General features: G+C 61.7%; 57 protein-coding genes and 2 pseudogenes (2 of these 59 cut by a window edge). 24 read left to right on the top strand and 35 right to left on the bottom strand.

Annotated features, from left to right (window positions below; translation table 11 throughout):
* From SX1_RS09295 to SX1_RS09270, 6 genes are all read left to right on the top strand, one after another.
* A protein-coding gene (locus SX1_RS09295; protein ID WP_255209726.1) for an extracellular catalytic domain type 1 short-chain-length polyhydroxyalkanoate depolymerase crosses the window boundary here: on the top strand, positions 1-614 show its 3' portion. It extends 421 nt beyond the left edge of the window; the window shows 614 of its 1,035 coding nt (coding positions 422-1,035); its start codon lies off the left edge, out of view; it ends in the stop codon at positions 612-614.
* Between the two features lie 168 nt (positions 615-782).
* Complete coding sequence (locus SX1_RS09290) at positions 783-2,258, top strand: PAS domain S-box protein (RefSeq protein ID WP_019052784.1); 1,476 nt, start codon at positions 783-785, stop codon at positions 2,256-2,258.
* Positions 2,259-2,376: 118 nt separating this feature from the next.
* Complete coding sequence (locus SX1_RS09285) at positions 2,377-2,562, top strand: CsbD family protein (RefSeq protein WP_026149624.1); 186 nt, start codon at positions 2,377-2,379, stop codon at positions 2,560-2,562.
* A gap of 49 nt (positions 2,563-2,611) precedes the next feature.
* Positions 2,612-3,472, top strand: a complete 861-nt coding sequence (locus SX1_RS09280) for a hypothetical protein (RefSeq protein ID WP_052310904.1) — start codon at positions 2,612-2,614, stop codon at positions 3,470-3,472.
* Between the two features lie 38 nt (positions 3,473-3,510).
* Positions 3,511-3,765, top strand: a complete 255-nt coding sequence (locus tag SX1_RS09275) for a CsbD family protein (protein ID WP_019052781.1) — start codon at positions 3,511-3,513, stop codon at positions 3,763-3,765.
* A gap of 29 nt (positions 3,766-3,794) precedes the next feature.
* Complete coding sequence (locus tag SX1_RS09270; protein WP_026149623.1) at positions 3,795-3,938, top strand: entericidin A/B family lipoprotein; 144 nt, start codon at positions 3,795-3,797, stop codon at positions 3,936-3,938.
* Positions 3,939-4,051: 113 nt separating this feature from the next.
* Here the strand turns inward: SX1_RS09270 and SX1_RS24215 are convergent, their stop codons facing one another.
* The 8 genes from SX1_RS24215 to kdpF all read right to left on the bottom strand — a co-directional run bounded on the left by SX1_RS24215 (position 4,052) and on the right by kdpF (position 12,423).
* Positions 4,052-4,225, bottom strand: coding sequence for a hypothetical protein (locus SX1_RS24215; protein WP_019052779.1), 174 nt, complete (start codon positions 4,223-4,225; stop codon positions 4,052-4,054).
* Positions 4,226-4,310: 85 nt separating this feature from the next.
* Entirely contained in the window at positions 4,311-4,538 is a 228-nt protein-coding gene (locus SX1_RS09260; RefSeq protein ID WP_217996406.1) for a transposase, read from the bottom strand.
* 29 nt (positions 4,539-4,567) lie between these two features.
* A complete protein-coding gene (locus tag SX1_RS09255; protein ID WP_019052777.1) occupies positions 4,568-5,296 on the bottom strand; it encodes a response regulator in 729 nt (242 codons plus the stop codon).
* Complete coding sequence (locus tag SX1_RS09250; RefSeq protein WP_019052776.1) at positions 5,293-7,962, bottom strand: DUF4118 domain-containing protein; 2,670 nt, start codon at positions 7,960-7,962, stop codon at positions 5,293-5,295. The genes SX1_RS09255 and SX1_RS09250 overlap by 4 nt, the downstream gene beginning before the upstream one ends.
* Positions 7,962-8,549: a potassium-transporting ATPase subunit KdpC gene (kdpC, locus tag SX1_RS09245; protein WP_019052775.1), complete on the bottom strand. Its 588-nt coding sequence runs from the start codon at positions 8,547-8,549 to the stop codon at positions 7,962-7,964. Before kdpC ends, SX1_RS09250 begins: the two co-directional genes overlap by 1 nt.
* An 11-nt stretch (positions 8,550-8,560) precedes the next feature.
* Entirely contained in the window at positions 8,561-10,597 is a 2,037-nt protein-coding gene (kdpB, locus tag SX1_RS09240) for a potassium-transporting ATPase subunit KdpB (RefSeq protein WP_019052774.1), read from the bottom strand.
* Positions 10,598-10,613: 16 nt separating this feature from the next.
* Complete coding sequence (gene kdpA, locus SX1_RS09235; protein WP_026149622.1) at positions 10,614-12,317, bottom strand: potassium-transporting ATPase subunit KdpA; 1,704 nt, start codon at positions 12,315-12,317, stop codon at positions 10,614-10,616.
* A 16-nt stretch (positions 12,318-12,333) separates the two neighbouring features.
* The gene (gene kdpF, locus SX1_RS22565) at positions 12,334-12,423 is read right to left on the bottom strand and encodes a K(+)-transporting ATPase subunit F (RefSeq protein WP_019052772.1); all 90 of its coding nucleotides are present in this window, start codon (positions 12,421-12,423) and stop codon (positions 12,334-12,336) included.
* Between the two features lie 471 nt (positions 12,424-12,894).
* Here kdpF and SX1_RS22560 point away from each other — a divergent pair, with 471 nt between their 5' ends.
* Positions 12,895-14,028, top strand: coding sequence for a TonB-dependent siderophore receptor (locus tag SX1_RS22560; protein ID WP_052310900.1), 1,134 nt, complete (start codon positions 12,895-12,897; stop codon positions 14,026-14,028).
* Between the two features lie 204 nt (positions 14,029-14,232).
* Here the strand turns inward: SX1_RS22560 and SX1_RS24655 are convergent, their stop codons facing one another.
* Both SX1_RS24655 and SX1_RS22555 read right to left on the bottom strand, forming a co-directional pair.
* Positions 14,233-14,445, bottom strand: coding sequence for a transposase (locus tag SX1_RS24655; RefSeq protein WP_052310899.1), 213 nt, complete (start codon positions 14,443-14,445; stop codon positions 14,233-14,235).
* Positions 14,442-15,110: a transposase gene (locus SX1_RS22555; RefSeq protein WP_052310898.1), complete on the bottom strand. Its 669-nt coding sequence runs from the start codon at positions 15,108-15,110 to the stop codon at positions 14,442-14,444. Before SX1_RS22555 ends, SX1_RS24655 begins: the two co-directional genes overlap by 4 nt.
* Before the next feature lie 81 nt (positions 15,111-15,191).
* Between SX1_RS22555 and SX1_RS23775 the strand changes: the two are divergent.
* Both SX1_RS23775 and SX1_RS22550 read left to right on the top strand, forming a co-directional pair.
* A pseudogene (locus tag SX1_RS23775) lies at positions 15,192-15,404 on the top strand (hypothetical protein); the annotation flags it as partial.
* Between the two features lie 47 nt (positions 15,405-15,451).
* Positions 15,452-15,718 (top strand): annotated as a pseudogene (locus tag SX1_RS22550) (transposase); the annotation flags it as partial.
* A 229-nt stretch (positions 15,719-15,947) separates the two neighbouring features.
* On the opposite strand, the gene SX1_RS09205 reads toward SX1_RS22550, so the two are convergent.
* Positions 15,948-16,841 (bottom strand): LysR substrate-binding domain-containing protein, encoded by an 894-nt coding sequence (locus tag SX1_RS09205; protein ID WP_019052770.1) that lies wholly within the window; start codon positions 16,839-16,841, stop codon positions 15,948-15,950.
* Positions 16,842-17,205: 364 nt separating this feature from the next.
* Here SX1_RS09205 and SX1_RS09200 point away from each other — a divergent pair, with 364 nt between their 5' ends.
* Both SX1_RS09200 and SX1_RS09195 read left to right on the top strand, forming a co-directional pair.
* Positions 17,206-19,362 (top strand): TonB-dependent receptor, encoded by a 2,157-nt coding sequence (locus SX1_RS09200; RefSeq protein WP_081609945.1) that lies wholly within the window; start codon positions 17,206-17,208, stop codon positions 19,360-19,362.
* Positions 19,363-19,379: 17 nt separating this feature from the next.
* On the top strand, positions 19,380-20,060 hold the full coding sequence (locus SX1_RS09195; RefSeq protein WP_019052768.1) for an NIPSNAP family protein: 681 nt from the start codon (positions 19,380-19,382) through the stop codon (positions 20,058-20,060).
* Between the two features lie 112 nt (positions 20,061-20,172).
* Here SX1_RS09195 and SX1_RS09190 read toward each other — a convergent pair whose 3' ends face one another.
* Together SX1_RS09190 and SX1_RS09185 are read right to left on the bottom strand one after the other, a co-directional pair.
* Positions 20,173-20,766: an NADPH-dependent FMN reductase gene (locus tag SX1_RS09190; RefSeq protein ID WP_019052767.1), complete on the bottom strand. Its 594-nt coding sequence runs from the start codon at positions 20,764-20,766 to the stop codon at positions 20,173-20,175.
* An 8-nt stretch (positions 20,767-20,774) separates the two neighbouring features.
* Positions 20,775-21,356, bottom strand: coding sequence for an MFS transporter (locus tag SX1_RS09185; RefSeq protein WP_026149619.1), 582 nt, complete (start codon positions 21,354-21,356; stop codon positions 20,775-20,777).
* A 120-nt stretch (positions 21,357-21,476) separates the two neighbouring features.
* Here SX1_RS09185 and SX1_RS09180 point away from each other — a divergent pair, with 120 nt between their 5' ends.
* A complete protein-coding gene (locus SX1_RS09180; RefSeq protein ID WP_019052766.1) occupies positions 21,477-22,574 on the top strand; it encodes an IS630 family transposase in 1,098 nt (365 codons plus the stop codon).
* Here SX1_RS09180 and SX1_RS24210 read toward each other — a convergent pair.
* Positions 22,563-23,021 carry an MFS transporter gene (locus tag SX1_RS24210; protein ID WP_026149618.1) on the bottom strand — a complete coding sequence of 153 codons (459 nt, stop codon included), beginning with the start codon at positions 23,019-23,021 and terminating at the stop codon, positions 22,563-22,565. The genes SX1_RS09180 and SX1_RS24210 overlap by 12 nt on opposite strands.
* 49 nt (positions 23,022-23,070) lie before the next feature.
* On the bottom strand, positions 23,071-24,114 hold the full coding sequence (locus SX1_RS23765; RefSeq protein ID WP_086012670.1) for an ATP-binding protein: 1,044 nt from the start codon (positions 24,112-24,114) through the stop codon (positions 23,071-23,073).
* Here SX1_RS23765 and istA point away from each other — a divergent pair.
* From istA to paoC, 6 genes are all read left to right on the top strand, one after another.
* Positions 24,002-25,252 (top strand): IS21 family transposase, encoded by a 1,251-nt coding sequence (gene istA / locus SX1_RS09165; RefSeq protein WP_019052765.1) that lies wholly within the window; start codon positions 24,002-24,004, stop codon positions 25,250-25,252. The two genes, SX1_RS23765 and istA, sit on opposite strands and share 113 nt — an antisense overlap.
* A complete protein-coding gene (locus SX1_RS09160; RefSeq protein WP_019052764.1) occupies positions 25,249-25,449 on the top strand; it encodes a hypothetical protein in 201 nt (66 codons plus the stop codon). Before istA ends, SX1_RS09160 begins: the two co-directional genes overlap by 4 nt.
* A gap of 104 nt (positions 25,450-25,553) precedes the next feature.
* Entirely contained in the window at positions 25,554-25,745 is a 192-nt protein-coding gene (locus SX1_RS09155) for a hypothetical protein (protein ID WP_019052763.1), read from the top strand.
* A 425-nt stretch (positions 25,746-26,170) separates the two neighbouring features.
* Positions 26,171-26,803 (top strand): aldehyde dehydrogenase iron-sulfur subunit PaoA, encoded by a 633-nt coding sequence (gene paoA / locus SX1_RS09150; protein ID WP_019052762.1) that lies wholly within the window; start codon positions 26,171-26,173, stop codon positions 26,801-26,803.
* Positions 26,800-27,753 carry an FAD binding domain-containing protein gene (locus SX1_RS09145; RefSeq protein WP_019052761.1) on the top strand — a complete coding sequence of 318 codons (954 nt, stop codon included), beginning with the start codon at positions 26,800-26,802 and terminating at the stop codon, positions 27,751-27,753. The genes paoA and SX1_RS09145 overlap by 4 nt, the downstream gene beginning before the upstream one ends.
* On the top strand, positions 27,750-29,960 hold the full coding sequence (paoC, locus tag SX1_RS09140; protein WP_019052760.1) for an aldehyde oxidoreductase molybdenum-binding subunit PaoC: 2,211 nt from the start codon (positions 27,750-27,752) through the stop codon (positions 29,958-29,960). Before SX1_RS09145 ends, paoC begins: the two co-directional genes overlap by 4 nt.
* A gap of 1,563 nt (positions 29,961-31,523) precedes the next feature.
* Here paoC and mobF read toward each other — a convergent pair.
* The 4 genes from mobF to SX1_RS22535 all read right to left on the bottom strand — a co-directional run bounded on the left by mobF (position 31,524) and on the right by SX1_RS22535 (position 37,346).
* Entirely contained in the window at positions 31,524-34,478 is a 2,955-nt protein-coding gene (gene mobF, locus SX1_RS09130; protein ID WP_019052758.1) for a MobF family relaxase, read from the bottom strand.
* Positions 34,475-36,565, bottom strand: coding sequence for a type IV secretion system DNA-binding domain-containing protein (locus SX1_RS09125; protein WP_019052757.1), 2,091 nt, complete (start codon positions 36,563-36,565; stop codon positions 34,475-34,477). The genes mobF and SX1_RS09125 overlap by 4 nt, the downstream gene beginning before the upstream one ends.
* A complete protein-coding gene (locus SX1_RS09120; protein ID WP_019052756.1) occupies positions 36,562-36,861 on the bottom strand; it encodes a CopG family transcriptional regulator in 300 nt (99 codons plus the stop codon). Before SX1_RS09120 ends, SX1_RS09125 begins: the two co-directional genes overlap by 4 nt.
* A gap of 158 nt (positions 36,862-37,019) precedes the next feature.
* Positions 37,020-37,346 (bottom strand): hypothetical protein, encoded by a 327-nt coding sequence (locus SX1_RS22535; RefSeq protein ID WP_026149617.1) that lies wholly within the window; start codon positions 37,344-37,346, stop codon positions 37,020-37,022.
* A gap of 657 nt (positions 37,347-38,003) precedes the next feature.
* Here SX1_RS22535 and SX1_RS09110 point away from each other — a divergent pair.
* Positions 38,004-38,231: a hypothetical protein gene (locus SX1_RS09110; RefSeq protein ID WP_157410148.1), complete on the top strand. Its 228-nt coding sequence runs from the start codon at positions 38,004-38,006 to the stop codon at positions 38,229-38,231.
* Positions 38,232-38,688: 457 nt separating this feature from the next.
* Here the strand turns inward: SX1_RS09110 and SX1_RS09105 are convergent, their stop codons facing one another.
* The 9 genes from SX1_RS09105 to SX1_RS09060 all read right to left on the bottom strand — a co-directional run bounded on the left by SX1_RS09105 (position 38,689) and on the right by SX1_RS09060 (position 48,101).
* A complete protein-coding gene (locus tag SX1_RS09105; protein WP_019052752.1) occupies positions 38,689-39,669 on the bottom strand; it encodes a DUF2493 domain-containing protein in 981 nt (326 codons plus the stop codon).
* A 415-nt stretch (positions 39,670-40,084) separates the two neighbouring features.
* Positions 40,085-41,095: a DUF2493 domain-containing protein gene (locus SX1_RS09100; RefSeq protein WP_019052751.1), complete on the bottom strand. Its 1,011-nt coding sequence runs from the start codon at positions 41,093-41,095 to the stop codon at positions 40,085-40,087.
* A 73-nt stretch (positions 41,096-41,168) separates the two neighbouring features.
* Positions 41,169-41,450, bottom strand: coding sequence for a hypothetical protein (locus tag SX1_RS09095; RefSeq protein WP_019052750.1), 282 nt, complete (start codon positions 41,448-41,450; stop codon positions 41,169-41,171).
* A gap of 86 nt (positions 41,451-41,536) precedes the next feature.
* Positions 41,537-42,007: a DUF736 domain-containing protein gene (locus tag SX1_RS09090; RefSeq protein ID WP_019052749.1), complete on the bottom strand. Its 471-nt coding sequence runs from the start codon at positions 42,005-42,007 to the stop codon at positions 41,537-41,539.
* A 404-nt stretch (positions 42,008-42,411) separates the two neighbouring features.
* The gene (locus tag SX1_RS09085) at positions 42,412-43,383 is read right to left on the bottom strand and encodes a hypothetical protein (RefSeq protein ID WP_019052748.1); all 972 of its coding nucleotides are present in this window, start codon (positions 43,381-43,383) and stop codon (positions 42,412-42,414) included.
* A gap of 227 nt (positions 43,384-43,610) precedes the next feature.
* Complete coding sequence (locus SX1_RS09075; RefSeq protein ID WP_019052746.1) at positions 43,611-44,909, bottom strand: hypothetical protein; 1,299 nt, start codon at positions 44,907-44,909, stop codon at positions 43,611-43,613.
* 12 nt (positions 44,910-44,921) lie between these two features.
* A complete protein-coding gene (locus SX1_RS09070) occupies positions 44,922-46,124 on the bottom strand; it encodes an ATP-binding protein (RefSeq protein ID WP_019052745.1) in 1,203 nt (400 codons plus the stop codon).
* A 94-nt stretch (positions 46,125-46,218) separates the two neighbouring features.
* A complete protein-coding gene (locus SX1_RS09065) occupies positions 46,219-46,833 on the bottom strand; it encodes a DUF5983 family protein (protein ID WP_019052744.1) in 615 nt (204 codons plus the stop codon).
* A 14-nt stretch (positions 46,834-46,847) separates the two neighbouring features.
* The gene (locus SX1_RS09060; protein ID WP_255209725.1) at positions 46,848-48,101 is read right to left on the bottom strand and encodes an ATP-binding protein; all 1,254 of its coding nucleotides are present in this window, start codon (positions 48,099-48,101) and stop codon (positions 46,848-46,850) included.
* 78 nt (positions 48,102-48,179) lie between these two features.
* Here SX1_RS09060 and SX1_RS24800 point away from each other — a divergent pair, with 78 nt between their 5' ends.
* From SX1_RS24800 to SX1_RS09050, 3 genes are all read left to right on the top strand, one after another.
* On the top strand, positions 48,180-48,446 hold the full coding sequence (locus SX1_RS24800; RefSeq protein WP_255209724.1) for a hypothetical protein: 267 nt from the start codon (positions 48,180-48,182) through the stop codon (positions 48,444-48,446).
* 211 nt (positions 48,447-48,657) lie between these two features.
* Positions 48,658-48,834, top strand: a complete 177-nt coding sequence (locus SX1_RS24485; RefSeq protein WP_019052742.1) for a hypothetical protein — start codon at positions 48,658-48,660, stop codon at positions 48,832-48,834.
* Entirely contained in the window at positions 48,834-50,231 is a 1,398-nt protein-coding gene (locus tag SX1_RS09050) for a DUF6880 family protein (RefSeq protein WP_043145476.1), read from the top strand. Before SX1_RS24485 ends, SX1_RS09050 begins: the two co-directional genes overlap by 1 nt.
* A gap of 38 nt (positions 50,232-50,269) precedes the next feature.
* On the opposite strand, the gene SX1_RS09045 is transcribed toward SX1_RS09050, so the two are convergent.
* The 3 genes from SX1_RS09045 to SX1_RS09035 form a co-directional block, all read right to left on the bottom strand.
* The gene (locus SX1_RS09045) at positions 50,270-51,226 is read right to left on the bottom strand and encodes a DUF5983 family protein (protein WP_019052740.1); all 957 of its coding nucleotides are present in this window, start codon (positions 51,224-51,226) and stop codon (positions 50,270-50,272) included.
* Positions 51,227-51,346: 120 nt separating this feature from the next.
* A complete protein-coding gene (locus tag SX1_RS09040; RefSeq protein WP_019052739.1) occupies positions 51,347-51,559 on the bottom strand; it encodes a hypothetical protein in 213 nt (70 codons plus the stop codon).
* Between the two features lie 92 nt (positions 51,560-51,651).
* Complete coding sequence (locus SX1_RS09035) at positions 51,652-52,848, bottom strand: hypothetical protein (RefSeq protein ID WP_026149613.1); 1,197 nt, start codon at positions 52,846-52,848, stop codon at positions 51,652-51,654.
* Positions 52,849-53,031: 183 nt separating this feature from the next.
* Here SX1_RS09035 and SX1_RS09030 point away from each other — a divergent pair, with 183 nt between their 5' ends.
* Together SX1_RS09030 and SX1_RS09025 are read left to right on the top strand one after the other, a co-directional pair.
* Positions 53,032-53,304, top strand: coding sequence for a hypothetical protein (locus SX1_RS09030; protein ID WP_019052737.1), 273 nt, complete (start codon positions 53,032-53,034; stop codon positions 53,302-53,304).
* On the top strand, positions 53,294-53,845 hold the full coding sequence (locus tag SX1_RS09025; RefSeq protein WP_026149612.1) for a type II toxin-antitoxin system VapC family toxin: 552 nt from the start codon (positions 53,294-53,296) through the stop codon (positions 53,843-53,845). Before SX1_RS09030 ends, SX1_RS09025 begins: the two co-directional genes overlap by 11 nt.
* Before the next feature lie 51 nt (positions 53,846-53,896).
* Here SX1_RS09025 and SX1_RS24205 read toward each other — a convergent pair whose 3' ends face one another.
* The 4 genes from SX1_RS24205 to SX1_RS22520 form a co-directional block, all read right to left on the bottom strand.
* Positions 53,897-54,238: a hypothetical protein gene (locus SX1_RS24205; protein WP_157410146.1), complete on the bottom strand. Its 342-nt coding sequence runs from the start codon at positions 54,236-54,238 to the stop codon at positions 53,897-53,899.
* A gap of 32 nt (positions 54,239-54,270) precedes the next feature.
* Positions 54,271-55,089: an N-6 DNA methylase gene (locus tag SX1_RS23755; protein WP_255209723.1), complete on the bottom strand. Its 819-nt coding sequence runs from the start codon at positions 55,087-55,089 to the stop codon at positions 54,271-54,273.
* 117 nt (positions 55,090-55,206) lie between these two features.
* Complete coding sequence (locus SX1_RS09010; protein WP_019052733.1) at positions 55,207-55,905, bottom strand: hypothetical protein; 699 nt, start codon at positions 55,903-55,905, stop codon at positions 55,207-55,209.
* A 44-nt stretch (positions 55,906-55,949) separates the two neighbouring features.
* Positions 55,950-56,093: the 3' end of a hypothetical protein gene (locus SX1_RS22520; protein ID WP_019052732.1), read on the bottom strand. 516 nt of this gene lie beyond the right edge of the window; 144 of the gene's 660 nt are visible here — the last part of the coding sequence; its start codon lies off the right edge, out of view; it ends in the stop codon at positions 55,950-55,952.

Here is a 56,093-nt window from a genome sequence, read left to right as displayed (position 1 = left end):
ACTGGCACAATCCCGCTCATCAAAAACGCGGTCGCGGAGAACCGGCGGTCATCGCCGCCCTCACCCGCCACGCAATGGCCCTTGGCCGTGCCAATCCGGCCCGCATCTATGTTGCCGGGCTATCGGCAGGCGGGGCAGAGGCGGCCATCCTCGCAGCAGCCTATCCTGACATCTTTGTTGCAGTGGGCATCCATTCAGGCGTAGCGCATGAGGATGTCCAGTCCCTGCAAGGAGCGATTGCCGCCATGCGCGGCGATACGCGGCCTCGTCCGACAGGAAAGGTCCGGCGGCCGTTGCCGACGATCGTGTTCCATGGCGACCATGATCGCGTGGTGCACCCTTCCAATGCCGGCGCGTTTCTGCGCGATCTTGAACGATCCAACCCTGGCCAACTTGTCACTAAATCCGTGTCTGGCCGTTCACAAGGCGGCCGGGAATTTACGCGCAGGATTTATAGATCAATGGCCGGGACCGTGCTGCTCGAGGACTGGACGGTCCATGGTGGGGGCCATGGCTGGTCGGGAGGACGCGGCGGCTCCTTCACCGATCCGGCAGGGCCTGATGCATCCAGGGCCATGCTAGACTTCTTCCTTGCCATTCGACGCAGGCCTTAAAATGACGTTTTTCTGCCGATTATCGCCCAAATTTCTGTCACCAAATGCAGTCCTTCCGCTTAGCTGGACCGGAGCGTGCTTGCCGACGATCTCTACATTCCATTCGGGGAAGTGCGGCTCGTTCGCTGGAGGCTTTGCGGGCTTGTTCAGTTCGATTGGAATCCATGTATGACCAATGTTCAACCCTCCATCGATCTCGATCGCCTCCGGCATATTATCGGCAGCCTGAGCGAAGGGGTAATCCTGGTAGATGCCAACCAGGCCATCATATGGGCGAACGAGGCAGCGCTTCGGATGCACGGCGTCGATGACCTGAGCGGCCTTGGAAAGGATGTCGACGATTACAGGGAGCGCTTCCAGTTGCGGTATCGCAACAAGCATAGACTGGGAGAAGGCGATTATCCGATCGACCGCGTCATTGCTGGAGAAGCCTTTGATGAGGTCATCGTGGAAGTCATCCCGCGAGATGAGGAGGAGCCGCGATGGATCCACCAGATCCGCAGCCTTATCCTCACCGATGGGGACGGCAATCCTGACCTTCTCGTGCTTGTTATCCAGGATGTGTCGCTGCGTTTCGAGGCGGAGCAGCGCTTTGAACAGACATTCAATGTCAATCCTGCGCCTGCCGTCATCATGCGGCTGGCCGACCAGCGCTATGTGAAGGTCAATCAGGGCTTTTTGGACCTCACAGGTTATCAGAAGGATGAGGTCCTTGGTCGCAGCCTCTACGAAATCGATATCCTCAAGGACGCGGAAAATCTCGACGCGGCCAAGGACAGGCTACGCGAAGGGCGGACCGTCCCGCAAATGCAGGCGGATATCGAGCTGCCCGACGGCGGACGCAAGCTGGTGATCGTTGCCGGACAACCCGTCGAACTGGATGACGAGCCATGCATGCTCTTTTCCTTCGCAGATCTTGAGCCGCGCAGGCAGGCGGAGAACGAATTGCGGCACAGCGAGGAGCGGTTCGTCACGACGTTCCGTCTGGCGCCGATAGCGATGGCGATCACGACCTGCGACGAGGGCACATTATGTGACACCAACGACGCTTTCCACCAGCTTACCGGCTGGTCATCGGACGAGGCCATGGGCAAGACCATGCAGGCGCTCAATCTGTGGAAGGATGCGACCTTCCTGGACACAGCTGCGGAAGAGCTGAACGAACGGACGGCCTTTCGCGGCAAGGATGCAACGGTGCGCACACAGGAAGGCGGCTTGACGGAATGTCTCGTCTCGGCCGCCTCCATCTCGCTGCGGCGGGACACCTGCATCTTGTGGGTTATCCAGGACATTCACCAACGGCGCCATAGCGAACTGGAACTGATCGGGGCGATTGAAGCGGTGATGAAGGACACCAATTGGTTCAGTCGAACCGTCGTCGAAAAGCTTGCCAATTTGCGAGCCCCCCATGGCGCCCCTCGCCCGGTCGAGACCAGTGAACTTACCCGGCGGGAGAAGGAAGTGCTCAGCCGCTTGTGCGAAGGCGGTGATGACACGGTCATTGCCAGGGAGATGGGTGTTTCGCGCAACACGCTCCGCAATCATGTGGCACGCGTCTATGCCAAGATTGGGGTCAACCGACGTGCCCAGGCCGTGTTGTGGGCGCGGGAGCGCGGCTATCCGCTGAAGCTGCCGATAAACTGACTTATTGGTGCAGAACTACTATACGATTTGGTATTTCCGTATCTGCCACGCTTAAGCTGCCCACCCTATTTCTCCATCATCGGCGCCGCTTTGGCGCGCCATGACGATGGAGGATCATATGAACGAGAACCGGATCAAGGGCGATGTGCGCCAGGTGAAGGGATCGATCAAGGAAGCGATCGGGAAGATCACAGGCGACCGTAAAACGCAGGCGGAAGGTGCTGCGGAAAAGATGGGCGGCAAGGCGCAGGCGAGCGCGGCCGAAACGATCGAGGCCGCCATCAAAACGCTGAAGAACAAGTAAGCGCCGCTTCTATCCCCCTCCCCCAATGATCAAAAAACAGGAGGCTTCCATGGCAACGACCATGAACGATCCGCATTTCGACGTCCGCGTCACCCCGCGCATGAGCTGGTCGGCGCTGCTCGTCGGCACCGTTGTCGCACTCTCGATCGAATTGATGCTGGGCTTGCTGGGTGCAGGCATCGGCTTTTCGAGCCTGGATCCAGCCGGCAATGATGGCCCCAGCGCCGGCAGCCTGGGTATCGGCGCCATCATCTGGTGGACGCTGAGCACGGTGATAGCGCTGGGCGCAGGCGCCTTCGTCGCCGCGACAATCTCTCATACACGGCGTCCGATTGACGGCGTCCTGCACGGCATCGCCATTTGGGGTCTGACCCTGCTGCTGACCTTCTACCTGCTCAGCTCCGCGATCGGCGGCCTGGTGGGTGGCGCATTCCGTACTGTGGGTAGCCTCGCCACCGCAGCAACGACCGGCGCGAGCGTCATTACGCCCACCGTGGCCAAGGCCGCAGGCATCGACAAGGCGGATATCGACGCGCAGGTCAGCGCATTGCTGGACGACGCCCCCGATAACCCCGCGCAGATGACGCCGGAGCAGAGCCGCAAGGCGATCGTCGCCGAACTCCCCGGCATGGCGCGCGGCGGCGCGGAGGGCCAGGAAGCGGAAAATCGTATCGCGGCGATTATCGCGGTCCAGCAAAAGATCAGTGAAAGTGATGCCCGCGCCAAGGTGGAAAAAGCCCGGCAGGACTTTCTCTCCGCCAAGAGGAGTGCCGTAGACACCGCGATCGACGCAGGAACGAAGGGTGCAGACTATGCTGCAGGTACCGCTTTCGCAGTGTTTCTCATCATGCTGCTCGGTGCGGGCACGGCCGCAGCGGGGGGTGTCGTCGCGACCCGGCGTAACCTCTGACCGATCCAACCATCCTTAAATCTGACTGGAGCATAATCATGAACAAGCACGACATAATGGGCACCATCAAGGACAAGGCCGGCGCACTGGAAGAGGGCTTCGGCACTCTGACCGGGGACAAGGCAACCCAGCGACGCGGGCAGGCCCGCCAGCTTGAAGGGCAGGCGGAAGCGTTGCTGGGGACAGTGATCGACGAGGCTCGTGCCTTTTATCGGGCACACCCCGTCGTCAGCCTGCTCGCAATCGGGTCAGCAATGCTCGCCCTCATCCCCGCCCTCAAGGGCAAAGGCTGAAACATCTGATGGGAAGAAAGGACAAGACCATGAAGAAGACCACCCTTGCAATGGCGGCACTTGCCGCTCTTGGCCTCACCGCCTGCAACACGGTGGAAGGCGCAGGCAAGGATCTGCAATCCGCCGGTAGCGCCGTGACCCAGGCTTCAGGACAATCGGGGAAGTCCAGATAAGTCCTGATCCGCAAAATGGAGAAAACGGCGCGGGCCACTCGCGCCGTTTTTCTCGCTTGCGCGGCCTTAGCCTTTGCCTTTCCAGGCAAGGCGATTGGTTTGGTCCGGCCCCCCTATCGCCTTTCCCTGGGCTTCGTCATCCCAACGGGCGGCAGCTGATCCAACTTCATCATCAGATCGGCAAATATGTCGTCACGCGAGATCGGGAAATGGCGTTGAAAGCCGTCGCCCAGCCTCTTTAGGTCCCGCTCGGTCAGGAACCCTATCGACACGATCCTGTCGGACATGATGCACTCTCCTCAGCCCGCCAACAGCTGACGTTCCTGTAAGTGCCAAAGATTCCACTTGCGTCATAATCTGACCGGCGAAAGTCTAGACGGCGTGGACAAATTTGAGCCAGTATCTGGCGGTGGCAAGATGGACCATGCCGAGGAAGCTGTTGGCAAGCTGGTCGTAGCGGGTAGCTATGGCCCGGTTGATCTTGAGGTGCCCGAACATGCGCTCGATGCGGTTGCGCTGCTTGTAGAGCGCCCGGTCATACTGGATTTGCAAGCGGCGGTTTGAACGGCCAGGAATGACAGCCTTGATCTGCGTCGGCACCCTAATCCTGCTGTCGGGGGCGCGGCTGTTCATGCGTCGCTGGGCGCGAACTCCTCGGTTTCGCCTTCGACATTGAAGCGCAGGCGATAGCCGATCCCCAATTCATTGCCGATGATCCGTGGCCGCTGGGGATCGGTTTCCAGCTTCTGTCGCAACGTGCGGACCAGCACACGCAGATATTCGACATGATGCTCCCGCTCATTGGGCCAGACATGCGCCATGATCTGCTCATGCGTAATGACGCGGCCGGGGAATTTGGCGAGTTGCACCAGCACGGCATATTCCTTAGGCGTCAGGTGCACTTCCTTGCCCGCCTTGAGCACGGTGCGGGCAAGCAGGTCGATTTCCACGTCCCCGGCCCGCACCAGCGCCATGCCGCCATCCTTGGTCATGCGATTGCGCAACGCCACGCGCACGCGGGCCAGCAATTCCTCCGTATCGAAAGGTTTGGTGAGGTAATCGTCCGCCCCCAGGTCCAGCGCCGTCACTTTCTGGTCGGTCGCGTCGCGGGCGGACACGATGATGAGCGTCGTATCGGACTGCTGCTTGAACAGCGGCACCAGTTCCAGCCCGTCCCGGTCGGGCAAACCCAGATCCAGAAGGCTGATGTCTGGGCGTTCGTTCTGAAGCATTTCCAGCGCCTCTCGCGCATTCTCCGCTTCGACGGTCGCATAGTCGGCGCGCGACAGCGCGACCTGGATCAGCTTGCGGATATGCGGCTCGTCATCGACGATCAGCACCTTGTGACGGATTTTCATATGATATCCTCGTGCGGAAGCTCGGTGATGATCAGCGCGTGCGGGATGATGATAGTGAAGCAGGCGCCGAACGGGTCAGGATTATTGGTCGCAGACACGCTCAGGCCCATCGCTTCGGCGAAACCCTTGACGATTGCGAGGCCAAGGCCCGTGCCATGCTTGACGCGATCCGACCCTTCCAACCGTGTAAAGGTATCGAACACCCGGCTTTCCGCACCCGATGGGATGCCCGGCCCTTCGTCCAGCACGGACAGAGTGATCGCATCGGGCAGGCGCCGTCCGCGAACGATGACAGGGGTACCCGGATCGCCATAGCGCCCGGCATTGTCGAGCAGGTTGATGAGGCAGTGGTGCAGCAGCGTGGGGTCCACCCGCACCAGCGGAATGTCGGGCAGGATGTCCACCTTCACCTCATGCCCGATCAGGGACTTGCGCGTGTCATGAACCGCGCCGGCCACAGCGTCGAAAAGGTCGGTCGGTTCCACCTTAAGCGGCAGGGCGCCCGCCTCTACCCGCGCCATGTCGAGCAGATTGGCGACGAAGCGATTGAGCCGTTGGGCCTCAGCATCCACCGTGTCGACCAGTTCGGACGGATGTTGTCGCTTCAATTCATGCATGGCGGAGATGATGGTGGTGAGTGGCGTGCGCAGGTCGTGGCTGACCGACGAGAGCAGCGCTGAGCGTAGCCGGTCGCGCTCGCGAATTTGCCGCGCGTCCAGCATTTCCTCTTCGAGTGCCATGCGATCGAAAGCGATGGACGCCTGATCGAGCAGGCTCATGAGCAAAGGTATCTGGTCGGACCGCAGCGGCGCGCCGGCATCCTCACGCGCCAGGCCCAGCACGCCCAGCACGCCCCTGGTCGTGCGCAGCGGATGAAAAAGCCAGTCGGATGCGGTCAGCGTGGACGAACCGCGCCCTGCGGGCTGTTCATTGTCCATCGCCCATTGTGCGGCGGCCCTCTCAATCTGTTCCAGCCGGTCTTCGGGCGGGAAAGCCGCACGCAGTTCAGGACCATCGCGCGACGGCAGAAGCAGCACAGTGCGAACCGACAACAGGCGCGACACTTCGGCGCAGATGGTCTGCATCAGCTCTTCCTGGCTGGCCGATGCCGTCAACTGGCGCGAGAAACCGGCAAGCGCCGCGTTCTGGCGCGCACTCGACTGGGCAAGATCCGCCTGTGCCCGGACGCGAGCGGCGAACTGGCTGGTCACGATGGCGACACCCAATAACACCAGAATGCTGATGACATTTTCGGGATTGTTGACAGTCAGCGTGCCGGTGGGCGGCAGGAAGAAGAAATTATAGGCGAGGCTGGACAGCAGCCCGGAAAACAGGCCTGCACGCAGGCCGAAACTGGCCGCAGCGAACATGACGGGGATCAGGTAGAGCAAGGCGATATTGCCCAGATCGATGATCTCTATCAGGAGCCGACCAAGCGCCGTCATGCCCATGATCATCAGCGTCGACCAGACATAGTCGATCGGCTGCCCCCAACCCTGCCCGACCATCTGGGCCAGGCTGCGCGGGCCGCGGCCCGGATCGTCGCCGGGCAACACATGGATGGCAACATCGCCGACCTCGCGCACCAGTTTGTCGACCACGGAGCCATGGCGCAGTTCGAACCACCAGGAGCGCGTCGACTTGCCGATCACGATCTGGGTCGCGCGTGCGTCGCCAAGATAGTGCCGCAGCCCCTCCACTACCGATGGCGCGGAAATAGTCGCTGTCGTCGCGCCCAGCCGGGAAGCGAGCGCCATGGTGTCGGCCAGTTGCTCGCGTTCCTGCGCTGTGAAGGCCAGGCTGCGCTGCGTTTCAATATGCACTGCCGCCCAGGGGGCCTTGAGCGCGTCAGCCAGCCGCTTGGCTGCGCGTACCAACCCCTGCGCGCTCGGCACTTCGCTGATCGCGACAAGGATGCGCTCGCCCGCCGCGAAGCTGCCCGCGAGTGCATGGGCGCGGACATAGTCGAGCATCTGCGCATCGACCGCCTGCGCGGCACGGCGCAGCGCCATCTCGCGCAGCGCCGTCAGATTGGACTTGGAAAAGAAATGGCCGAGCGCCCGCGTCGCTTCCTGCGGGATATAGACCTTGCCGTCTTTCAACCGTTCGATCAGTTCGTCGGGCGGGATGTCCACCACCTCGATCTCGGCCATCTCCAGAATCGAGTCCGGTACCGTCTCTCGTACCCGAACGCGGGTGAAGGAGGCGACGACGTCGTTCAGGCTCTCCACATGCTGAATATTGACCGTGGAGTAGACATCGATACCGGCATCGAGCAGTTCCTCAACATCCTGATAGCGTTTGGGGTGGCGGCTGCCGGTCGCGTTGGTGTGGGCGAGTTCATCGACCAGAACGAGGGCTGGCCGCCGTTCCAATATGGCGTCGATGTCCATCTCGCCCAGCCGATGGCCCATATGGTCGATAGAGCGTCGGGGAATGATCTCATGACCCACGAGCAACGCCTCGGTCTCCTTGCGACCGTGGGTCTCCACGACGCCAACCACGACATCGATTCCGGCCTTGCGCCGCTGCATCCCGTCGGTCAGCATTTCATAAGTTTTGCCCACGCCGGGTGCCGCGCCAAGAAATATCTTGAGGCGGCCACGACCTTCCTGCGCCGCCTGACGCAGGAAGGCTTCGGGATCTCGGCGATCAGGATCGTTCATTAGCGCTTGGTAGCGCCGATCTGGTCCAGGCGTCGATTGATTTCCAGCACATTGACCCGCGGTTCGCCAACGATGCCGAACAGCGGCTGTTGGATTCCGGCTTCAACCAGTGCACGAACCTTGGCGGTTTCGATTCCGCGAACCCGCGCGATCCGCTCTACCTGATAATAGGCGGCCTCTGGGCTGATGTCGGGATCCAGGCCCGATCCGGATGCCGTCACCAGATCGACGGGGATCGGCTTGCCCGGATTGGCCTTGGCCAGCGTTTCGCTATCCGCCTTCACCCGGTCCACAAGCGCCGCGCTTGTCGGGCCAAGGTTCGAGCCGGAGGAAGCGAGACCGTTGTAGCCATCGCCAGCCGCGGAAGGGCGCGAGCTGAAATAGCGGTCGGACGCGAAGCCTTGCCCGATCAGCATCGAACCCACGACCTTGCCATCCTGCTCGATCAGACTGCCATTGGCCTGAGCGGGGAACAGCATCTGGCCGATGCCGGTCAGCGCCATCGGATAGGCCAGACCGAGTAGAATGGCGAAAAGCATCGTCATGACCAGCGCGGGCCGAAGTGATGTGATTATGTCCTTGTTCATGTTCTTGTTCCTCAGGCGAGGCCAAGGCCGTTGACGGCCAGGTCGATGAGCTTGATGCCGACAAAGGGGGCCAGCAGGCCACCAAGGCCATAAATGGCGAGGTTACGCGCCAGCAGCGGCCCGGCACCGATCGGCCGGTAAGTGACGCCCTTCAGGGCCAGCGGCACCAGGAAGGGAATGATCAGCGCGTTAAAGATGATCGCGGACAGGATCGCGCTTTGGGGTGTGGCGAGGCCCATGACATTGAGCACCCCCAGCCCCGGATAGAGCACCACGAACATGGCCGGGATGATCGCGAAATATTTCGCCACATCGTTCGCGACCGAGAAGGTGGTCAGCGCGCCGCGCGTCATCAGCAATTGCTTGCCCAGGCCCACGACTTCGATCAGCTTGGTCGGATCGCTGTCCAGATCGACCATATTGCCCGCCTCGCGCGCGGCCTGCGTGCCGGTGTTCATTGCGACACCCACATCCGCCTGTGCGAGCGCCGGCGCGTCGTTGGTGCCGTCGCCGCACATGGCAACCAGGCGCCCCCCTTCCTGTTCCTTGCGGATCAGCGCCAGCTTGTCCTCCGGGGTTGCCTGGGCGAGAAAATCGTCCACGCCCGCCTCAGCCGCGATGCTGGCGGCAGTCAACGGGTTGTCGCCGGTGATCATCACCGTGCGGATGCCCATCTGCCGCAACTCACCGAAACGCTCGCGAATACCGGCCTTGACGATATCCTTGAGGAAAATGCAGCCCAGCAGTTCTCCATCCTTTGCGACGGCCAGCGGCGTGCCACCAGCGCGGGCAATCTCGTCGCTGACGCGGCGTAGTTCGGTTGCGGCGGCTGTCGTTGCGGCGGCAGGATAGGCGCGCAGGATAGAGTCCACCGCCCCCTTCTGGATCGTCGAGCCATTGAAGTTGACACCGGACACGCGGGTTTGCGCGGTGAAAGGAATGACTTCCGCCCCCGCAGGCAGCGCAGTGGCGGTCTGGCCGAACTTGTCACGCGCGAGAACCACGATCGAACGGCCTTCAGGCGTTTCATCGGCCAGGCTGGCGAGCAGCGCGGCCTCGGCAAGGCCCGCCTGCGACGTGCCGCCCACGGCTCGAAATTCGGTCGCTTGGCGGTCGCCCACCGTAATCGTGCCGGTCTTGTCGAGCAGCAGCACGTCGATGTCGCCGGCTGCTTCCACTGCACGACCCGACTTGGCGAGCACATTGAAGCGCACCAGGCGGTCCATGCCAGCAATGCCGATCGCCGACAGCAGTGCCGCAATCGTGGTCGGGATCAGCGTGATGAGCAGTGCGGCCAGGATCGCCACCGGGATCGATCCGCCTGCATAGCTGGCAAAGCCCGGAATGGTGCCGACCGCGATCAGGAAGATGATAGTGAGGCCCACGAGCAGCAGCGTCAGCGCGATCTCGTTGGGCGTTTTCTGACGTTCCGCGCCCTCCACCAGCGCAATCATCCGGTCTAGGAAACCCTGCCCCGGATTGACAGTGACGCGCACCCGGATCTCGTCGGAAATGACGCGCGTGCCCGCCGTCACGGCGGAACGGTCGCCGCCCGCCTCGCGGATCACCGGGGCGGATTCGCCGGTGATGGCCGCTTCGTTGACGGAGGCGACGCCGGACACGACTTCGCCATCGGCGGGGATAAGGTCGCCGGTCTGCACCAGCACCACGTCACCCATTTTCAGGACGCTGGCGGCGACGCTTTCGTGCGCGTCGCCATCGCCCTTCAGGCGCTTGGCAGTCAGTTCCGCCTTTGTCGCACGCAGCGAGGCGGCCTGCGCCTTGCCGCGCCCTTCAGCCAGCGCCTCGGCAAAGGTACCGAACAGCACCGTGAGCCAGAGCCAGATGACCAGTTGCAGCTTGAAGCCTGCGGCCAGCCCGTCCTGCCCGACCGCGAGCAGCACGGTCAGCAGGACGGCCACGACGGCGGTTGTGAACATCACCGGGTTGCGGATCAGTTCCCTGGGGTTGAGTTTGCGAAATGCGTCGCCGATCGCGGGCACGATCAGGTCAGCGGTAAAGAGCGATTTGGACGCAGTGCGTGCCATTTATGGGCTCCAATCCTTAGAAAGTCTGGCCGTTGATCATCGCGACATGATCGGCGATGGGGCCAAGGGCGAGGCTGGGCAGGAAGGTGAGGCCGCCGACGATCAGGACGATGCCGACCAGAAGGCCAGTCCACAACGGTCCGGTCGTCGGAAAGCTGCCCGCCGTTTCGGGCGTGTACTTCTTCGCAGCAAGGCCGCCTGCGATCGCCAGCATCGGCACGATGACGCAGAAGCGACCTATCCACATCGCGACGCCCAGCATGCCGTTGTAGAAGGGCGTGCCCGACGTCAGGCCGGCAAAGGCCGAGCCATTGTTGCCCACAGCGCTGGTGAAGCCATAAAGTATCTCGCTGAAGCCATGCGGCCCCTTGTTAAGCGGTCCGGCAAGGCCAACCTCCAGCACTGAAGCGATGGCGGTACCCCCCAGGATGATGAGAGGCAGCACGGCAATGGCGAGCACAGCCAGCTTCACCTCCCGGCTCTCAATCTTCTTGCCGACATATTCCGGCGTCCGACCCACCATCAGGCCCGCGACGAACACGGCCAGGATGGCGAACAGCAGGAAGCCATAGATGCCAGCGCCCACGCCACCGATCACGACTTCGCCCAACTGGATGTTGAGCAGCGGGATCATGCCGCCCAGTGCGGTGAAGCTGTCATGCATCGCATTGACCGCGCCGCATGAAGCCGCCGTGGTCACAACCGAAAAGAGCGCCGAAGCAGCGATGCCGAAGCGGACTTCCTTGCCCTCCATATTGCCCCCGGCGATACCGAGATTGTGGAGGATCGGGTTGCCAGCCGCTTCCTGCCAGTAGACGATGGTGACGCCGACCAGAAAGATGATCATCATCGCAGCCAGGATCGCCCAACCCTGGCGGACATTGCCGACAGCCTTGCCGAACGTGTAGGTCAGGCCGACACCGATCGAGAAGATCGACAGCATCTGTACCAGATTGGTGAGCGCGGTCGGGTTTTCGAACGGGTGCGCGCTGTTCGCATTGAAGAACCCGCCACCATTGGTGCCCAGCATCTTGATCGCTTCCTGACTGGCGACCGGACCCAGCGCCAGCGTCTGCTTGACGCCTTCCAGCGTGGTGACGTCGACGGATGCGGCAAAGGTCTGCGGTACGCCACTGGCGATCAGATAGATCGCATAAACGATGCTGATTGGCAGCAGCAGGTAGAGCGTCACGCGGGTCACGTCCGCCCAGAAATTGCCGATGCCCTTGGCTTCCCGACGCGCAAAGCCGCGAAACAGGGCGAAGGCCAGCGCAATGCCGGTGGCGGCCGACAGGAAGTTCTGGATCGTCAGCGCCAGCATCTGGCTGAGGTTGCTCATTGCCGCCTCACCCGAATACCACTGCCAATTTGTGTTGGTGGTAAAGCTGACGGCGGTGTTGAACGCTCCGTCCGCACCGATACCCGCATAGCCAAGCCCATTGAGCGGCAGCACGCCCTGAAGGCGCAATACCGCATAGGTGAAGAGCAGCAGCGCCGCGTTGAAAATCAGCATATGCACCGCATAGCGGCGCCAGCCCTGCTCCTCGTTCGGGTTGATGCCGGCGAGCTTGTAGAAGCTGCTTTCGATCGGCCCGAATACCGTGTGCAACGGTGTGCGGCGTCCTTCATAGAGGGCAAAGAGCCACAGGCCCATGGGCTTGGCCAACGCCAGCAGGATGCCGACAAAGGCCAGGATCAAGATCCATCCCTGTAATGTCATTACGTGCGCCTCCCGATCAGAAGCGTTCGGGGCGTGCGAGCACGGCCACCAGATAAAGAAGAAGACCGACTGCGGTAATCGCGGCTAGCCAGAGGTCGATGGTCATGGCCGGCCCCCTTATGCATTATCGCAAAGGGCTGCATAGCCAAGCGTCGCCGCCAGCAAGCCCAGGGTGAGGCCGATCCAGAGGATGTCCTGCATGTAAAATCTCCCGCACGGCGTCGGGGTCGCAGGAAGCGCGGCACCGAGTCGTGTGCAGCGTTTCAACTAGGGCAGGCCCGCGTTTGAATTCGAGAGCGGGAAAATAGCAAACGCATAGTATTTGCATATGATCGGCGTATTTTTGGTACGAAGGTCGCTAGGATGGGGCGTTCTGCCGCAGCTTGTCCGATGCCTGGCCGCTGGGGCGGTGCCCAGCAAAACCAAGATTGGTTGGTTGAGGTTCACGAACGGGACGGGATGTCTGTAGTCGTTCGCATCCCATGAGATGCCATCCCAATATGCTAATGCAAATGACTTGCAGAATCGGATGTGCATGGCTAGGCAGCGGGAAACCGAAAGGGGAACCCGCTCTCTCATGCCTGCCTTGCTGACCATCCTCGCCGCCACCGCTGCCGCCGTCCCGGCCGCCGAAGCTCCCAATGTGCCTGGGGAGACGGAGATCATCGTCACCGGCGCGCGCACTGAGGGGCAGGATGATTATGCGGTGAAGAAGCAAACGACGACAATGCGCTTCCGGCTGTCACAGCGTGAAACGCCGCAGTCAGTCAGCGTCGTTACCCGCGCGCAGATCGAGGATTTCCAGCTCAACGACATCAACGATCTGCTCAAGACTGTACCGGGCGTTCAGGTGCAGGCGCAGGAGACCGACCGTATCTATTATTCCGCCCGCGGTTTCGACATCCAGACCTTCCAGATCGACGGCATCGGCCTGCCCTTCGCATTCGAGGTGCAGACAGGGTCGATCGACACGGCAATCTATGATCATATCGACGTAGTGCGCGGCGCGCCGGGGCTGCTTTCCTCCACTGGCAACCCTTCCGCCGTCGTCAACTTCATCCGCAAGCGCCCGACCAGACTATTTCAGGTGAGCGGCAGCGCCCAATATGGTTCCTACGATCATCTGCGCCTCGACGCCGATGTCAGCGTTCCCCTGAACAACGACGGCAGCATCCGCGCCCGCGCGGTAGGCGCCTATCTGGACGAGGACAGCTATCTCGACCGCTACGGCCTGCGCCGCTGGACTGGCTATGGCATCGTCGAGGCCGATCTTGGCCCGCAGACGACGCTGACGCTCGGCTACGGTCATCAGGACCATCAGAGCCGCGGCGCGACCTGGGGGGCGCTGCCGCTCTACTATACCGACGGCACCCGCATCGACCTGCCCCGATCGGCCAATAGCGGCCCCGACTGGGCTGGCTGGAACGTCATCGACCGTCAGATTTTCGGCGACATCGTCCATCATTTCAACGACGACGTGGGATGTACCCTGAGGATCTCACTGACATTTGATCCATTTGATCGACATCCATCCGGCGGAATGGTGAAGGGCAGCATCCGCCCCGTTGCAGACGTTCCCAATGGTCGTCATCCCGGCGCATGCCGGGACCGTGGGCTGTCTTTAGAAGCAGCCTCACGTCCGGGCGCCCTGGCGATAGCTATCGCCTCAAGACTTGCCCACGGTCCCGGCATGCGCCGGGATGACGGATGACCGCGCCCCACCCCAAATCAGCCGTCACCCTGAACTTGTTTCAGGGTCCATCAATCCGAAAGCCCAGTTTATGATCGGCCAACCGAGATGGCGGCACGAGCCACCACGCTCCGGCACCAATCGCCCGATGGATCCTGAAACAAGTTCAGGATGACGCAAGGCGGGGGCGCGATGTCCGCTCCCCACCCCTTCTTGCCGTTTCGCTTAGGGTGTCATTTCGCCCTCAGCCGGAACCGACCCCTGTGTTGGCTCCAGGCCGATGGCTGCCAGGTTGCGCGCAGCCGCCTTCAGCGTCGGGTCGAGGGTGTTCGTATCGCCCTTGTCCGCAGGATGGATTGGCGCTGCGACGATTACGCCCGTGTCGAGGTCGACCGCATGCTCGGGCTTGTAGCCAAGCCGGGTGGAACCGTTCTTCATCCGGGTGACCTTGGCGTCGGGATCGGTCGGCTCTCCCAATCCGCGTTCGACAGCTTCTTGCCCGTGCGCTTGCGATCGAGGCGCACCAGGTCGTCGGCCGTGGGCGTTTCAATGCCGCTTTCCTTGGCCATCCGCGTCAGCATTTCGCGATACGTCTCGCCGGTGTCGCGCTTTACGATCGTGCGCAGCACCGCATTGGCTTCCATCGTCGAGCCATCCACGCCGATCCGTTCTGCCTTCACCAGCTCATGATTTGCCACGAGCCCCAGAACCCAGGCAAATATCTGGTCGTTAACCTCGTGCGGCAGCCGGCTGCGGGTCTTCGACATCCAGCTATGGTCGGGGACTTTCTCCCGCGTCGTCAGCCGCAGAAACTCGCGCAGCGACAGCGGGTCCGAACACCGCCACACAATCCCACGCTCGGAGTGAATGCCTCCGAAATAGCCGATCAGCAGCATCCGAAAGTAGCGGCCGGGCGGCACCGATGGCGCCCCCATCCGAGGCGCGTAGTATGCTTGGCAGGCCTCTTCCACAAAGCGGTCGAACCCAGCATCCACCAGCAGCTTCTGAAGCTTGTCGTAAAAGGCGTGCCCGGGAGAGCGCGGTATATCCGACCACGACACGGTCAGATCCGGCTGCACATCACCATCACGCCTCATCGCCATCGCTACAGTCCGCTCGCCTCGCCCTGCCAAGGCTGAATCAGATCACCCCGACTTCGTCAACGGGCTGTTAGGGCACGATGAATGCCCTGTTCCTCATGGATTTTGCCGAGAAGACCCATCGCGGGCTCCGAGGCCGCATCGAGAAGGGAATCTGGCGGTAGCCTTTGTTATGGCTATTATGTAGTGCGGCGCTTCTCCAGCGAGGGAGAAGCGGTCCACGGTGAACGGGGCATCAATGCCGCCGAAGCGGAAGTCATTCGCCAGGTTTTCCGACAGTTCGCAAACGGCCTCAGCCCTCATGCAATTGTCTGTAGGCTGAATGACACGGGGATTGCGGCGCCGATGGCCTGCGCGGGGAAGACAGCATCGCCGAATTGTGTCGCAAGGAATGCATCGCGCAAAGCCTGACTACACTTGGTCGAAGGAACTCACGAAAGCGGGCAAGCGCCGCCTGCCCGCGACACTGCCCGTGCCGCGACCACCGGTGAGATGCAGGACCTGCGCCGCAAAGTCCGCGTATTGACGGAATGCCTGGCCGACCACCTGACGCTGGACAACCGCCTGCTCAAAAAAAGCACGATCGCGGATGGGGGCGGCTACGAATGAGGACCATCCGATATCGCACTCCAATTGCGGCATTCGCATTGGAAGGCATTTCGTCCCAAAAGCCGAAGTGCCTAGTCTGCATATGCTACCTAGCCGGTTATTTTTCGACCAGCCGGGTCTCTCCACGGCCGGGCTTGGCTCGTGGGACAAGCACCCTTTTCGAATGCAGAGGACGTGCGCCCTACTCTGCCGTTTGCGAACCGGCGAGCGGGACGCCGCCGGAACTTTCATTTACAATTGCGTGGCGCCGCTTTTGAGGGCCGTTGCGAGAACCCAGTCGCGAAATGCTTTGACCGACGGAATCTCCGCACGGGCCGGGTTTACGCTCATGAAGAACTTGTTGCCTGTGCGAATCTTCAACGGAAACGGCGAGACGAGACGACCGGCGCGCATATCGCCTTCGATGAAAGCCGTCTCTCCAAGGGCGACGCCCAGTCCGCTGACGGCGGCTTGCATGGCCAGCGAACCGTCCCCGAACCTGAGGCTGCGAGAGGAGAGTTGCGTATCGACACCGGCGGCATTGAACCACTGACGCCAAAGGGTAAGGCCGTGGAGACTGTACAAGAGGGTGTGCTGCAGAAGGTCGCGTTCGTACTTGATGCCGGAAGGACGCTCAAGAAGTGCCGGGCTGCACACGACCTGAAGTTCTGTCTCGAACAGCAAATAGCTGTATTGAGACGACATATCGATGATATTATAGTGCAGGGCGATATCGACGTCCTCGATATCGAAGTTCACTTCTTCCATCAGTGCCATCTTGGTAGACAATTCGATCTCCGCGCGTGGATGCGCGCGCGTGAATTCCGTAAGACGTGGCAGGAGCCAGTCCCTGCCAATACCCGGCAAGGAGGTGACATGAACATGGCGAGGATTAGACCCCTCAATAATCCTTCGGCTGGCATCCTCTATCACGTCCAGCGCCGGGCGGATCCGGGCGGAGTACTGCTTGCCAGCTGGGGTAAGTTCGATCTCGTTATGGTGCCGCTCGAACAGCAGTTCGCCGAAATACGCCTCCAGGTTCGCTACGTGCCGGCTGATCGCGCCGGGGCTGACGGATAGCTCAGACGCTGCCGCAGTGAACCCCCCGCAACGCGCTGCGGCGTCGAACGCCTTCAATGCGTTCATTGGGGGAAGCTGACGATTACTTGCCATCGAGGTCCTTTGCTTCGTCGTCATCGATAGGACCGGCGGGTTTGACCGCCTGGCACGCAAGCTCGACTAGCAATCTTGTAGGGCTGCGGCACTGGCAAATCAATCGGCGAGCCGCAGGGTAATCGCCCGACGGCGTGGCAGCAGCAGCTTTTGTGAGTCAGCGCGCCCAGATTTTAGCGTGGCGAGCGCCTCGAAACTGGAGCAGTCCTTTATCGACGTCAATGCAGCGCCCAGCCAGACGATCGTGTCGGATCGTTCTGGGAAAGGGGCTCCACATGGCCTGAAGCACAAATGTGCCGGGCGAGTGCGGACGCAAATTTAGGAGGGGGAACTTTACATGCGCCACAGACATCTTTTCCTGGCAGGGATAGCAAGCACCTTTACCGTCTCTGTTGGGGGCCATGCCCAAACGGAGCCTCAGTCCCCGAAAGAGGCAGTTCTCGAAGAAATTATCGTCACGGCCCAACGCCGGTCTGAGAACCTTCAGAAGGTGCCGATCGTCGTCAGTGCGCTGACCGACAAGGCCGCTGAAGAACGCGGCGTGGACGGGCTCGTCGAGCTCAACGCAGTGGTGCCGGGCTTTCAGTACAATCGGAGCACCAATGCGGGCCTAGTATTCCTGCGCGGTGTGGGCCTGGGCACGGGTGCCGCAGGCTCGGAGGGCGCCGTCGCCTTCTACCTCGACGACGTGTATATCGCCAGCATCAGCGGAAATATGTCCGAGCTGACGAGTATCGACCGGGTGGAGGTGCTGTCTGGTCCTCAAGGCACATTGTTCGGACGCAATGCACTCGCGGGGGTCGTTCATGTTGTGACCAGGGAGCCCTCGGCGGCACCCCGTTTTGACGGCAGCATGACCTATGGCAACTTCGACACCATTCGCGCCGAGGCGTACGCCACGACGGCAGTCGCGGCGAACCTCTCGGCGGATATCGCGCTGCACTATCAGAACCAAAACGAAGGATGGGGCACGAACCGCGTAACCGGCGAAGACGTATTCGTCACCAACGGCAAATCAGCGCGTACGAAATGGCTGTGGCAGCCCAGCGACGCGACGAAGGTCACTTATAGCCTACTCTATGATGAGTATCGCAGTCAGGTCGGTCTCGCGACCCGCTTGCTCCCTGGCTCGCGCGGGCTCGATGGCATGACCACCGCGCCGAGCGATTTCTATGATGTGAGCCAAAACAGGCGAAGCGACTACGGCAACAAAGCGGTGATCAGCAGCCTGACAGCCGTGCAGATCATGGGCTGGGCGACGCTCAAGAACGTTATGGCCTATCAGCACAACCGGAACATTTTTCGGGCCGACTATGACTCCACACCCCAGATCCTCGTGGAGCAGGAGCCGGTTCGGGTATTCTCGAAAACCTGGTCGGACGAGTTGCAGCTGATTTCTCCGGAATCGTCGAAGGTGAGCTGGATCGTCGGGGCATTCTTCCTGAAGAACAGTTCAGGCTATGATCCCGTCCGGATCATAATCTCCCCGCCCAGCGCAGCCCGCGGCGCATATTACGATATCAACAGCACGGTGATCACCAACTCCTATGCCGTTTACGGTCAAGCGGCATTCGACATTTTCCGGGATGCGCGTGTGACGCTTGGGGCGCGATATACCAAGGATCGCAAACATGTTTTCGGAGCGAGCTATCCGCAAGCAGGTGCGGTCTTCGGCGCCGGCGATCAGAAGGATTCTTGGGGCAAGCTCACCTATCGGGCGGCGCTTGACTATCAGCTCACTGATCATCTTATGGCCTATGTGAGCTATAGTCGCGGCTTCAAGGCAGGCGGCTTCAATACCGCAGGGCCCGGCGACCCCTCCTTCAGTCCGGAGGTCATCGATGATGTCGAGGCCGGCGTGAAATCAGAGCTGTTGCAGGGCCACCTTCGACTGAACGCAGCGGCATTCTATTATGACTATAAGGATATGCAGGTCCGGGTGGTCGTCCAGGGCCAGCTGATACGCATTCTCAACGCCGCCAATTCGCGGATCAAGGGTGTCGATCTCTCGTTCGACGGCATCGTCACGGACAATCTCAAGATTCAAGGCGCATTCGAGTGGCTCGATGCGAAATTCCTCAACTTTACGGGAGCGCCCGCAACCCGGCGCAATCCGGCCGGCGGCAACACCACCGTCGTGACCGAACTTTCCGGCCGGCCCTTGTTTCAAGCACCCGAATTCACCGCCACATTGGGCGCGCAATATACGGTCGATCTGGCAACCGGTTCGCTCCAATGGAGTGGGAACTATCAGTATAATGATGGTTATAACTGGACGCCGGAGGTCGATGATCGAACTCGGCAGAAGGCATACGGCGTCGTCAACATGGCACTGCAATATACGCCGCCGTCCGAAAAATGGTCACTCCGGCTCTGGGGCAAGAACATCACCGACACGAAGTACGACGCTTTTGTGCAGACCTCCGCCATCGGAGACTATGGCAGCCCGGCGCCACCGGCGACCTATGGCCTCACGCTCGACGTTCATCTTTGAGATAGGTCAGCCCGCATATGATTTATGAACTGCGCCGGTACGCTTTGGCCCCCGGTTCCATGCCGATCATGCATCATCGCATGACAGTTGAACTTATGCCGATGTTCAGGAAGCACGGTTTTGAGGAAATTGTCGGTGCCTGGGAAGCCGTCAGCGGTCCCGGGATACCCATATATGTCTGGATGCTCGCCTGGCCGGACTATCAGACCCGCGCCGATGCCTGGCGATCGTTTCTGCCGGATTGGGCAGCGCTGCGAGCGCGCGACCCGTCACTCGAGATCAATCGAAATGCCGAAGTGACGATCATGGAGCCATGGGCCGACGCAAGGTTCAAATTCTGTTCATCCGCGACGTCCCTGGATGACCTGTGGCTGTTCCGACTGCGCGCACGGGCCGGTACAGAGTCCAAGCCGGTGACCTTTGCAGCGGAGGCCGCGGCGCTGGAAGGCGCGGGCGCGACGCTGTTCGGCGGGTTCGATCTCGCCTTCGGTTCACTACCGCAATCCGCATTGTTCGTCAGCTGGCCGGATGCCGCCACGCGACGAACCGGTCTCCGCGCCTATGACGACGACGCACCGCTTCAAGCGATCCGGACCTCAGCGACAGGCACATACCCAGGTCTGGTCGATTCAGTGGACAGATATATGCTCGAGCGAGCAAGCTATTCCCAGATACCTGGCAACCCGCCTCCCCGCTGAAGCGGCCGCTCAACGTATCCGCGCGTTTACCGCCCGGCTAGCGAGGGCGGAAACCAACACCCGCCAGCAGACTGGGCCGCCCGAACCGGTTCGCTGAACCGAGCATCCGGGGTCAGCCATCGGCGTGGTCTCGTCCCAAGGCGGAAGCGCGAAGTTGGGCCAGGACACCGGTCCAGCGCGATAACTCGTCAAGCAACCTGCCGGCGACCTGCCGGGACGTATCCTGCGCATTCACTTGTCCATTCGCATCAAGATGCTGCGAAAAATTCGGAAACAGGACGGATTCAGGCATTGGCATCATGCGCAATGCATTCGTGCTCAGTCGCAGCGTCTGGATCGCGCGAGCGCCACCAGCGAGGCCACCATAGCCAACGAAACCTGCGGGCATATAGGCCCATTCCCGCGCCAGATAGCTCAGGGCATTGACGGCCGCGGGCGGCGGACCATGATTATATTCGGGCGAGACGAACACCACCGCATCAAGGGTCATCACGATCCCGCTCCAGGCTCGCGTATGATCGTGCGTGTACTCGCGCAGACTCGGAAGCTTCGGTTCGTCGAAGAGCGGCAGGTTGAGCTGGGCCACATCGATAAGGGTCACATCGAAAGCCCCGTGCGCGGTCGCAGCCTCAGCGAACCAGGTCGCAAAGGCGGGACCGACCCGGCCTGGCCGGGTGCTGCATATGATGACACCGAGAAGCGGCATGACAGGTTTTATTCCTCTGTAAGCGATGAAGTCGTGAGGGGTGCCGCTAGCGCTGCACTGGTTTCCTCAGCGACAAGCCGGGCATAGGCCGAGCGCACTGCGAACAACACTAACAAGCCAAGCGGAATGCAAGTGGCCGAGACTATGGCGAGCGCCAAACCGATCTTGGCGGGATCCTCATAGATATGATCGCTGACCAAGGCCACCACGGTCGGACCGACAACAAAGGCGATAATATTCATCATCAACAATTGAAAGGGTGCCGCCAGCCGGGCGGGCAGCCGGTTGAGAGCAATCGCCTGAACAGCGGTCGCTGCCAGCGGTTGGATCATTCCCCAGCCGAGGCACATACCGGCAAGCGCAGCAGCGGCCCACCCGCCGTCCGGTGCCAGTGGCCCGAGCGCAGCAAAAGGAAGGGCGAGCAAACCGCCGGCGAGGCTCACGCGGATAACGGCATCCTGCCGGCCCCGGGCCTGCTGGATCTTGACGCACCACCCAGCGAACACGACGCCCCCGCCGGTGAAGATCAGGACCATGGCTCCAAAGAACATGCCCACAAACGCAATGTTCCAGCCATAAGCCCGGGTCATCCCGGCAGGCGTCCAGGTGAGGTAGCAAGCGAACGCAGCCGCAATGAGGCCATAGCCTAGTCACCTGGAACTGAAGTAAGCTACATTGTATATGCTTCTTGTTGAGCGCAGAAGGCATGGATGGTCGGGCGTCAGGCGGACAAGTTGGTTTTGAGTGCAGCTGATCGCATGTTCCTGGAATCGCAGGTTCGGCGTCATAAGGCCCCGCGTTCACTATCGGACCGCTGCCGGATGGTACTGCTGTGCGCGGACGGGCTGCAGAGCAAGGAGGTTGCCGAGCGACTTGGGGTTCACGAGCATACGGTCGGCAAATGGCGTCGCCGTTTTGCGCAAGCCGGGATTGAAGGCCTGACCGACGAGTATCGGGCGGGCCGTCCGCGCACGGTGAGCGACGCGCAGGTGGCGCAGGTGATCGAGCGCACGCTGAACACCACGCCCAAGGACGCGACGCATTGGTCAATCCGTTCGATGGCAGCCGAGGTCGGACTATCGCACACCACCATCCGGCGCATCTGGGGCGCATTCGGTCTGCAGCCACATCGGTCGGAGACGTTCAAGCTGTCGAGCGATCCGCTGTTCGTCGACAAGGTGCAAGACATTGTCGGTCTTTACCTGTCGCCTCCGAACCGCGCGGTGGTGCTATGCGTAGACGAGAAATCGCAGATCCAGGCCCTCGATCGCGAGCAGCCGGTCCTGCCCATGGCGCCTGGTGTGCCCGAGCGGCGCACCCATACCTACGTCCGCAACGGCACGACATCGCTGTTCGCCGCGCTCGATATTGCCACCGGCGCCGTGATCGGAAAATGCTACAGGCGACATCGCGCGACCGAGTTCCTCGACTTTCTCAAGCAGATCGATGCAGCCATGCCTGAAGGCCTTGAGGTCCACCTCGTGATGGACAACTATGCCACTCACAAGACGCCCAGGATCAAGGCCTGGCTGGCACGCCGCCCGCACTGGCACGTACACTTCACGCCGACGTCGGCATCGTGGATCAATCAGGTCGAGCGCTGGTTCGCCGAGTTGACGCGCAAGCAGTTGCAGCGAGGCGTCCACCGATCAACGGCCGAACTCGAAGCCGATATCGTCGCTTTCATCACCGCTCACAACGAAAGACCCAAGCCCTACAAGTGGGTCAAATCCGCCGACGATATCCTCGCCTCGGTTAGGCGCTTCTGTCAGAAAACAATGAGCCGAACTTCGGATTCAGGTGACTAGAATGAGCAACAGGAAGGAACCGCCATGGCGGCGAAGAAACGTAACCGCATATATGGCAGCACCATCCAGCGCCCTCCCGGCGCCCTGCCGCGCCGGTTCGCGCAACGCCAGGACCACTGGCGTGAGCAAGGCGCCGGGCAAAGCGACGATAATGAAGGCCAGTTGCCATCCATGCAGCTCACGGACCAGCGGGAGCTTTATCGAGGGCACGTCGGTCGCCCATTGCGTCACCCCACCGCCAGCGATCAAGACCGTACCGATTCCAAGAATGGTTCCAACGCTGAATACCGCGATTGCAGGCGCGCGGCGCTCTGGCGGGAAACTGTCCAAGATCATCGAGTAGGCGGCGGGCGCGAGCTCCGCCTTCCCCATGCCGACGCCGACGCGCGCGGCGAACATCCGGTCATGTTCGATGCAAAGCCACAGGCCGCCGCCATCGCGCTCCACGCCACCAAGCTGACCCCAATGAGATTCCTGCGGGAGGCCGGTCCGCGATCTAGGCCAGAGGAATGCCCATTGTAGTATAGAAGAGAATGAAGGCGAGGCCCGCCAACAGACTGAACTGGGTGTCACTGATGTGGAGGTCGTGCTGAATGGGTCCGACCAGCAGGGAAAGAATCTGGCGATCGACAAACGCGAGGGCGGAGGCGGCCAGTAGGACGACCACGGTCGTCCAGGCTCGAACCGGATGCGGCCATGGCGGCTGAAGCCGATCAGCAGTTGCCGCCGCATCTCCTTTATTGGATGGCACTGCGACGAATGTCGTACCTGCTGCAAATCCTGCCCCATGACCGCCCCTTCGCAACCCGGTGATCGAGCACAAAGTGTGCGCCGACAGTAGCGATTGGGTCGCCGAAATCGCCGTCAATTTTGTGCGGGACAGCCCTTCATTTTCTGAGGATACCAAGTCCTGGAAGCCACGCCGCAGCCAGAGCAGGGATGCGCGACGATCGGGTCTTGTCGCGCAACAGATCCTCTCGCGCAGCGAGCCCTCCCGTTCGGCCTTGGCAAGCGCACCGATCAAGTCTGCAAGCGTGATGAACGAGACGCTTTTGCCGGCTTTGACGGCTTCCGGACCGAGTGCGCTGGCAAGGTGGCTTTTGCAGGTGCCAGGCGGCCCCAGCAGGTGGACGACCTCGCAGCGCGCGACGAAGTTCAGTTCGGCCAGCGCCAGGATGCGGGCTTTGTCGAGCGAGGGCTGGAACGAGAAGTCGTATCCGGTGAGGGTTTTGACAGTATTGAGCCGGCCCATCCGCAAAGCGGTCCGGATCCGCCGATCCTCGCTGTTGATGGCGGAGTAAAATGCCCCGGAACGGACATTTGAAAATTCCCCACTTCTTCTGATTGGCCCTTGTCCGGGGCGAGCCCCGGACAAGGGCCAAAACAAAAATATCGGGCATGATCCTCCTGACGGGAGGCGCGCCACGATGAAGAAGCTTGGAGATCTGATAATGATCCTGGATTTACATCGCCAAGGTCTGAAGGTGGCCGTTATCGCCCGCCAGGTCGGGATCGACCGCAAGACCGTCCGTAAATACATCGCGCGTGGCCTCGAGGTGCCGACGTACGGGCCCCGGCAGCCAAGCGACCGCTTGCTTGACCCTTGGATGGACTATTTGAAGGCGAGGCTTGAGGCCTATCCGGGTTTGAGCGCGCGGCGCCTTTTGCGCGAGATTTGCGAGCGTGGTTACACCGGCGGCTACAGCACCGTACGCGATACGGTGCGCGCATTGCGACCGGCAGGCGGCGGCAGCCCCTTCGCCGTGCGCTTCGAGACGCCACCCGGGCAACAGGCACAGGTCGATTTTGCTCAGTTCCGGGTGCGATTTACCAGCGCGCCGGACAGCGTCCAGATCGTGTGGTTGTTCTCGATGGTGCTCGGCTTCTCCCGGCTGATCTGGGGGCGCTTCGCCCAGCGTCAAACGATGCAGACCGTATTGGCGTGCCACAGAGCCGCGTTCGAGGCGATCGGCGGCGTGCCCCGGGAAATCCTCTACGATCGTATGAAGACGGCCGTTCTGGGCGAGGATGAGGATGGTCGCGTCGTTTACAACCGGACGCTCGGCGAGTTCGCTCGCCATTACGGCTTTCTGCCAAAAGCCTGCCGCGCCTATCGGCCCGAAACCAAAGGCAAGGTCGAGCGGCCGTTCCGCTACATCCGTGAAGACTTCTTCCTGGGCGGCACGTTCCGCGATCTCGATGATCTCAACCTCCAGTTCGGAAACTGGCTTGGCAACGTCGCCAACCCGCGTGTTCACGCCTCCACCGGTCGTGTTGTCAACGAGGCGTTCGCCGAGGAGCAGCCGACACTGCAGCTCTTGCCGCTGATCCCGTTCGGCGCGGTTCTCAAGCTCGAACGGAGGATCAGTCATGAAGGCATGGTGAGCGTCGGCGGCAATTATTACTCGGTGCCCGACGCGACACGACGGCGCGTGGTCGAGGTCCACAGCCTGGCGGACGAAATCCAGATCTTCGAAGACGATCGGCTGATCGCACGACATCCACTGCTCGAGGGGCGGCGACAGCGCTCGCTTCTGGAAGGCCACCGGCGCCAATATCGGCCCAAAGATGAAAACCCGATCCCGCATGGCTTCACCGGTGAACTGGTCACGCGCCGCTCACTCGACTTCTACGCCGCCATCGGTCAGCAACTGGCGGCATCGGGAGCAACAGCATGAACTCGCTTCTTCCCGATCCGACAGCGTCGCTGCTTGATCGCATCAAGATCAGTATGGTCGGCCTCAAAATGCCGCGCGCCATCGAGGTCGTCGACATCTGCGTCTCCCGCCTCGATCGCGGCGAGATCACCGGGCTAGAGCTGGTCGAACAACTGCTGCTCGAGGAGGCTTTGCTCCCCTGCCTTGGCTGCGGATAGTCGGTATTGCCGGTATTGCCTTCCTGGGCGGGTTTCCATCTGGCCTCGCAGCCGTTGCCATCTATCACATCACGCCCAACCAGTTCCGTGGTCAGGTCACTGCCATGTATCTGATGACCGGCACGCTTGTCGGCTTCGGGGTTGGGGTAACGCTCGTCGCCGCGATCGCCGATTATGTGTTTCGCGACGAGCACGCGATCGGGATGTCCCTGGGACTTGTCGTAGCAGCGGCCGGCCTCATGGCGGCCGGGTTGCTGCACGCAGCGATGAAGCGGCCCGACAAGGACTGGGATTGACCGGAGAGACTGCGCTTTTCACAGTTCATCGGGACGCAGGTAGACATGGGGAGCCAGTTCCAGCGCGATCCGCGTTTCAATTCTCCCCCCCCCCGTAGCCATCGATGGCGCACTGCATTTTGCCGACCTTGGCCGGTTCAAGCAACGCCCAAGCAACGCCGCAGATATTTCGCCTTTGGCGTGAGGATTGGTGTAAACAACCTTCGCTTAATCAAATCAGATAGTTACGCGACGATCGTCAACCCAGGCAATGATGCCCGTGCAAAGATGGGTTCGGTGGTATCAACGCACCGTCAAATTGCACGGGGACACAGATCGAGGTTCAACCGCTTTAACTATGGTGCCTGCGGACATGCGCCTGGGCCGTGCCGGTCGGCAGCCCACAACCGCCTCTGTTCATTGGCGAATCACGCAAAGGGTTCAATATGGAAGAAGGCGAATATGAGATTTCGCGCCGGAGCGTGCTCGTGAGTAGTGCGGTGACCGCCACTCTGGCTGCTGCCGGGGTCAGCGAGGCTCAGCCTTTGCCCAAAGCTCTGGCTCCAGCCGACCACAAGGTCAGCTTCGTCGTGAACGGCAAGGGCCAGGCATTCTCGCTAGACCCTCGGATCACACTGCTCGATGCGCTGCGCGAGCACCTGCACCTTACCGGCACTAAAAAGGGCTGCGATCACGGCCAGTGCGGTGCTTGCACCGTGATCGTTAACGGCGAGCGGATCAATTCCTGCCTCAGCCTTGCGCTTCAGCATGAGGGCGATGAGGTGACCACGATCGAGGGCCTCGGCACGCCGGAGAAACTGCACCCGATGCAGGCGGCGTTCGTGAAGCATGACGGCTATCAGTGCGGCTATTGCACGCCGGGCCAGATCTGCTCGGCGGTCGCGGTGCTCGATGAGATCAAACGCGGCGTGCCGAGTCACGTGCAGGCGGAGCTTACCCGGGCGCCGACGCCGACCAACGCGGAACTGCGCGAGCGGATGAGCGGCAATATCTGCCGTTGTGGCGCCTATTCCAATATTGCCGAAGCCATGGCGGACGTCGCGGAGGCAAGAGTATGAGGCTGTTCACCTATGAGCGGGCGAAGACCCCGGCCGAGGCCGCGCGTGCTGTGGCCGGCCAGCCAGGCGCGAAGTTTCTCGCCGGTGGCACCAACCTGATCGATCTGATGAAGCTGGAAATCGAGACGCCGACGCACCTCGTCGACGTGCAGGATCTGAAGCTCGACCGGATCGAGCAGACCGGGGAGGGCGGCCTTAAAATCGGCGCGCTGGTCAGCAATACCGCGCTCGCCAGCGATGCGCGCGTGCGGCGCGATTATGGCGTGCTGGCCCGCGCGATCGTCGCCGGCGCCTCCGGGCAACTGCGGAACAAGGCGACGACGGCGGGCAATCTCCTCCAGCGCACCCGCTGCCCCTATTTCTACGACACCAACATGCCCTGCAACAAGCGCAAGCCCGGATCGGGCTGTGCGGCAATCGCCGGCTATTCGCGGCAACTGGCGGTGATCGGGGCGAGCGACCAGTGTATCGCCACGCATCCCGGCGACATGGCGGTGGCGTTGCGCGTGCTGGATGCGACGGTGGAGACGGTGAACGCGGCAGGCGAGCCGCGCGCCATCCCGATCGCCGATTTCCATCGCCTGCCCGGCGCCACGCCGCACATCGACACCAATCTCGCGCCCGGCGAGCTTATCACGGCCGTTACCCTACCGCGCCCGCTCGGCGGCAGGCATGTCTACGAGAAGGTACGTGATCGCGCCTCCTATGCCTTCGCGCTCGTCTCGGTCGCAGCGGTGATCCAGTGGGACGGCACCGGCCGGGTGGCGTTCGGCGGGGTCGCGCACAAGCCATGGCGGATCGAGGCGGCCGAGGCCGCGATGCCGCAGGGCGCGGCAGCCGTCACCACCAGCCTGTTCGCGGATGCGAAACCCACGCACGACAACGCCTTCAAGGTTCCGCTGGCGACGCGCACGCTGGCCGCCGTGATCGCGGAAGGAAACGCCGCATGAAGTTCGACACGCCAGCCGGCGCCAACCCGACCGACCGGATGCAGGTGCTGGGCAAGCCGCTCGATCGCTACGAGGCGCGGCTGAAGACGACCGGCACCGCGACCTATGCCTATGAATATAAGGACGTCGCGCCGAACGCCGCCTACGGCTACATCCTCGGCGCGGCGATCGCGAAGGGCCGGATAACCGCGATCGATACGACGCTGACAGAGGCCGCGCCGGGCGTGATTGGGGTGGTCACCTACCGCAATGCCGGAAAGCCCGGCGTCGGCAAATTCTACGTCCAGAAGATGCTCGCAGCACCCGAGGTGGATCATTACCACCAGCCCGTCGCCGTCGTCGTCGCCGAGACGTTCGAGCAGGCGCGCGCCGCCTCCGCGCTGATCCGCGTGGATTATGCGCGGACCGACGGCCGCTACGATCTCGCCGCGCAGAAAGGCAGCGCGCCAGTGCCGCCCCAGGGCGAGTTCGGCGGCCCGAACGAGAAGCGCGTCGGCGATTTCGAGCCGGCGTTCGCGGCGGCGGCGGTGAAGGTGGACGAGACCTATACCGTGCCCGATCAGGCGCATGCGATGATGGAGCCGCACGCGACGATCGCGAAGTGGGACGGCGAGCGCGTGACCTGCTGGACCTCGATCCAGCAGATGAACTGGGGCACGCGCGATCTGGGCCTGATCCTCGGCATACCCAAGGCGAATGTGCGGCTGATCTCGCCGTTCATCGGTGGCGGCTTCGGCGGCAAGGGCACGGTGCAGATGGACCTCGCGCTCGCGGCGATCTCGGCGCGGGTGGTCGGCCGGCCGGTGAAGATCGCGTTGCAGCGGCCGATCATGTTCAACACCACGATCCACCGCCCGAAGACCATCCAGCGCGTCATGCTGGGGGCCGGGCGTGACGGGCGCCTGACGGCGATCGGTCACGAGAGCTGGTCCGGCAACCTGCCCGGCGGCCGCACCGAGCCGACTGTCGCCTCCACACGCACCTTCTATGCGGGCCCCAACCGCTTGACACGCATGCGCCTCGCCACGCTCGATCTGGCGGAGGGCAATGCGATGCGCGCGCCGGGCGAGGCGCCGGGACTGATGGCGCTCGAAATCGCGATGGACGAGCTGGCGGAAAAGCTTGGCATGGACCCGGTGCAACTGCGCGTCGTCAACGATACGCAGGTCGATCCCGAGGATCCGTCGAAGCCCTTCTCGACCCGGCCTTTCATCCAGTGCCTGCGCGAGGGCGCCGAGCAGTTCGGCTGGGATCGGCGCAATGCCAAGCCCGGTCAGGTGCGGGAAGGCCGCTGGCTGATCGGCATGGGTATGGCGGGTGCGATCCGCGCCGGCAAGATCGCGAAGTCGGGCGCGCGTGCCCGCCTCGACGGCAAGGGCATCATCACGATCGAGGCCGACATGACCGACATCGGCACGGGTAGCTATACGGTCGTTCAGCAGACCGCCGCCGAGATGATGGGCGTGGCGCCGGACAGCATCGTCGTGAAGCTGGGCGATTCCACCTTCCCGGAGACGCCCGGATCGGGCGGGCAGCAGGGCGCACCGTCGGTGACGGCCGGCGTCTATGCCGCGTGCGTGAAGCTACGCGAAGCGGTGGCGCAGCGACTCGGCTTCAACTCGGCGGAGGTGGATTTCAGCGATGGGCGCGTGAAGAGCGGCAACCGGTCGGTGCCTCTCGCCGATGCGGCCAAGGGCGGCGATCTGCTGGTCGAGGATGTTATGGAGTTCGACAAGCTGAAGGATCAATTCCAGCAGCAGACCTTCGGCGCGCACTTCGCCGAGGTTGCGGTCGATGCCTATACCGGCGTGGTCCGCGTGCGGCGCGCGCTGGCGGTATGCGCGGCGGGCCGCATCCTCAATGCCAAGACGGCGCGCAGCCAGGTGATCGGCGGTATCACCATGGGAATCGGGGCCGCCTTGATGGAGGAAATGGCGATCGACCAACGTTTCGGCTTTTTCGTCAATCACGATCTCGCCGGCTATGAGGTGCCGGTTCACGCTGACGTGCCGCACCTCGACGCTTTCTTCATCGACGAGGTCGATCCGACCATTTCGCCGGTCAAGGCTAAGGGGGTGGGCGAACTCGGTTTGACAGGCGTTGCGCCCGCTATCGCGAATGCGATTTACAACGCCACCGGGGTTCGCGTTCGCGAATACCCCATAACGCTCGACAAGCACTTGGAGGGATTGCCGGCGATCGCCTGACGGCCAGTCTTGTCCGTATCAGAGCCAATGATCGCGCCGGTCGACGCGTGATCCTGCTCGTCCCCTAGGCGTACCAAAAAAATGGCATCCCGATGTCCATGCCGGTTGCTGCAACCCCAGCAATCGCGCCGAGGTGGGGACGCGGGGGCGATCTTCGCCATCACTGCTTTGCGCCTCCACGCTAATCGCCTTGGAGTTCATGCCTGTCCGCCAGCGCGCATCTGGGTCGCCGTCCAGGCGATCTCCGGCATCGTCGCAACGGACATGCACACCTCGCCCCGCCTCCACGACGAGAAACTGGCCGTTTTCGGCGCTTTCGATCGGACCGGGCGCAGGAGCATCCATGGCTATTGCGTAGCCCGCCTTATAGAAGAGTCAACTTTTCTTATGTGATTACTGCAATTATTGCATGTTAAAACTTAATAATACTCAGACAATTGACAATAAAAAATTATAGTTATTTACATTTTCTCAGAACTATTAGCCTAGATTCGGATTGATTCTTAGTTATCCAAGCGATCCATCCCTGTCGAAACCATCATAATCTCTGGATAATTTCACAGCAGGCGAATTATTTCGCTGCGGCGAAAGATGCTTTAGCTTAGCAACGGCACGTAGCATCGTTCATCCTCATAGTGACTTGGGGATCGACTTCGCTGCGCCATCTGCGGGTAAAGCATATTCCACTGACGAAACACACGGTGCACTCGGTTTGGTAAATCAAGGTCACGTCCTGCCTATCACGGGCGAAAGACAGCATCTCCGTATCTCGTCCGCATATGGCGAGCTACCGAATTAAGATAGCGTCTCTGCCGCCACGTCGTCGGACTGTGATAGACGCCAATCGCCTTCCAGTAATTTCCGGTCGAGCGCAAGGCAGACAAGAATATCCACCTTGCAGCCTCCGCGTTGAAGCAGGGATCAAAACGCAGCCAATGTCGAACCTGACCAGGTGAACGCCCAACAAGCGCAGCGATGCGAGGTGTCCACCAGCTGTTGATTTGCAGGGGACCGAGATCGTGAGAGCCATTGCTGTTACGAACCTCAGCGCCGATCCAGCCCGCTTCTTGATCGCGCAGTCCCCAAAGTGTTTTCTCCAACCAGGGCTGACCAAGCGAGGCTTGCCGAATGCAGGATGCTATATGCATCTCCTCTTCGTCTGCGGACTTCGCGAATGCAGGGTCGGTGTAAAATGCAAGACTGATGGCTGCCGTAAATAACAGCCCGGGGATGCCGTGTGATATTATGCAACCCTCCTGGTAGTGGCTCCAGGCGCATTGATCGGATTGGCCGGATTACTGTAAAGCCCGAGCCCCGGAACTGGGCCGCCTTTTAGAAATGCAAAGAGCACTTTCCCCGAAATAATCTCGGCGGCGGCGCTACAACTGACAGAACTCCGGCTGTGAGGCACGATCCATCCAACGCGTCCGAAGGAGACATTACACCCTCGGGTCTGGCGCGAGGTACTAAATTCAAATCGATACTCAGGTGGGACGACGCCTGCGAAGCGCTTTGCTTGGATCTGCTGAACCGCAAATTCGGAGCGAAGCATCGGCAGTTACCTTATCGTTCGGGGCCATGAGAGCGTTCGGGTCGAGGCTCAGGAGATTGGTCTTCCCGGTCGATGCCGGTTTTCGGTGCTCTTGCATCCATGCGCGCGCTGTCGAGAATTTTTCCAAGGAAGCTGTCAAGAACCTGCGCGATGCTCCGGGCACCATCGGCAAGATGCTCAGCCGCGCCACTGGGTGAGCGATTACTATAGTGGATTTGTCGCTCGAGCGCCCGATCGCGCCGCTCCGTGCGGAATCGCTCTTGCTCGGCCCTCAGACTTGCCAGATGGCCTTCCCGGCGTTTCGAGAAGGCATCTACGCGGTCAGTCTTTAACCGGCCCAACCCTTCCGACGAAGACGTTTTCTCTCCTGATTGGCGCTCAAGCTTGGCAATCAGTTCGTTGACGTTGTTGGTCCAGAGCCTGGCACCGAATGCCGCGCGGGTAATGGCGGTGTAAAAATTCTGGGCGTTGACCAGCGGCGATTCGACCGGCGCCAGCACGAAAACGCGCGGATAGGTTTTGGATTGCGCGGAATATACGGTTTCTGCGTAGCCATGATCCCAGGTTCGGTGTTCGGACAGATTAATCTGCTGCACATGCCCGTTCCGATCCCAGCGGATCGTCGCTAATGGGCCATCAAGTTTCTTCACAGTGCCGCGCTCGGCATTGCGCAGACCAAGTTCGCGACTGAAAAGCCGCCACTGGATACGGTCGCCCTCGGCGATTTCCCGTTCTTCAGGATTGAACACATTGATGTGGCGGGCCTTTGTCGCCTGCGGATCCCAGCGTACCACATGCCCGTGATCGTCAACGAGACGCACAACCTGGCGCCCGTTGGCATCCCGTCCCAGTCCAGCCACGCGATAATCGGCATTTCGAGCGATACCAAGCCCTGCAATGTCTCGCTCGAAATGCACCACCTGTCCTGCCCCGTAGAAGCGGGCCATATGCTTCTCGATATCCGTCAAGCCCGCCGGGGCCAGGATGGAAAACCGACTATCCTCGGCGGCCAGCCCATTCTCGTTTTTCAGCGCTTCGCGAATCTTGCTGTTGACGTTCAGTCGGGTCGCATTGTCGAGAACAAGGATATTGGTCCCTGCCCGTGATTCCGGCTTGAGCCGTATCCAGGCATTGACGACCTGCTCCGCCATCTTTTCATTGTCGTCGACGGTGTTGACGCTATCGAGCTTTGCCAATGCCTCGGCAAAGTTCCCCGTCCGCGCGGCGGTAACGGCGGCCTTGATTGATTTCGTTTCCTGCCGCACGGCTTGCGTCAACTCGACCGTTGGCAAGCCCAGCCTTCGCATCAACCAGAAGGGTTTGCCCTGCTCGATCGCCCCTGTCTGTTTCTCATCTCCGAGGAAAAGCAGCCGTGCGCCGGTTGTCCTGCTGATCTCCAGCATCCGCTGGACTTGGCGGTTGCCGAGCTGCCCTGCTTCATCGAGAACCAGCACATGGCGGTCCGTGATCCCCTGCCCGCCACGCGCGACGAAGCTGGCCACAGTATGGGACATGATGTTTGCCTTGTTTCCCAGTTCCGCTGCGGCCGATGATGTGGGTGCCAATGCAATCAATGTCGTCCCCGGCTCTGCCGCCTCGGCCAGGACTCTCACCAGCGTCGATTTCCCCGAGCCGGCAACACCGTGAATCGCTGTGACCCGATCCCGCGTCAGTGCCGTCTCGACAAGTGCGCGCTGCTGCTGCGTGTTGAGCGACGTCCCGTCGAGCACTGCCAGCAAGCGATTGCTCGAGGCGATGGGACGCGCGTCATTGAGGCCCAGCGCGATATGCTGAGATAATGCCAGTTCCAGACGCCAGGACTTCCGGCTGGTGCGGCCACGGGTCAATAACCTTTCACCGGTCTGCTCATGGGTCGGCAGCAATTTGCGCAGGACCTCATGTGCTGCGATCCGGGGACGGATATCTTCGAGCCGGACTTCCCCGACATGGGCAGCAAGACCGGTGCGCAATATGTCGCCTAAATTGTTGACCGCCTCGGATGTCTCCAGTTGCCGCAAGCCGAAAAGAGCCGCACGCGATGCATCGCGTTCCGTGGGCGTGGGATGCTCCCCTTCCCGACCCCGCGTCAGCGCAGCAACCTCCTGCAGCGTTTCGAGACGCTTGCCTGTCCGCTGATGCCATCGCGCGCTGAGTTCGGCCTCGCCGATCTTCACCTTCGCCTTGCGGGTGGCATAGAAGGAAGCCCGCTGGGCTTTCTGTCCCACCAGACCATGCTCGCGCGCATGACCCTCGATCGCTTCGGCGCGCTGCGAGAATTGGTCAATCAGGTCCTTCGGCACGCCTTGTATCTCGAACAATCCGGAACGCGGATCAGCATCGATTTCATAGCCTGCTTCGCGCAAACCGAAGGCCAGCGCATTGCGATAGACCTGCCCGGCCACGCGCTGTTCGCCATACATGACCCGGCTTTCCAGGCTCACCATGGGATCGCCATTCTCGCGGTTTGTCATGTTAAGCACGACAAGATGCGTATGCAGATGTGGATCGAGTTCCCGGCTGCCATGCTCGGTGAAACGAGCAACCAGGATCCGGCCCGTTGTTTCGTGGACGATCTTCCCTTCATCACGGCGGCGCAACTGCGCCTGCTCTTCCAGATAGGAGATAGCGGCAGTCACCGCGCTCTCATGGGCGGCGAGCACCCGTTCGTCACCGGCCACCAGTCCCATGATTGACACGGACTTTGGCGCGTTGACCGCAAAATCCCACCCGGGGTGATGCTGAATTTCGCCATTCTCGCGGTGCCGCCCGAGTTGTTGATCGCCGACTTTTCCAGCAAGAAGGTCGCGCAGCAGCTTCGGATCAACAGCGCCGGAGAGGCCGAGATCGGCTGCAAGCTTCCCACCCCATTCAGACGGTTCATTGCCGCCCTTGGTGTAGTAATCGCCAACCGTATAGTAGCGGGCGATATTGGCTGGTGTGCCATGGAGACGTTGCGGCTGGATCATGCTGGCCTCGCCCGCTCACGCGGTCCGTCATCGCGGCCATGCTGGACAAGATCGGACCGGATGTCTCCCTGCTTGCCGGCAAGGATCGTCCAAAGATTGCGCGCGGGCGCAGGGAGCTCCGCATTCTCGTCATTGAGCAATATATCTTCCACACGCTGCGGATCGATGTTCGGCGCTGGAGGCGTAAACAAATCCGGCTGGGGTGGTGGCGTCGGGGCGGATTCTGAAAATACCGAAGGCTTCGCTGGCTTGATCTCGCCATGTGTCGCTGGCGGAGATGCCTGTGTCGCTTCCCGCTCCATCGCTTCACGAACACGCGCTTCAGCATGGGCGATGCGAACGAGCATCCCGGCCTTGTCGATCTGAATGGGGGGTGTCGTGCGTTCGAGGAAGGCTGGTCCCAAAGAGGGTACGTCGTTGAACCGGCTATCGAACCGCACCACGGGCAAATTGCGGCCGAAGCGCAGGAAGCCCACCAGGTTAGGCAGGTTGGTGACCTCGGTCGATAGGACCAGCGACCGCGTTACCTGCATCCGCGACAGATTGACGCCGTCGCGCATATCGTTGACGCCGTAGGACATGCCCTCATTGGCCTCGACCTGTTCGACCTGACCAAGGTTGATCGACACATGTTCGGCGGTATCGGTGTCGTTCGCGCGCAGCGCCACCCAGGTCGAGCAATAGCCAGTGATCGCGGCCGCATCGTCCTTGCCGTAAGTCGCCTTGAGCTGGGGATAGGACTGGAAGCCCAATATGCCGCACCCCCCATATTTGCGGGCACGGGCGAGAAAGTCGGAAAGGGACGGCAGCTTGTGCAGCGTCGGCAGTTCATCGATCACGCAATAGAGCCGCCGGTCGCGATCTGGCACCAGGCTCATGATGGCGCTGATTGCGATGTCGAGCCAGACGGTGATGAGCGGGCGTAGCGAGGGAAGCTGATCGGCCTTCACGGTGATGAAGAGCCAGCTTCCATCTGCGCCCTTTTCGACCCAGTCTCGGATCGAGAAGCCGTCTTCGGTGTCATCGAGATAACCGAAACTACGCATGACCGATGCAAGTTCGGCCTGAATGCCTGCGGATGTCCTTTCGCCTTCGGTGCTGATGAAGGCGGCGGCATCGGTGCCAGTCACGAAGGCGGCAAGGTCTTTCAGTTTAGAACGCAGCAGACGGTCGAGGAGGACCGAGACATAGGTATGTTTCTGGCGTGCCAGCTTGCGCATGACCGCAACCAGCGTCCCCCGCGCCGCCTTCGCCCAGAAGGGATCGCCATGCTTGTCGGGAATGGTCGATTCCGCGATCTGATCATAATGATAATCGCGTGGCACATCGACCCAGGGCGACCAGCGCGCCGCGCGCTGGTCGAGCGGGTTGAGTAACATGTCAGTGCCCTGCCGATAGAATTTCTCCACGAAGGTGCCGGCGGTATCATAGACGATGGCGCGCCGACCCGATTTGCGGATGCCGTCGAGCATGCCGACGATGAGGTTTGTCTTTCCCGTGCCAGGCGCACCGCACAGCAGGATATGCTCAGGCTCGTAAGCCTCAGGAACTGGCACATTGCCGATCACCAGCGGTCCCTTGGTCAGTCGCCATAGCGCACGTTTCACCTGGCGGATCGTGCCGAACCTTGCCCCTCGCAGATATTCGTTAGAGCCAAGGCCCCTACCCGTCCGGGTGAAGTAGAACCAGGCCCAGGCGAGCATGACAAGGGTGAACAGGCCAGAGAGCAGTGCGCCATGCAGCAGATAGCCTTCGAACGCATGGAGGGTCTTTTTCGCGAGGGTGGAGGCAACCAGCCAGTCCGCCGAGGTCCAGTAGGCCTGGCCGTCGGTGGTGCGAAACTGCACCGGATCATTGGTCCCGGCGGCGGCATCCACCTTTATCGTGGCCTCAGCCAATTTGATCAGAACGAACCGCTCATATTCGGTCGACCTCTCGAACGCATACCAGAGCGTGCCGATGACCCAGATGATGAAGCCCGCCAATATGGTTTGGTAAAAGACCTGTGTCGTCATGCGGACATTGTGGACTATCGCCTGTCCGCCGCGCGTCCATGAGCCCAACATGTCGTTGCGAAAGATGCTCATGGGATATCCTCCCCCCCAAGCAGGCCGCGTTCGGCAAGGATCATTCGGGCCTGCGCCATGCCCTGCTCGAGCGCGCTGGGAGATTGCTGGCCGACGGACGTCGCGACGATCGACAGGATCTGGATCGACGTGGCGAGGATCTCATCCTGGGAGGAGAAGACATAGCGCTTGCGCTCATCGACCGCCTGCTCAAGCAGCTGACGAATGAACCCCGATAAGGACAGGTTCGCACCGAGCGCACGGCGCATCAACGCGGCATGCAGCGATTCATCGAGGCGGAAATTAAGCTTGGGCAAGCGAAGGGTCTCCTTATACGGAGACCTTCGAAAATATCATGAAGCGAGCGTATATTACCGGACTGGCGATATTGGCGCAAGCCGCCCTATCACAAGGTTGATCCAGAGATTTAGTACTGGAGATATGTGCCGACAGGAAACAGGCGAAACGGACTCGATCAGTTGCTTCTGATAATGATGGACGGCGGCGGCGTTCCGCCTGTCTCGTCGCGGTGTCGACGGATTTCGCCGATCCCCAGTCTGATCTTCTTGGCCACAACCTCCGACATGCGCCGCACCTTACTGGGCGTATCGAGACCAGGGACGCCCTCCATAAACTCGGTCAGCAAAATCGTGAGCATCTGACAGACTTCTGCTGTCCCGATATAGAGAGTATCCCCCTTGCCCACTTCCGGGGCGTGCTGCCTTTGCGCCGACACTTCGCAGATGGCCTTTACCACCGCCCGGCGTAGGTCGCTGATATAGTCCTCGTTCAATTCCGGCATGGCGCTATCCTTTCTGAAGCGGCAAAAAAGATCATGAATTTGGCCAGGATTCAACGGGTGGTGACCTACAGGCTCCACCGCCATCGCATGCCGCGACCAGGAATGACGTACGACGCGTATCACGAAATTCCTGAAGGCGTTTCAGTATGATAGGCTGGACCAAGTGGACCCGGTGTTTCGCGTACGACAGCGCGCCGGTTCAGTGTGAGACATGTACTACCGACTTATCTCGATGTTTTCACGGCATAATATGCCCGCAGCACCCGTGCGTAGGGTCCATTACAAAACGGCCTTGCGCCGTGCGTCCCGCCTTACGCAGCGCGCTCGCGCTGCGCTGCCTCGTGCCGGTAGGCGCGGGGCTACCTTTCTGCTGGTTTTCAGGGATCAATATGGGGGTGGATTGAGAGGCAAATCTCATGGCCTTGTTCTCCCAGAATGTAAAAAAGGGGGCCGTGCATCAGGGCCGGTCCCGCGAGCGGGATTACCTTCATCAGGGGATTTAACGACAGGCTTCGCATGCCAGGCCCCCTCGTCGGCGCGCCCTTCACCCCGCCAGTTCCGCAGGAAGCGGCGAGCCGCTCTTGCTTTGGCCCGTCGATATGGCAAAGTTGCATTCGACGGGCAGCCCATCGGGGAAGGACGATGGAAATGCCGAAGATGACCGAAAGGGATCGGCTTGCCGATCTCGAAACACGTCAGCGCAAGCTGACGGAAGATCTGGAAACCGCCCGCCGCGCTCTGCGCGGCAAATATGCAGCGATGGTGAACGACGTGCCGATCGAGACGCTGACGGAACGTGAGTTCCGCGAACTTCTGATGCAGGCGATCCGGGTTGGTGGCGGCGCAGCGCTGACGGCCCTGAAAAAGTTGCCGCCGGTGACCTGACGCGCCGCGAAGCGGCAATCCGAAGATGACCGGCAGGGGTGGAGCATAAGAAGCCCATTCCTGTCGGTATCAGAGCGCAGGATGACGATGCGGTCTTCCGGGCAAACCAGATAGGGACGAAGCATCCCCGTTCTGCACATCGACGGATATTGGCGAGACTTCCCCTGCTCCGATCATGCTAGATGATAAAGCCATAGGAGGTATTCCGCGCTATGGCCCACCCCTCCTCAGATGGTCACGCTGAACGTTTCCGCGACGACCCGCCCTTCCAAACCGCACCCTAAGGGTGTCCCTGCGACGAGCACGGCGAAGCCGCGCGCAGGAGGCCGGGACCGCGCTGGCGGTTCCGCATCGCGTCCGCGACGGGCCCGCTTGCGGGTCCCTGAGCGGGGGCGAGTGCTGCGCTCGAAAAAGAAATGAGGACCGGCCCGACAAAGCGGACCGATCCTCTCGGGCGTCACTGCGCTTCCCATGCCTGATCGCTGAGCCTCACAAACCGCGCCGGGATACGCTTCTCCCTGACCAGTCGCGCAAGGTGCGATTGCAATCCTGATCCTTCGCACACCAGCGCTTCGACGGGACGTAATCCGACCATCTGCTCGTTGCGTACGAACCCCGCCCGTTTGCCAAGCTTTGCGCTGAGCCGGAATGTTATGAGCGTCACCTTGCGCGACGCTGCCCACGCTGCGGCCATGGCGTCGCACCCCTTGTCTTGCGCGGTCGTCGCCAGCACCATCATCGGATTTCGGGATTTGGCTTCATCGAGCTTGCCCCAGATGAGACGGTCGTCAAACCAGCATTCCGCTCCTCCTGAGAAGATCACGACGGGCCCTTGCGGGTTGTGCGCGTCGGTTCTGCGCTGGCGACGGGCGGCGAGGAAATCGGTGGCGGCAATCACCGACGCGGTGCGCTTGCTGGACACCAGCGAGCCCCTCGGCGCGGACCATGGCCGCCCGGTTTCGGTGTGGAAGACGTCGGCGGCATGGTCGCGCATGCACCGCAGCGCGTCGGTTGCTTCGTCGAGATATTCAAGTTCGTCGCGTGCCTGCTCGAGTTCGACGCTGTGGATTTCGCTGCCATCGGCGCGTCGCAGCAGGTCCTGAACCTGCCGTGTCGCCTTGTCGGCCTGGCCCTCCCACTGGTCAGCGACGTGATGGAAGCTGTTGACGATGCCCCATGCCAGGCGTTGCGCGGCGGGCTCCAAGCGCGTGTCCCGCAGGACGTCGAAAAGTGTCGTGACGATCAGTTCGACGGCGAGTTGTGCCTCCCTCGGATCGGGCATGTCGGTCGCCATCTCCTCACCGCTTCGTCCGATGCGGACACCATCTAGATCGGACGCGAAGGCAGCGTGGAAATCGTCGGTGGTGGCCGCTGTCTCCTGCGTGATGAATGTAGCAATGTCTGAAAATGTGCGGTCGGACTGGTTGATGCTCGTCATGTGAACCTCCTGTTGAAACGAAAGAGGTTCCCCCTTGGGCACGGGCTCCGAGCGGCGGGGTCAAGGATCGCGGAACGCGACCGGCGCAGCCGGCGATGGGGGTCACGATTTTTTGGGGCGGCCACCATGGTCGAGTGAGAAGCGCGGCGCCTGAGCCGCCCCGAAAAATGGTGGGGCCCCGTCGTCCTTGAGGCCGACGCGGTCCCGTGCCACCCTTGGAATTCTTGAGAGAGAGAAGAGGCGTTGCGAATCTGGGGCTCGATGCCCCTGATTCGCAAATGGGTGCCTCCTGGCGCTGCCCTTGCGGGAGAGAGCCGGCAACCCCGATCCTCATCGCCAGGCTCAGCATCTTTTCCATGAAAAAGGGGACAGCGCGCGTAGCGCCGTCCCCGAACAGAATGCGAGCGATGTATTGTCAGGCGGCGCGGCGAAGTCGGTTGCGTTGGGGCGGAGCGACCTTTTCGACCGGCACCTGATCGGCCTTGCGGAAGGCATGGATCGGAACGCCGGCCTTGCGCAGGGCCTGATAAAGATTGGCCTGAATACCCGATCCCTCACCCAGCAAGGCTTCGACGGGTCTCAGGTCCACAAGCTTGCGATTGCGGGCGAAGGGCGCACCGCGCCCCGACCCCGTCAGCGAATATGTCACAAGTTGCACCTCCCGATTGCCAGCCCAGGAGGCCACGATCGCGTCGAAGCCCTTGCGCTGCGCGGTCGTCACCAGCGTCATATGCGGGATGCGTTCGAGGATGGTGTCGAGCCGATCCCAGAGCAATTGCCAGTCATGCCATTCCGCATGGCCTGAGGCGATAACGATCGGTCCACGGGGACGGTACCGCTCCCGTTCGGCCAGTTCCCGGGCGCGCAGGAAATCCTGTATCGATACCTGCGTGGCGGTAGCCGCCTTCGAGACACGCGATCCGCGCGCCGGCGACCAAGGGCGACCAGACAGCACGCGGAAAGTTTCAGCGGCATAATCGCGCATACACTCGACCGCCTCGCGCTGTTCGGTCAGCGACTGGCACAGGAGCTGTTTCTCCTCCAGTGCGCTGTTGAAAACCTCGGAAGGCTCGATCCGCCGGATCAAATCGCGCAGCTCATTGGCCAGCATGTCTTCCTGTCGTTCAAGCTTGCCAGCGACGAAGTGGAAGCTGTTGACCATGCCCCAGGCGATCTCGGGCGCAAGCGCGTCGAGGCGGGTATCGGTCAGCAGATCGAAGATGGTGGCGATCACACCCGCGCAATCGGCCTGCGCGTGGAGCGGTTCGGGCATATCATGCTCGCCCGGCTCGTCGCCCGGCGTGATGATCGAAAGCGGGATGGGATCGCCAAAAGCGCGTTTGAATTCCGGTGTCGCCGTCATCTGTGCAAACAGTGTCGGCAGGTCTGCAAAGTGGCTGATACGCCGCGAATGGTCGTGGATCATGGTACTTCTCCTCATCATGGAAAAGGAAAAAGGGGCGCGAACGCGCAAAAGCGTCCCGCCCCATTATGTCGGATCAGTGCATGCTTGCCCGTGCACTGGCGAAAGCGGTTGAGCGCGTCAGGACGGCATCGACGATTTGCGCCGCATGGGGCGCAAAGGGCGTGCCTTCGAGCAGGTCATAGATAGCAGCGATGATCTCGCCGCATGTAACGCCGCCAGGTATTTCCGGCGAGCGGACCGCAAGCGTGTTTTGGGGTGTCAGCAGATCCCGGATAGCGGGACTGGCGATAATCGCGGCGCAGAGCGCCGAGAGATCGGACAGCGGCGCGATGTCATGAAAAGAAGGAAGCGGCATGGACTGTCTCCTCATGCGAAGAAAGGAAAAGGGCCGGGGAAGCCTGACGCCTCCCCGGCCCCGAACGGGTTCCGATCAACGGGTGATCAGAACGGTTCCTCCTCGCCAAACGGCGCGCCCGCACCGGCCAGTTCGCCGTCAGCCCCTGCGGTGCTGTCACCGAAGCCGCCTTCGTCGCGCGAACCGCGATCGTCATAATTGGTGCGGCTGGTCCCCATGCTGCCCCCGAAGTCGGAGCGCATGGTGTCGCGCCGCCATGCGACCATGTAGCCGCCATGATCGGCCGGGAAGAGCGCGATCGGCAGCGGTTCAGGCAGGCTGGGGTCGTCGATATTGCCGGCAAGGAAGACCTCGCCGGTGCGCTTGGACGCAGCCTCCCACAATGCGCCGACCTGAACCCAGCGACGCGCGACGTTGAGCGCCAGGATCTCGTAGACCGGAGCCTTCTCATTTTCGCTCATGACCTTGCGCAGCCCGATGCGCGGGAGATCGATCGTGCGAGTGGCGATCGAGCCCGTCAGGCGGCCGTTCTGATTGAAGATTTCACCGATGTTCATCGTCTTGACCTTTCGAATGTCGCTCGAAATCCATTTTCCGGCGACACCCTCCCCGTCCCTTCTCTCCTCTCTGTCCCGCCCTTGCCCCGCGCACCGCCCGCCCGGAGGACAGCGCTCCCCATCCCTCCGACGCGACGCCCCTCCACCCGCAACGCCATGCCAGGCCAGGCCAGGCCACAATTCTGCGCAAACCCGCAGCACGACTAGGCCCGAATGCAGACGAGCAGGCGACGGCCATGTTGAATTGGGGGTGAGGCTGGAGACGCGGCGGTAGCCGCGTTGGCGCCAGGGTCGAGCGGGTAGTGGTAGCGGTGCGCGAGGCAAGATCAGGTGGCACCTACAGGCAGAACCGACAGCATTGCGAGGACCGGCACGGACCGGTGCGTTCCCAGTCTCGCGAGCGATCAGCTGATGGCGGCGGACCGCATGGCGGAATCCTCGGAGACATTGATCGCATTGGCAGGCAATGAGGAGCAGGCCTGTCCGGCATTGAAGCGTTCGATCCAGGTGCCGATATGGGCACGGCGTTCGATCGGGACGGCGGCGGCCGCACGCTGGAATTCGAGAAGATCGAGCGGTGCATTGGCTACGATCTCGTCAATCTCGGCAGCATCGAGCAAACCCTCGGCGCGGATGAAGGCCGTCATCGATCCCGGTCGCTTTCTTGTCGATTTGCGCCATAGTCCTTCTATGGTGCGCAGGCGCGGTGCCGCGCGCGCTTCGAGAAGGATGATGAGGCGCAATTCCTCGCGCGGCAGCGCCCGGACCTCAGAAATCTGCATGGCGGTACAAAAGAAGCACGAGCTTTTATGGAAAGCTGGCAAGCCCTCTTGCGCTATGACACGCTCGCAATCTTCACGCGTAAAGCCCCAATCCCGCAGTGGATATCGGTATTCATAAAGATCTGAGATATGCCCTTCGCGATGGGCGTAACGCTGATTGTCACGGGTCGAGCAGTCATAACCAATGAGCCGGACGACCTTCTGGCCATTGGCCCAGGCATGCTGTGCCGCAGGCCAGGCCTTGACCCATTTGTCCTGTGGCGAAATTTTATGCCGGGCCGAACAACTATGCTGCCCGAATGCGATCGACGGCAATGTGCCATTGGTCAGACAGGCATCGAGAAGCGAGGTATAGGGCGGCCAGTGCTTGAAGAATCTGGGCTGATATTCGACAATCTCATTGGGAACGCCATGATCGTCCATCCACTGACGGAAGACAGGGATAAGCTGGCGGGTATGAGGCTGCTCGGGCATTGCCGCCAACAAAGTCATGTCAGGGATTTCGCCCCGACGGACAAGTTCGATGATCATCGCGGTCGAGTTCGTGCCTGCCCCCCATGCCGCGACGACGGGCGCACGCTTGCCCGCGCTCATGCCGCCATCGCCAGCCAGCGATCCGGCCAGATCGGCGGCCTCGTCGTTACCCGATAGGCCTGCAAGGGTACGATCCCGCGGATGACATAATGTGGGATGCCCGTGTCCCGCCGAAGGTTGATGGCGATTTTATAGGCGTGATCGAATGAGCATAAGCGGTGCCGGCAAGGTGACAACCGGGCGGGCAGATCGGATGAGGGCATCAGGGCCTCCATGCTGGAATAGGTTCAGGCAGCGATTGACCGGTCGGCATCGACCGCCGCAGCGGCGTTAAGTGCAAGCAGGCTTTGAAGCGTGACGGGTGTGCGATTTGCCCGCCGGGTCCTGGGGCCTCGGACGGGCCTGGCCGGATCATTGAACCGGCAGCCGATACGCGCGGCATGCTTACCGATGACGGCGGGATCGCGGCCGAGCGCCTGGGCGACATCGACGATCGAGACGCCATGGATCCAGGCGTTGCGGATGGCGCAATCCTCGTCCGTACTGAACGCGCGCATGAAGCTATGCACCAGCCCCAGGCGGTTGGCATGATAGAGGACAGCGCGCACGCCGCGACCAAGGTCTTTGGCAATGTCCCGTGTCGCGACCTTGCCATAATCCGCTCGCAACCGGTCTTCTTCCTCAGCCGTCCAGACCGGTCCCTGTCGAAACCCGTCGCGGCGGACATGCGTGCCGCGCAAGCCCAGCGCCTCTACACGCCAGCGGATGGAATGCGGGCTGCGGCCAAGCCGCTCCCGCAACGGCGTCAGGCTCGCCCCGGTCGCATAAGCGTGGCGCAGCAGCTCATCTTCTTCGGTGATCCAGGGGCGACCCCACCCCCTGCCGTAACCCAGTTTGCGAAGGCGTTGGCCAAGGCTGCGACTGTTCCGGACCGGAAAACCTTCGGCAGCAAGCGCCTGCGCGATGGCGACATAACGCGCGCTGGTCGCCGCGAGTGCGAGTGCGCGAGCCATTTCCGCGTCGCTCCAGTCGTCCGGCTGGCAGGCATGGCGCAGACCCAACGCCGAAGCGCGGGAGATGACGCCAGCGAAGGGACGGCCGATGAGGCTGGCAATCTGGGCGACGGGAACACCCTTGGCGTACCCGGCGCGAAGCTGTGCATCTTCCCAACCGCTATAGGGCGGCGATCCGGGCTCGGAGAGTCCGAGCAGTTGCGCACGGGCATAGAGGGCGTTCACGGCGCGGCCGAGGCGGGCAGCCAGTGTCGCGGTTGGTTCGTGCATATAGCAGCGCGCCAGTTCCTCATCTTCCCACGCGATCCAGGATCGCCGCGAGTTTCGGCGGAGGCCAAGATCATAGATACGCGTGGCGATGCTGGCACGCGATCGGCCCAGCATTGTGGCAATCTCCTGTAGCGTGCAGTCATCGGCGAAGGCGGCACGCAAACGCAGCGTTTCATCGGGGAGCCATGCGTCGGCACGGAAAGCCAGTTCGGCAAGTGGCGCGGTTGTACCCGTTTGCTGGTCAGGGACGAACGGGGTGAGTTCGACGATTTCAGCGTCGAGATCGAAGCTTGTCTCTTTCATGGCACTCTCCGTTCAGACCAGGCCGATAACGGGCGTATCGACGACACGCAGGCGCAACCGGGCAGACAGCCGCGCAATCCGCGTATCGCCGCGCGGCATGGTGTCGGACGCACCGATCGCGGCGAGCAGGTCGAGCCCGGCATCGATATCGTTCGCCGGCAATGCGAGGTGACGCGCGAGATCGTCAGCCGTGGTGGCGTTGGGCGCTATGTTGCCCAACGCGCCGACAATACGGGCTGCGGCGGGGGCGGCGGGATCGAGGAGGAAGGCGTCGAGCGCACGTTGGCCTCGCATGGTCACCCTATCGCCCTTTGTCGGCATGACCTTGCGCAGGGCGTCAAGATCGAGCAGGGTTCGGCTCTCATCGGCATCAAGATCGGCGGCAGCGACGAGATCGGGCGTGCGCCCGATATGGGGGGTGATTGTCTGATCGATCTTCGCCAGCACCGGGATCGCCGCGAGCGCGGGTCCGAAGGCGAAGAACTCGCCGGGCGGAAGCTGGCGCAACAGCGCGGCCTGGTCACTGCCGAACCCCAGAAGGTCGGCAGCACGTGCCACGTCGCGGTCGAAGACATTGAGGCCGATCAGATGATTGTGCAGTTCGGAGACTACCGAACTGGCGAGCTTGGCGAGACGCTGGGTCGCGATTATCGTGCCAATGCCGCGCTTGCGGCCGCGAGCGCACATATCCGTCAAGGTGGCGACGCCCAGCCGGCGGGTTTCTGCGTCGCGGGCCGAGGCTGCCATATGTGGCGCGAGCAGATGCGCCTCGTCGATACATACCAGCACGGTGTGAGCCCAATGTTCGCGCGGCGTCGAAAGCAGGCCCGCAAAGAAGGCCGCCGCTTTCTCGATGCGATGATCGGGCTCCAGATCGGTAAGGTCGAGATGGAGGGCGATACGATGCTGCCGCGTTCGCAGCGCGAGCGCTGTGAGACCATCATTGGCATATTCGCGTGCGATGACCGTCGTTGCGCCGATATGCGTAGCAAGGTTGGCGAACTCGCCTTCCGGGTCGACAATGATGGTGGTGAGATAATCGAACGCTTCTTCAATGATCCGGCGCAGCGTCTGGCTTTTGCCCGCACCCGAAGATCCCTGAATCAGACAGCGCCCCGACATCAGCTTGCCGAGATCCAGTTCGAGCGGACCCGTTGAAGAGCGGCCGAGCGGGACTTTCGTGTCACGGGTGAAATCATGGTTGGCGATGGTCATCTGATGTCCTTCTTCACCCGGCGTCGCGCAGAACGGCCGGAGATGCTGGTCGAGGGAATGGGCTTGACGCGATAAGTGGCTGGCGGCCTGGCGATCAGGGATGCTTGTGCTGCGATCCCTCGATCGACTGTTCGGAGAGCGTGGCGTCCTTTTCACAGGCCTCGCAAAAAGCTGCGTCGAACACAGCGCCGAGCGCCCAGTCCTGGGCATCATCGTCCCAGCGCGCCCAGGCATCGCGCATCACCTTGGCGCTGCCACATGCAGAACAGCGGATCGTGATCCTGGCAGCGGGGTTTGCGGCATTGACCGATTTCCCCGCGTCGCCCGTTGCCTCCCCCTGCCCGGCCGCGAAGACCGGGAACCGATCGGAAGGCGGTTCATCACGATCGAAGCTCAGCCAATTCGCTCCAGCCTTGCGGGCGTCCGACAGCAAAGCCCAGAATTCAGGCGAAAGCCCATCGGGGCGGTCGGGCCAGTCATCGATAAAGCCAAGATGGACCCAGAAGCCATATTGGTGGGCCTCGATCGACAAGATCGGATGATCGACGATGATCCGGCCGCTCCTTCGCGGCGCGTGCTGGATCAGCCGGTCGATGGCGTCATTCTCGGCGCGGGGAAGATGCGCTGTCGAACAGGCGCAGACGGGGAAGCGGCGGATGGCCGGTCTCCTTGATTGGGTTGGGACAGGGGTGACAGGCGCGGCGAGCAAACTCGGGCACCCTTTCAATTCGGCAAGAAATCGACCGTGATGGCACCGCGCTCGGCGTGAATGACGATCTTGCGATCGAGCGGGATCAGCCAGCTCAGATTATCCCATGCGCTCATGTTGATGGCTTCGAGGGTGGCAGCGTCCTCCCCAAGGAGGATATGCGTAGCGTGCTGCCGCGCCTCGCGTTCGAAGGATCGCGACTGGGTGTCCCAGCTATCGCAGTCGCCATCATCAGCCCCACAGAAGATCGTCGCATAGATCATGCGGCTCAGTCTGTCCGGGGTGATACCATCATCGCGCGTGGCCAGGATTATGGCCTCCGCAATATCCCAACCGCCATTGCGGCAGACGAGCGCCGGGATTTCGATGGAATGGACGCTGCGTGGCGCGTCCGTGCGACCGGTTTCACAAACCGTCAGCTCGATGACGATCCGGTCGACCAGGCCACAAGCGAAATCGGCGGGGAGACACATGTCGTCGTCATAGCGATGGACGGAGCCTTCCAGGTCGATGCGCAGGGAAATATCCCTGATCACCGGGAGCGTGTCATACCAGGCGTAGCCTTGCAGCGCGTCTTCCGCCTCGACGAGTTGCACATCCTCAATGGGCGGTTTGCCCCGAGCCAGCGCAAGCGCCTGCGCGATATCGGGCTCCAGCGCCGGCACGATCAGCATTGCGCCTTCAGGAGCGATCATGCGGCTGCTTCGCCCATGACAGTCGTCGGCGGTCTGCGGCCGCCAGATCGCCAGCCCTGAGCGCGCCTGCGGCAGCGTGACGCCCAGCTCGCACGCCCGCTGCCAGGCGGTAAAGGGCAGCCGATGGTCCGGCCGGGTCGCGATGGCCTTGTACAGGATCTGCTCGGCAGCGTCGCGAAGGGCCTTCAATGCCGCGTTGTCGATAACCTCCTTGCGCGCCGGCAGAACCATATGAATTTCCGGCGCATCCATAATATCGATCCGGACCGTCCAGAGACTGCCGCTATCCTTTTCTTCCCGCACCGTCGGCAAGGCGCATTTGACGCGGTGCCCGTGAAAATTGATGCGTTGGTCTCTTGGCCAATCAGGATCCCGGTCATAGGCACCGATACGGCAGCCGCAGGCGTTTTCGACAAACATGGCGTCCTTGAGGAAGTCTTCGCGGGGCAGCAGCGTTTCGTTCAAGGTGACCGGTAAGGGATAGTGACGGGCTGCATCGGCGACGACCGCAGACAAGCCTTGCTTCCAGTCGGGCGGCAGTTCGATCGAGATCAGCGTGCCCCAACCGATCATGGCCGGGGCGATGGCAAGCGGCGCGCCGCTGTCCCATGCGTCTGCCGGAATCTGGACTTTCCAGGCCGTGCCCGCAGAGTGAGAGAAGGACTGGATTTCGACCGCGCGGCCGGCAAGGCTGAACATGCCCATGCCGGCCGGGTCTTCGCTGCGGGCAATGTCATCGCCCCAGCCCGAATGGCCCAGCATCAGCAGGGTGGCGGGATCATCGATGCCGCAGCCATCATCGCGGATGTGCAGAAGGTATCGGCCATCCTGTTCGGTCAGATCGACCGCGATGCATGTGGCGCCGGCGCGCCTGGCATTCTGGAACATCTCATGAAGGCAGTCCCGGCTGTCGCCTGAAAAAAGGCGTGAAGCGCGGCGGATCGCGTCCGAACTGACGGCGCTATGGATCGTTGCGGGAAGGGGCATGGCGGTCTCCCTGGTTCCGGACTGGAACCCATCATCCCTCCCCTCTTCCTTCCCTCCGTTTGTCTTCGAGGGCCACGCCGCCCGCGGATGCCACTGTGCATCCGATATTGCGGCAGCGGTCCCGGACTGCGAAGGACAAGGAATGCCTCAGGATCTGGATTCGCAACTCACCGACTTTCTGCGCCGCCTGCCGGACTGGATGCGCCGGGACATTTCCGCCGCCGACCCGGCGCGGCGCGAGCGCGCGGAAGAGGCGCTGCACGCCATGCTGCTTGCGCTGATCAAGGGGACAGGACGGTCGGGAGGTGAAGACATCTGATGGCGACCTCTGGCAATGGTAGACGCGGCACCGGCAGGATGACGCTCGAGGCGATCGAAGCGCTGGGACCAGCGCGCCTTGCCCGGCTTGTCCTGGCCCAGGCGGAGCGTGACGCCATATTCGCCCGCGCGGTCCGCATGGAGCTGGCGGCGAAGGACGATAGCGGGGGCCTGGCCCACGAAATCGACAAGCGGCTGAAGACCATTCGGCGTTCGCGCGGGTTCGTCGAATGGGACAAGGTAGGTCCGCTCGCGCGCGAACTCGACCAGTTGCGGGAAACCATATTGGGACCACTGGCCGAAACCTCACTGAGCCAGGCGGTCGATAGCATGAAGCTGCTGCTGAGCCTTGCCGAACCGGTGTTCGAAAGGTCCGACGACAGCAGCGGTTCCTTGGGCGCTGTGTTCCGCCAGGGAGGCGAAGATCTGGGCGGGCTGTGGTCCCGAGCCGATGTACCCGATGTCAAGCAGCTCGCCGGGGATATTTTAACGCTGATCGAAGGGGATGGCTATGGCGTGTTCGACGACCTGCCGGACGCAGCCTCCCCGGCTCTGGGACAGACAGGCCGCGCAGCCTTGCGACGGATGCTGCTGGAGCGGCAGGCGGGGCTGACCGGCCCGGAGCGACGGCAATTCGATTATAAGGTCGGCTGGCTGTTGCCCAAACTTGCCGATCTCGACGGCGATGTGGACGCCTATATTGCAACGGCCGATCCCGATCGCCGCAATCCCCTGGTCAATGCGCAGGTTGCCGCCCGCCTGATCGCGCAGGATCGTGCGGCAGAAGCCCTCGACTGGATCGACGCACCGGTTGAGCGCAGCCATAACGAGCGCGAACTCGCCGATCTCAAATTACGCGCCTTTGAGGCGCTGGGCCGCAGGGACGATACACGGGTGCAGCGCAAGGCGATCTTCGACCGCTGGCTCGACGGGCAGGCGTTGCGCGACTGGCTCAGGGCCTTACCTGATTTCGAGGATGTCGCCGCAGAGAGGCAGGCTCTCGATCAGGCCATGACCTATGATCGAGCGACATCGGCACTGGAATTCCTCATTGCCTGGCCCGATCTCAAGCGCGCGGGCAGGCTGACCAGGGAAAGGCTCGAAGATCTGGAAGCCCGGAGCTATGACACTCTGCGTCCTGCCGCCGAGGCATTGGCGCAAGCCGACCCGGGTGGGGCCACCTTGCTCTATCGCCGACTGGTGACTGGCGTGCTCGACCGGGCGAGTTCGAAATATTACCCCTATGCCGCGCGGGACTTTGCAGCCGCGACGGATTTGGCCGACCGTATCGCAGGCGATGTCGATGTCGTACCGCATGAGGACTGGCTGGCCGATCTTCGCAAGGTGCATGGACGCAAGATCGGCTTCTGGAATCAGGTCGCGGGGAAATTCGGATAATCGCGGAGAATGCCGGGGCGGCCAGATTGGAAACCTCCCTACCAATGGTGGAGCGGCAGTCCGTCGACGTCACTGCCGTCACAGTCGAAGAGCAGGAACTGGAAGCCGCGCTCGCGGCCAAAGGCGATGAGGCGCAGCAGGTCCTGCGGCAACTGCGCGCTGCGATCAGGGTCGACGGCACGCGTCGGCACGAACCAGCCATAAACGGAAGCCGCAATATCGATCGGTCGGTAGCTGGGCGGCCAGGACGCCCATTTATCGAGACATGAGGCGGTATGGACCGTGAGATGGGCGGTCGACAGCACGCAATAGCGACCCTGCTCGATCGATCCGGCGACGAGCGCGCGTTGATGTGCGACAGGCGCAATACGCATGCGATCCTTCGTGCAGCTTTCCGACGGATGACATTCGAAATAGCTTGATATCGCTTCTGTGTCGGACAGGCTATTCGGGTCGCGCGCGTCGTCGATCTCGCTCCAATATTCACGGCAATAAGCAGCGATTTCCTCGTCGAGAGCCATTGCATCGACCGCGACGTGGATATTCATTCCATGCCGATGTTCAATCACGGCTGTGTGGACCTCTATCGCCAGATGATCCTCATGGCTGGTCCCGATTGCGGGTTGGGGGGGTGCGTCATATCCGGTCGATGGAAACGACGTCGATCCGGCGTACCGAACGGGCGCAGTTGCGCGAATGACCGGACGGCGCGGATCTGACCAGTCGATCGTGTCGGCAATCCAACGGGGCACGAAATCCCAATCGAACGACAACGGATATTCGCCTTCGACGGTGCGCCATGCAGCCTCGACCGCATCGACCCAGCCTACCACGATCAGACGCAGCGCCGCTGTACCGAGCGTATCGAAGCATGTGCGCAAGGCAAGCGCCAGACTGCTTGCATCGGGAGTGGTCGCAGCACGATCGCGCAGGTCTAGGGCGGCTTCCCAAAGACAAGCAGCGGTTTCGAGATGGGATAATGTGTAGCGGGTCATGGAGATGGCTCCAGGGGGAGGTGGCACGGCGCCCACGGTGCGGACAGCGGCTGGATCGGCACACCCATCACAGGATTCCGGTTCGGAAGTTTTGTCATCGAGATTGATCGCAGAGCATGATCAGGCCGTGCGGACAGTGGCGGTTCGGCTGAGGTCAGGAATGCGCGCATCGTCATAGACGCTGTTTACCGACATCTGCAGCGCCTGTTGCTCCGCAGCAAACCAGGTGGATGCGGGAACAGTGTAAGTCTCGGTGGCATATTGCTCGCCGCCACTGAAGAAGGCGATGTCGACGATAAATTGCGGCAGGGGAAGGGGCGAATGGGCGCGCATGGCGGCATCCTTTCATGACGATGGCCATCCCGGTGCGTGTCCGGGATGGTCATGAGAAGGTGGAGCAGGAATGGCAGTGGTATCGCCGGGCGTCAGAGCGCCTGTTCGAGCAGCTTTCTGGCCTTGTTTTCCAGGTCGAGGCGGCTGTCCTGATGCGGCTTCGATCGGGCCAGCGCCGTTATACCCTGGACGAAATCATAGATGGACTCAGGCGGACGGCCTTCTTCAGCCAGCACGGTCTGGATGATCTTTGCCGTTTCGGCCTTCGAAAAGCCGCGTTTGCGCAGGAAGGGTTCGCGGTCCTCGTCCTTGCGCGCGACGATCCGCTCGCGGGCGGCCTTGATGCCGGAGATGAAATGCGATGGCGAAGAGTTTGCGAAATGCTCAAGCGCCGGCGCGGCCTGATGCGCAAAACGAGCGGCGGCGAATTTCGAGTGGCGGATATTGACCTCCTCGAAATTCTCGACACCCCACAGACAGCGGTTGGCGCATACGCCGCGCAGATAGAAAGTCGCGATCCCGAGCGTTTTGGAGCCGACTTCACTGTTCCAGGCGTAGAACCCTCGAAAATAAAGGTCGGGATCGCCATTAGGGAGCTTGCCAGCCTCGATAGGGTGCGTGTCGTCCACGAGGAACAGGAAAATGTCCCGGTCCGATGCGTAGAGCGTGGTCGTCTCCCTGGTGATATCGACATGAGGGTTGTAGGTCATGCTGCCCCAATCGATGGTTCCGGGCACCTTCCAGCGCGTGTCGCCGACGCCATCGCCGGCAAAGGCCATCACCGCCTGGACCAGTTCCCAGTCGAAGATCCTGCCATATTCCGATCCGGTCGCCGCGCGCAATTCGGTGCGACCATTCTCGGTCTGGAGCAGTTTAACCTGTTCGCCCCGGTGGTTGATCAACCCATGCTGCAGGTTGATGCCGGCAAGTGCGGCAGGAAGCTGGCGCAGATAAGAGGCCGGGGCACCAACGAGACTTGCCACCTGGCCGAAAGACCAGTTGGTGGGGGCAAGCGGTCGATCATCGCCAGGCGCCACCAGCATCAGCCGCTCTGGATTGTCGCTTTTCGCCTCGACCCGGATCGACCGGCTTTCAACGATACGCGTGGTCGCACGGTCCGCGCGGCCGCGCACGGCGTCATAAAGACTGGTCAGCGAGAGATATTTCTCGTCGTCGGGACGGGAGAACCACTCGGAGGATACGCGGCTGCTCATGCGTCCGCGCGATACATCGATCCGATAGGGCGCCGTCACGCGGGGGCTTTCGTTCATGGGGGCAAGGGTCGCCATGGAAATCGTCTCCTTGAGATGCAGAGCGACAGGTGCTTCACGGCCCCTGTCACATCCCCGCCCCTCCCTTCCCTTCGCGTACCGCGATATCGGGTTCACGAGACCCCGACCGGCGGCGGCAGGTACGACGGCGGCTTGTATGTTTTACAAATTGGCGTATATGTTCAACGAAAGGAGGCCGTGATGGCGACGAAGCACGAGGATCATCTGTCCCAGCGACATGGAGCGGTCGTGGCCGCTGCCAAGGCGGCGGGTTTGCTGTCGGGCACGAACAGCGCGGTCGGCGCCCGTGTCCCGCGTGAACTCATCGATCGCGCCAAGATGCGCAGCGGCATCGCCTCGACCACCGATCTTGTCGAATATGCGCTCGCCAAAGTGGCGCTTGAGGATGATTTCGGAGCCAGGCTTGTGCGCCGAAAGGGCACGATCCCTGCGGATATTGCGCTTGGGATTTGATCGCAAGGCCTCACTGCGCAGGATCAGGCCGCAGCGATCTGGTGCCAGGCTGTCGCGACGACCCGAAGAGGCATTGCCGCTTGTTCACAAGGCCGCTGTCATAGGCCGCGAGCTTCTGCTCGACACGTGCGTCTATATTGATGTGCTTCAGGGCAAGACACCGATTGAAGTAGATTGTTTGCTGGAAAACCGGATCGTCAATCATTCCTGCGTGGCGCTTGCCGAGATGACCCACCTGATGGGCGCGCTCGATCCGGCCGACAAACGCACCGCGTCGGTCCTCAAGACGCTGGGACGGACCATCGACGATATCCCGGAGCATCGCCTCAGCGCGCCCTCCTCCCGCATGTTCGGAGAGGCAGGGATGCTGGCAGGCATGGTCACACGGCTTTGCGCCCAACCCCATTCGATCGCCCTGCTCAACGATGCGCTGCTGTTTCTGCAGGCGGCAGCGACCGGCTGTGACCTGCTGACAGGAAACCGACGCGACTTCGATTTACTGGATCAGATCATTCCTGGGACGGGCGTCATCCTGTATTGAACCGTCACATAGGTGCGGGAAACCGACCATGCTCGCGACCGCCAGGATCGGTCAGGCAACATGCCAGCAGCACCAGCGTTCAGCGGCCTGCCGTGGACTGAGCAGGCCATGATTGTCGGCACACCATGTACGGAAGGAAGGATCGAGCGCGAGCCCCTGATCGGCGAGCCGGTCGATGACGTCCTGCATGAAACGATCAACTGGAGCGATGGCGGCCCCGGCTCGAGCATGAGCGACCGCAGCCTGAAGTTGCGTCACCATTTTCTCGGCTTCATCGATCGAAATATCCTCGACGGCGCGTAATCCGCCGCGCGGTCCGCAGATGGCCAAAGTTATGATTGCCGTGCCGGACGTCATCCGGCCCAGGGCGTCGATATGGACATGTCGGGACATGCCAATCTCCTATGATGTCAGGCGTGAGAAGGTCAGAAGAGGCTCAACTGTCGCGGCATGGATCGCTGCGATGCCCGGGGTTCGTACAATGGCGGAACGGCGCCTTGTGATGGTGAAATCGGGCCGGTAGCGATGGTCGCGCGTTGGGCGGTCTCAGCCACGGGTCCGCAACGTTGGCGAAGGGCGAGCCGAGCGGTCCATCCCCCCAATATATGCGCCGGGGTGAACCAATGGTCACATGTTTCACCCGATAAGGCGTTTCCGACCATGAGATGTGCTGGAATATGAAGCAATGAGAGTTGAACGTAGGCCATGTGGATCGCACGCGGATCAATATCGATCGCCGTTACATGAAGGTGCCGCTGATAGTTATGCCCGATATCGCGCATGGCCTCGGCAAGCGCGATTACCATAGATCCCGCGCCGCATGCTGGTTCCATGGCGGTCACGAAGCCATGCTGCGCGATCATCGCTTCCACATTTTCGCGATTGCCCAGAGTGGCCTGCGCCATGCAGCGGCTGAGCGCATAGGGTGTGAAATATTGCCCCCGCGCCTTGCTGTGAAGGTCAAGCTCGTGGAAAAGAGTGCCCAGCACGTCGCCAGGCCCGGCTTGGAGAGCCTGCACCAGCCCGGCAAGAAGTTGCGGGAACAAGTCGACGATTTCGCGCGGGTAGCGCCCGACAATATCCCGATAACGAGCCTCGCGCGGTGCGCGGGCGCGCAGGTCGATACTGTTCGCCATGGCGATCGCGATCGCCTCCATGCAGTCACCAAAGACGGTATAGAGGTCATGGCGCGGCTGGCTACGGCGCAAGAGCGCCGCCATGGCTTTGACATGCGGCTTGTGCACGAATGCCTCCGCAATTGACGGTGAGATGGAACGGCGCCGAAGGGCCGAACAGCGACGGGCTTTCTTCTCAAGCCCTGTTTGCGTCCGACCGGCGTTTCGGCGGAGAGGAAATGGCGCTCAGGAAGCCCTTAGCCATTCGTAGAGAAGATGATCGTCAGGACCATATTGCGAACCGATGGCGATCCGGATCAGGCGGCCGTCGCAGGCGAAGGCGGAGGCCCTGGGAAAGGCCAGGTAGGAACGACCTTCGAGGATCAGGTCGCCCGAGCGCACTTCGGTGATGTCGCGGGTCGTTCCAAGAAGTCGATGACCAGACGGTGCGTCCAGAAGCTTCAGCCGATCACCGGCTTTTACACGCTTCTTGAATGCCGCTAATGACAGGACCGTATCGACGGGATTGCGGATACCCTGACGTTTTGCCAATGCCGCCCAATAGGCCTGGCCGATGCGCGCTTCGCTGTAGAAACTGCATGACCAGAAATCCTGCAACGGATTGGTCCGCGTGAACCCGAACCGTTCCATCTGATCGCGCACCTCGACAATGAAGGCGTCCTGCGCTTCACGGCCGGTGAGGTCGTCCGGGGTATCGAGGATTTCCGCGATGACCTTGCGTCCGCCTGCAAATGTCTCGGTGCGGATCGCAAAGCTGGTGCCGGTAAAATGCTGGGCGAGTTGGCGATCGATCCGGGAGGCGAGCGATGGCAACGCTTCGCCGGCGCGGTAGAGATCGCCTTCATAATGGAAGTTGCCGCGTTCGTCATGGTCGGTCTGGCTATACAGGCGCGCGGACGCGCCCGGCGCGTTAGCGTCGGTCATGATGTCATCCTTATGGCTCGATCAGATTTGGAGGGGCGAGTGCGTCAGGCCGACGGCATTTCCATTGAGGGAGGCACGCTGTGGTCTGCTTCATTTCGGGCAAGAGCCCAGTCGAGATAGCCAAGACGCGTGTCGCCGTTGGCGACCTCGGCCTGCCAATCGGCCGAGGGATATTGTGGATAGTCGAT

The sequence above is a fragment of the Sphingobium xenophagum NBRC 107872 genome (genome assembly GCF_000367345.1).
GTDB classification, from domain to species: domain Bacteria; phylum Pseudomonadota; class Alphaproteobacteria; order Sphingomonadales; family Sphingomonadaceae; genus Sphingobium; species Sphingobium xenophagum.
Note: the sequence above shows the minus strand (reverse complement) of the source record. Positions and strands in the feature narration are given on the sequence as shown.

What these genes read in the sequence shown, in the direction of transcription:
- SX1_RS09290 (WP_019052784.1), top strand. Translation starts at nt 783, where the DNA reads ATGACCAATGTTCAACCCTCCATCGATCTCGATCGCCTCCGGCATATT.
- SX1_RS09285 (WP_026149624.1), top strand. Translation starts at nt 2,377, where the DNA reads ATGAACGAGAACCGGATCAAGGGCGATGTGCGCCAGGTGAAGGGATCG.
- SX1_RS09280 (WP_052310904.1), top strand. Translation starts at nt 2,612, where the DNA reads ATGGCAACGACCATGAACGATCCGCATTTCGACGTCCGCGTCACCCCG.
- SX1_RS09275 (WP_019052781.1), top strand. Translation starts at nt 3,511, where the DNA reads ATGAACAAGCACGACATAATGGGCACCATCAAGGACAAGGCCGGCGCA.
- SX1_RS09270 (WP_026149623.1), top strand. Translation starts at nt 3,795, where the DNA reads ATGAAGAAGACCACCCTTGCAATGGCGGCACTTGCCGCTCTTGGCCTC.
- SX1_RS24215 (WP_019052779.1), bottom strand. Translation starts at nt 4,225, where the DNA reads ATGTCCGACAGGATCGTGTCGATAGGGTTCCTGACCGAGCGGGACCTA.
- SX1_RS09255 (WP_019052777.1), bottom strand. Translation starts at nt 5,296, where the DNA reads ATGAAAATCCGTCACAAGGTGCTGATCGTCGATGACGAGCCGCATATC.
- SX1_RS09250 (WP_019052776.1), bottom strand. Translation starts at nt 7,962, where the DNA reads ATGAACGATCCTGATCGCCGAGATCCCGAAGCCTTCCTGCGTCAGGCG.
- kdpC (WP_019052775.1), bottom strand. Translation starts at nt 8,549, where the DNA reads ATGAACAAGGACATAATCACATCACTTCGGCCCGCGCTGGTCATGACG.
- kdpB (WP_019052774.1), bottom strand. Translation starts at nt 10,597, where the DNA reads ATGGCACGCACTGCGTCCAAATCGCTCTTTACCGCTGACCTGATCGTG.
- kdpA (WP_026149622.1), bottom strand. Translation starts at nt 12,317, where the DNA reads ATGACATTACAGGGATGGATCTTGATCCTGGCCTTTGTCGGCATCCTG.
- kdpF (WP_019052772.1), bottom strand. Translation starts at nt 12,423, where the DNA reads ATGACCATCGACCTCTGGCTAGCCGCGATTACCGCAGTCGGTCTTCTT.
- SX1_RS22560 (WP_052310900.1), top strand. Translation starts at nt 12,895, where the DNA reads ATGCCTGCCTTGCTGACCATCCTCGCCGCCACCGCTGCCGCCGTCCCG.
- SX1_RS24655 (WP_052310899.1), bottom strand. Translation starts at nt 14,445, where the DNA reads ATGAAGAACGGTTCCACCCGGCTTGGCTACAAGCCCGAGCATGCGGTC.
- SX1_RS22555 (WP_052310898.1), bottom strand. Translation starts at nt 15,110, where the DNA reads ATGGCGATGAGGCGTGATGGTGATGTGCAGCCGGATCTGACCGTGTCG.
- SX1_RS09205 (WP_019052770.1), bottom strand. Translation starts at nt 16,841, where the DNA reads ATGAACGCATTGAAGGCGTTCGACGCCGCAGCGCGTTGCGGGGGGTTC.
- SX1_RS09200 (WP_081609945.1), top strand. Translation starts at nt 17,206, where the DNA reads ATGCGCCACAGACATCTTTTCCTGGCAGGGATAGCAAGCACCTTTACC.
- SX1_RS09195 (WP_019052768.1), top strand. Translation starts at nt 19,380, where the DNA reads ATGATTTATGAACTGCGCCGGTACGCTTTGGCCCCCGGTTCCATGCCG.
- SX1_RS09190 (WP_019052767.1), bottom strand. Translation starts at nt 20,766, where the DNA reads ATGCCGCTTCTCGGTGTCATCATATGCAGCACCCGGCCAGGCCGGGTC.
- SX1_RS09185 (WP_026149619.1), bottom strand. Translation starts at nt 21,356, where the DNA reads ATGACCCGGGCTTATGGCTGGAACATTGCGTTTGTGGGCATGTTCTTT.
- SX1_RS09180 (WP_019052766.1), top strand. Translation starts at nt 21,477, where the DNA reads ATGGTCGGGCGTCAGGCGGACAAGTTGGTTTTGAGTGCAGCTGATCGC.
- istA (WP_019052765.1), top strand. Translation starts at nt 24,002, where the DNA reads ATGAAGAAGCTTGGAGATCTGATAATGATCCTGGATTTACATCGCCAA.
- SX1_RS23765 (WP_086012670.1), bottom strand. Translation starts at nt 24,114, where the DNA reads ATGTATTTACGGACGGTCTTGCGGTCGATCCCGACCTGGCGGGCGATA.
- SX1_RS09160 (WP_019052764.1), top strand. Translation starts at nt 25,249, where the DNA reads ATGAACTCGCTTCTTCCCGATCCGACAGCGTCGCTGCTTGATCGCATC.
- SX1_RS09155 (WP_019052763.1), top strand. Translation starts at nt 25,554, where the DNA reads ATGTATCTGATGACCGGCACGCTTGTCGGCTTCGGGGTTGGGGTAACG.
- paoA (WP_019052762.1), top strand. Translation starts at nt 26,171, where the DNA reads ATGGAAGAAGGCGAATATGAGATTTCGCGCCGGAGCGTGCTCGTGAGT.
- SX1_RS09145 (WP_019052761.1), top strand. Translation starts at nt 26,800, where the DNA reads ATGAGGCTGTTCACCTATGAGCGGGCGAAGACCCCGGCCGAGGCCGCG.
- paoC (WP_019052760.1), top strand. Translation starts at nt 27,750, where the DNA reads ATGAAGTTCGACACGCCAGCCGGCGCCAACCCGACCGACCGGATGCAG.
- mobF (WP_019052758.1), bottom strand. Translation starts at nt 34,478, where the DNA reads ATGATCCAGCCGCAACGTCTCCATGGCACACCAGCCAATATCGCCCGC.
- SX1_RS09125 (WP_019052757.1), bottom strand. Translation starts at nt 36,565, where the DNA reads ATGAGCATCTTTCGCAACGACATGTTGGGCTCATGGACGCGCGGCGGA.
- SX1_RS22535 (WP_026149617.1), bottom strand. Translation starts at nt 37,346, where the DNA reads ATGCCGGAATTGAACGAGGACTATATCAGCGACCTACGCCGGGCGGTG.
- SX1_RS09110 (WP_157410148.1), top strand. Translation starts at nt 38,004, where the DNA reads ATGACCGAAAGGGATCGGCTTGCCGATCTCGAAACACGTCAGCGCAAG.
- SX1_RS09105 (WP_019052752.1), bottom strand. Translation starts at nt 39,669, where the DNA reads ATGACGAGCATCAACCAGTCCGACCGCACATTTTCAGACATTGCTACA.
- SX1_RS09100 (WP_019052751.1), bottom strand. Translation starts at nt 41,095, where the DNA reads ATGATCCACGACCATTCGCGGCGTATCAGCCACTTTGCAGACCTGCCG.
- SX1_RS09095 (WP_019052750.1), bottom strand. Translation starts at nt 41,450, where the DNA reads ATGCCGCTTCCTTCTTTTCATGACATCGCGCCGCTGTCCGATCTCTCG.
- SX1_RS09090 (WP_019052749.1), bottom strand. Translation starts at nt 42,007, where the DNA reads ATGAACATCGGTGAAATCTTCAATCAGAACGGCCGCCTGACGGGCTCG.
- SX1_RS09085 (WP_019052748.1), bottom strand. Translation starts at nt 43,383, where the DNA reads ATGAGCGCGGGCAAGCGTGCGCCCGTCGTCGCGGCATGGGGGGCAGGC.
- SX1_RS09075 (WP_019052746.1), bottom strand. Translation starts at nt 44,909, where the DNA reads ATGAAAGAGACAAGCTTCGATCTCGACGCTGAAATCGTCGAACTCACC.
- SX1_RS09070 (WP_019052745.1), bottom strand. Translation starts at nt 46,124, where the DNA reads ATGACCATCGCCAACCATGATTTCACCCGTGACACGAAAGTCCCGCTC.
- SX1_RS09060 (WP_255209725.1), bottom strand. Translation starts at nt 48,101, where the DNA reads ATGATCGGTTGGGGCACGCTGATCTCGATCGAACTGCCGCCCGACTGG.
- SX1_RS24485 (WP_019052742.1), top strand. Translation starts at nt 48,658, where the DNA reads ATGCCTCAGGATCTGGATTCGCAACTCACCGACTTTCTGCGCCGCCTG.
- SX1_RS09050 (WP_043145476.1), top strand. Translation starts at nt 48,834, where the DNA reads ATGGCGACCTCTGGCAATGGTAGACGCGGCACCGGCAGGATGACGCTC.
- SX1_RS09045 (WP_019052740.1), bottom strand. Translation starts at nt 51,226, where the DNA reads ATGACCCGCTACACATTATCCCATCTCGAAACCGCTGCTTGTCTTTGG.
- SX1_RS09040 (WP_019052739.1), bottom strand. Translation starts at nt 51,559, where the DNA reads ATGCGCGCCCATTCGCCCCTTCCCCTGCCGCAATTTATCGTCGACATC.
- SX1_RS09035 (WP_026149613.1), bottom strand. Translation starts at nt 52,848, where the DNA reads ATGGCGACCCTTGCCCCCATGAACGAAAGCCCCCGCGTGACGGCGCCC.
- SX1_RS09030 (WP_019052737.1), top strand. Translation starts at nt 53,032, where the DNA reads ATGGCGACGAAGCACGAGGATCATCTGTCCCAGCGACATGGAGCGGTC.
- SX1_RS24205 (WP_157410146.1), bottom strand. Translation starts at nt 54,238, where the DNA reads ATGTCCCGACATGTCCATATCGACGCCCTGGGCCGGATGACGTCCGGC.
- SX1_RS09010 (WP_019052733.1), bottom strand. Translation starts at nt 55,905, where the DNA reads ATGACCGACGCTAACGCGCCGGGCGCGTCCGCGCGCCTGTATAGCCAG.